The sequence below is a fragment of the Sphingomonas sp. genome (genome assembly GCF_017745215.1).
Classification (GTDB): Bacteria; Pseudomonadota; Alphaproteobacteria; order Sphingomonadales; family Sphingomonadaceae; genus Sphingomonas.
The window spans coordinates 53,318-98,855 of the sequence record NZ_JAGHZV010000014.1 but is presented as its reverse complement, the minus strand read 5'-3'; the positions used below and the strand labels follow the sequence as shown (position 1 = coordinate 98,855).

Annotated in this window: 45 protein-coding genes (1 of these 45 only partly in view); 29 read left to right on the top strand and 16 right to left on the bottom strand. The window is 69.3% G+C overall.

The window, feature by feature from the left end; genetic code table 11:
• On the top strand, nt 1-515 hold a 515-nt coding region (locus J7495_RS14810), incomplete at its 5' end, for a magnesium transporter (protein WP_294057440.1).
• A gap of 31 nt (nt 516-546) precedes the next feature.
• Nucleotides 547-945: a DUF1489 domain-containing protein gene (locus J7495_RS14805; RefSeq protein ID WP_294057439.1), complete on the top strand. Its 399-nt coding sequence runs from the start codon at nt 547-549 to the stop codon at nt 943-945.
• 175 nt (nt 946-1,120) lie between these two features.
• Here the strand turns inward: J7495_RS14805 and msrA are convergent, their stop codons facing one another.
• From msrA to pabB, 3 genes are all read right to left on the bottom strand, one after another.
• Nucleotides 1,121-1,801, bottom strand: a complete 681-nt coding sequence (gene msrA / locus J7495_RS14800; RefSeq protein ID WP_294057438.1) for a peptide-methionine (S)-S-oxide reductase MsrA — start codon at nt 1,799-1,801, stop codon at nt 1,121-1,123.
• A gap of 105 nt (nt 1,802-1,906) precedes the next feature.
• Nucleotides 1,907-3,106, bottom strand: a complete 1,200-nt coding sequence (locus J7495_RS14795; RefSeq protein ID WP_294057437.1) for a pyridoxal phosphate-dependent aminotransferase — start codon at nt 3,104-3,106, stop codon at nt 1,907-1,909.
• A gap of 33 nt (nt 3,107-3,139) precedes the next feature.
• Nucleotides 3,140-4,918, bottom strand: coding sequence for an aminodeoxychorismate synthase component I (gene pabB, locus J7495_RS14790; protein WP_294057435.1), 1,779 nt, complete (start codon nt 4,916-4,918; stop codon nt 3,140-3,142).
• Between the two features lie 87 nt (nt 4,919-5,005).
• Here pabB and J7495_RS14785 point away from each other — a divergent pair, with 87 nt between their 5' ends.
• Nucleotides 5,006-5,683, top strand: a complete 678-nt coding sequence (locus J7495_RS14785) for an MBL fold metallo-hydrolase (RefSeq protein WP_294057434.1) — start codon at nt 5,006-5,008, stop codon at nt 5,681-5,683.
• 6 nt (nt 5,684-5,689) lie between these two features.
• Here the strand turns inward: J7495_RS14785 and J7495_RS14780 are convergent, their stop codons facing one another.
• The gene (locus J7495_RS14780; RefSeq protein ID WP_294057432.1) at nt 5,690-6,088 is read right to left on the bottom strand and encodes an MAPEG family protein; all 399 of its coding nucleotides are present in this window, start codon (nt 6,086-6,088) and stop codon (nt 5,690-5,692) included.
• 203 nt (nt 6,089-6,291) lie between these two features.
• Between J7495_RS14780 and rpmF the strand changes: the two genes are divergently transcribed.
• The 5 genes from rpmF to J7495_RS14755 all read left to right on the top strand — a co-directional run bounded on the left by rpmF (nt 6,292) and on the right by J7495_RS14755 (nt 9,302).
• Nucleotides 6,292-6,471: a 50S ribosomal protein L32 gene (rpmF, locus tag J7495_RS14775; protein WP_294057431.1), complete on the top strand. Its 180-nt coding sequence runs from the start codon at nt 6,292-6,294 to the stop codon at nt 6,469-6,471.
• 29 nt (nt 6,472-6,500) lie between these two features.
• The gene (gene plsX / locus J7495_RS14770) at nt 6,501-7,532 is read left to right on the top strand and encodes a phosphate acyltransferase PlsX (protein WP_294057429.1); all 1,032 of its coding nucleotides are present in this window, start codon (nt 6,501-6,503) and stop codon (nt 7,530-7,532) included.
• Nucleotides 7,533-7,554: 22 nt separating this feature from the next.
• Nucleotides 7,555-8,520 carry a beta-ketoacyl-ACP synthase III gene (locus tag J7495_RS14765; protein WP_294057428.1) on the top strand — a complete coding sequence of 322 codons (966 nt, stop codon included), beginning with the start codon at nt 7,555-7,557 and terminating at the stop codon, nt 8,518-8,520.
• Between the two features lie 90 nt (nt 8,521-8,610).
• Nucleotides 8,611-8,910, top strand: coding sequence for an integration host factor subunit alpha (locus J7495_RS14760; protein ID WP_294057427.1), 300 nt, complete (start codon nt 8,611-8,613; stop codon nt 8,908-8,910).
• 11 nt (nt 8,911-8,921) lie between these two features.
• On the top strand, nt 8,922-9,302 hold the full coding sequence (locus J7495_RS14755) for a MerR family transcriptional regulator (protein ID WP_294057426.1): 381 nt from the start codon (nt 8,922-8,924) through the stop codon (nt 9,300-9,302).
• Between the two features lie 2 nt (nt 9,303-9,304).
• Here the strand turns inward: J7495_RS14755 and J7495_RS14750 are convergent, their stop codons facing one another.
• From J7495_RS14750 to J7495_RS14735, 4 genes are all read right to left on the bottom strand, one after another.
• Nucleotides 9,305-9,841, bottom strand: coding sequence for a histidine phosphatase family protein (locus J7495_RS14750; protein ID WP_294057425.1), 537 nt, complete (start codon nt 9,839-9,841; stop codon nt 9,305-9,307).
• Nucleotides 9,838-12,567: an ATP-dependent DNA helicase gene (locus J7495_RS14745; protein ID WP_294057424.1), complete on the bottom strand. Its 2,730-nt coding sequence runs from the start codon at nt 12,565-12,567 to the stop codon at nt 9,838-9,840. Before J7495_RS14745 ends, J7495_RS14750 begins: the two co-directional genes overlap by 4 nt.
• Nucleotides 12,568-12,646: 79 nt before the next feature.
• Nucleotides 12,647-14,119, bottom strand: a complete 1,473-nt coding sequence (locus J7495_RS14740; protein WP_294057423.1) for a chemotaxis protein CheW — start codon at nt 14,117-14,119, stop codon at nt 12,647-12,649.
• Entirely contained in the window at nt 14,116-16,575 is a 2,460-nt protein-coding gene (locus J7495_RS14735; RefSeq protein WP_294057422.1) for a PAS domain-containing methyl-accepting chemotaxis protein, read from the bottom strand. Before J7495_RS14735 ends, J7495_RS14740 begins: the two co-directional genes overlap by 4 nt.
• A 230-nt stretch (nt 16,576-16,805) precedes the next feature.
• Between J7495_RS14735 and J7495_RS14730 the strand changes: the two genes are divergently transcribed.
• The 4 genes from J7495_RS14730 to J7495_RS14715 are packed head-to-tail and all read left to right on the top strand — an operon-like array spanning nt 16,806 to nt 20,840.
• Nucleotides 16,806-17,012, top strand: coding sequence for a hypothetical protein (locus J7495_RS14730; RefSeq protein ID WP_294057421.1), 207 nt, complete (start codon nt 16,806-16,808; stop codon nt 17,010-17,012).
• A gap of 50 nt (nt 17,013-17,062) precedes the next feature.
• On the top strand, nt 17,063-18,658 hold the full coding sequence (locus J7495_RS14725; protein ID WP_294057420.1) for a lysine--tRNA ligase: 1,596 nt from the start codon (nt 17,063-17,065) through the stop codon (nt 18,656-18,658).
• Nucleotides 18,655-19,824, top strand: coding sequence for a Na+/H+ antiporter NhaA (nhaA, locus tag J7495_RS14720; RefSeq protein WP_294057419.1), 1,170 nt, complete (start codon nt 18,655-18,657; stop codon nt 19,822-19,824). Before J7495_RS14725 ends, nhaA begins: the two co-directional genes overlap by 4 nt.
• Nucleotides 19,824-20,840 carry a histone deacetylase family protein gene (locus J7495_RS14715; protein ID WP_294057418.1) on the top strand — a complete coding sequence of 339 codons (1,017 nt, stop codon included), beginning with the start codon at nt 19,824-19,826 and terminating at the stop codon, nt 20,838-20,840. The genes nhaA and J7495_RS14715 overlap by 1 nt, the downstream gene beginning before the upstream one ends.
• Here the strand turns inward: J7495_RS14715 and J7495_RS14710 are convergent.
• The 4 genes from J7495_RS14710 to sucC all read right to left on the bottom strand — a co-directional run bounded on the left by J7495_RS14710 (nt 20,829) and on the right by sucC (nt 24,457).
• Nucleotides 20,829-21,380, bottom strand: a complete 552-nt coding sequence (locus J7495_RS14710) for a phytanoyl-CoA dioxygenase family protein (RefSeq protein WP_294057447.1) — start codon at nt 21,378-21,380, stop codon at nt 20,829-20,831. The genes J7495_RS14715 and J7495_RS14710 overlap by 12 nt on opposite strands.
• A 110-nt stretch (nt 21,381-21,490) precedes the next feature.
• The gene (locus J7495_RS14705) at nt 21,491-22,420 is read right to left on the bottom strand and encodes an FAD-binding protein (protein WP_294057417.1); all 930 of its coding nucleotides are present in this window, start codon (nt 22,418-22,420) and stop codon (nt 21,491-21,493) included.
• A complete protein-coding gene (locus J7495_RS14700) occupies nt 22,420-23,169 on the bottom strand; it encodes an electron transfer flavoprotein subunit beta/FixA family protein (RefSeq protein ID WP_294057416.1) in 750 nt (249 codons plus the stop codon). Before J7495_RS14700 ends, J7495_RS14705 begins: the two co-directional genes overlap by 1 nt.
• A gap of 88 nt (nt 23,170-23,257) precedes the next feature.
• Nucleotides 23,258-24,457, bottom strand: coding sequence for an ADP-forming succinate--CoA ligase subunit beta (gene sucC, locus J7495_RS14695; RefSeq protein WP_294057415.1), 1,200 nt, complete (start codon nt 24,455-24,457; stop codon nt 23,258-23,260).
• 141 nt (nt 24,458-24,598) lie between these two features.
• On the opposite strand from sucC, the gene J7495_RS14690 reads away from it, so the two are divergent.
• Both J7495_RS14690 and J7495_RS14685 read left to right on the top strand, forming a co-directional pair.
• Nucleotides 24,599-25,075 (top strand): sterol desaturase family protein, encoded by a 477-nt coding sequence (locus tag J7495_RS14690; protein ID WP_294057414.1) that lies wholly within the window; start codon nt 24,599-24,601, stop codon nt 25,073-25,075.
• Nucleotides 25,072-25,821, top strand: a complete 750-nt coding sequence (locus tag J7495_RS14685) for a sulfite exporter TauE/SafE family protein (protein WP_294057413.1) — start codon at nt 25,072-25,074, stop codon at nt 25,819-25,821. The genes J7495_RS14690 and J7495_RS14685 overlap by 4 nt, the downstream gene beginning before the upstream one ends.
• Before the next feature lie 2 nt (nt 25,822-25,823).
• Here the strand turns inward: J7495_RS14685 and J7495_RS14680 are convergent, their stop codons facing one another.
• Nucleotides 25,824-26,759, bottom strand: a complete 936-nt coding sequence (locus tag J7495_RS14680; RefSeq protein WP_294057412.1) for a ribose-phosphate pyrophosphokinase — start codon at nt 26,757-26,759, stop codon at nt 25,824-25,826.
• Between the two features lie 109 nt (nt 26,760-26,868).
• On the opposite strand from J7495_RS14680, the gene gltX reads away from it, so the two are divergent.
• The 9 genes from gltX to J7495_RS14635 all read left to right on the top strand — a co-directional run bounded on the left by gltX (nt 26,869) and on the right by J7495_RS14635 (nt 33,584).
• Nucleotides 26,869-28,197 carry a glutamate--tRNA ligase gene (gene gltX / locus J7495_RS14675; RefSeq protein WP_294057411.1) on the top strand — a complete coding sequence of 443 codons (1,329 nt, stop codon included), beginning with the start codon at nt 26,869-26,871 and terminating at the stop codon, nt 28,195-28,197.
• A 123-nt stretch (nt 28,198-28,320) separates the two neighbouring features.
• A complete protein-coding gene (locus tag J7495_RS14670) occupies nt 28,321-28,989 on the top strand; it encodes an energy transducer TonB (protein WP_294057410.1) in 669 nt (222 codons plus the stop codon).
• 147 nt (nt 28,990-29,136) lie between these two features.
• On the top strand, nt 29,137-29,451 hold the full coding sequence (locus J7495_RS14665) for a hypothetical protein (protein ID WP_294057409.1): 315 nt from the start codon (nt 29,137-29,139) through the stop codon (nt 29,449-29,451).
• Between the two features lie 20 nt (nt 29,452-29,471).
• The gene (gene ribD, locus J7495_RS14660) at nt 29,472-30,425 is read left to right on the top strand and encodes a bifunctional diaminohydroxyphosphoribosylaminopyrimidine deaminase/5-amino-6-(5-phosphoribosylamino)uracil reductase RibD (RefSeq protein ID WP_294057446.1); all 954 of its coding nucleotides are present in this window, start codon (nt 29,472-29,474) and stop codon (nt 30,423-30,425) included.
• Between the two features lies 1 nt (nt 30,426).
• Nucleotides 30,427-31,038 carry a riboflavin synthase gene (locus tag J7495_RS14655; RefSeq protein ID WP_294057408.1) on the top strand — a complete coding sequence of 204 codons (612 nt, stop codon included), beginning with the start codon at nt 30,427-30,429 and terminating at the stop codon, nt 31,036-31,038.
• Nucleotides 31,022-32,161 (top strand): 3,4-dihydroxy-2-butanone-4-phosphate synthase, encoded by a 1,140-nt coding sequence (gene ribB, locus J7495_RS14650; RefSeq protein WP_294057407.1) that lies wholly within the window; start codon nt 31,022-31,024, stop codon nt 32,159-32,161. Before J7495_RS14655 ends, ribB begins: the two co-directional genes overlap by 17 nt.
• 3 nt (nt 32,162-32,164) lie before the next feature.
• On the top strand, nt 32,165-32,584 hold the full coding sequence (gene ribH, locus J7495_RS14645; protein ID WP_294057406.1) for a 6,7-dimethyl-8-ribityllumazine synthase: 420 nt from the start codon (nt 32,165-32,167) through the stop codon (nt 32,582-32,584).
• Nucleotides 32,584-33,129 carry a GNAT family N-acetyltransferase gene (locus J7495_RS14640; protein ID WP_294057405.1) on the top strand — a complete coding sequence of 182 codons (546 nt, stop codon included), beginning with the start codon at nt 32,584-32,586 and terminating at the stop codon, nt 33,127-33,129. The genes ribH and J7495_RS14640 overlap by 1 nt, the downstream gene beginning before the upstream one ends.
• A 5-nt stretch (nt 33,130-33,134) precedes the next feature.
• Nucleotides 33,135-33,584: a hypothetical protein gene (locus tag J7495_RS14635; RefSeq protein ID WP_294057404.1), complete on the top strand. Its 450-nt coding sequence runs from the start codon at nt 33,135-33,137 to the stop codon at nt 33,582-33,584.
• Nucleotides 33,585-33,600: 16 nt separating this feature from the next.
• Here the strand turns inward: J7495_RS14635 and J7495_RS14630 are convergent, their stop codons facing one another.
• Nucleotides 33,601-34,695 carry an alkene reductase gene (locus J7495_RS14630; protein WP_294057403.1) on the bottom strand — a complete coding sequence of 365 codons (1,095 nt, stop codon included), beginning with the start codon at nt 34,693-34,695 and terminating at the stop codon, nt 33,601-33,603.
• Between the two features lie 58 nt (nt 34,696-34,753).
• Between J7495_RS14630 and J7495_RS14625 the strand changes: the two genes are divergently transcribed.
• The 6 genes from J7495_RS14625 (at nt 34,754) to J7495_RS14600 (ending at nt 42,641) form a co-directional block, all read left to right on the top strand.
• Complete coding sequence (locus J7495_RS14625; protein ID WP_294057402.1) at nt 34,754-35,662, top strand: DMT family transporter; 909 nt, start codon at nt 34,754-34,756, stop codon at nt 35,660-35,662.
• A 17-nt stretch (nt 35,663-35,679) separates the two neighbouring features.
• Entirely contained in the window at nt 35,680-36,336 is a 657-nt protein-coding gene (locus J7495_RS14620) for a COQ9 family protein (protein WP_294057401.1), read from the top strand.
• 376 nt (nt 36,337-36,712) lie between these two features.
• Nucleotides 36,713-39,439 (top strand): DNA polymerase I, encoded by a 2,727-nt coding sequence (gene polA, locus J7495_RS14615; protein ID WP_294057400.1) that lies wholly within the window; start codon nt 36,713-36,715, stop codon nt 39,437-39,439.
• Nucleotides 39,436-40,305 carry a hypothetical protein gene (locus J7495_RS14610; RefSeq protein ID WP_294057398.1) on the top strand — a complete coding sequence of 290 codons (870 nt, stop codon included), beginning with the start codon at nt 39,436-39,438 and terminating at the stop codon, nt 40,303-40,305. The genes polA and J7495_RS14610 overlap by 4 nt, the downstream gene beginning before the upstream one ends.
• Nucleotides 40,306-40,363: 58 nt before the next feature.
• A complete protein-coding gene (locus tag J7495_RS14605; RefSeq protein ID WP_294057445.1) occupies nt 40,364-41,803 on the top strand; it encodes an oligosaccharide flippase family protein in 1,440 nt (479 codons plus the stop codon).
• A gap of 76 nt (nt 41,804-41,879) precedes the next feature.
• Entirely contained in the window at nt 41,880-42,641 is a 762-nt protein-coding gene (locus J7495_RS14600; RefSeq protein WP_294057396.1) for a hypothetical protein, read from the top strand.
• 12 nt (nt 42,642-42,653) lie between these two features.
• On the opposite strand, the gene purH is transcribed toward J7495_RS14600, so the two are convergent.
• The gene (gene purH, locus J7495_RS14595; RefSeq protein WP_294057395.1) at nt 42,654-44,225 is read right to left on the bottom strand and encodes a bifunctional phosphoribosylaminoimidazolecarboxamide formyltransferase/IMP cyclohydrolase; all 1,572 of its coding nucleotides are present in this window, start codon (nt 44,223-44,225) and stop codon (nt 42,654-42,656) included.
• 47 nt (nt 44,226-44,272) lie between these two features.
• Nucleotides 44,273-45,538, bottom strand: partial view of a heparinase II/III family protein gene (locus J7495_RS14590; protein WP_294057394.1) — the 3' portion only. Its footprint extends 468 nt past the window's final position; the window shows 1,266 of its 1,734 coding nt (coding positions 469-1,734); its start codon lies beyond the right edge, outside the window; the stop codon is at nt 44,273-44,275.

Genomic DNA, 45,538 nt, shown 5'->3' with positions numbered 1-45,538 from the left:
GCTACAAGCAGCGCGTGCGCTGGCTGATCACCAATCTCGCGACCGCGCTGGTGGCGGCGACGATCATCAGCCTGTTCGAGGGCACGATCAGCAAGATGGTCGCGCTCGCCGCGCTGATGCCGATCGTCGCGGGCGTGGGCGGCAATGCCGGCACCCAGACCATGGCGGTGACGGTGCGCGCGCTCGCCACCAACCAGCTGACCGATTCGAACACGCTGCGCACGATCCGGCGCGAGATCGCGGTGGCTTTGCTCAACGGCGCCTCGGTGGCGGCGGTGATCGGGATCGCGGTGACGGTGGTGTACGCGAATATCCACCTCGGCTTCGTCATCGCCGCGGCGATGATGGCGAACATCCTCATCGCCGGGCTTGCCGGCGTGGTGGTGCCGCTGAGCCTCGACAGGCTGCGCGCCGATCCGGCGGTCGCCTCGTCGATCTTCGTGACGATGACCACCGATTCGATGGGCTTCCTCGTCTTCCTCGGCCTCGCGACCATCTCCGGCCTCGTCCATTGATTTGACGGATTTCGCGCCCCAGATGGCGCGGATGCCGCTTCATCTCACCAAGGTCGCCTTCGGCTGCGACAGCCTCGATCATCTCCGCGAACGCCTCGCCTCGCGCGCGCCCGGCCCGGTGCAGCACCCGACGCGCTATCTGCCCAAGCGGCATGAGGAGATGGTGGGCGGCTCGCTGTTCTGGATCCTCAAGCACCAATTGGTCGCGCGCTCGCCGATCCTGGGGTTCGGCGAGGCCGAAGGCGGCCGCGCGCTGATCCTGCTCGCGCCGGAGGCGATCCCCGTCCAGGCGCGGCCCAAGCGCGCGCACCAGGGCTGGCGCTACCTCGAGGACAAGGACGCGCCGGTCGATCTCGAGTCGGCGCTCGGCGGGGTCGCCGAGCTGCCGCCCGAGCTGGCCGGCAAGCTGGCGGGGATGGGGCTGCTCTGAAGCGGGATGGGATTGGATCGATCCAAACCGTCATCCCGGCGAAGGCCGGGACCCAGGGTATTGGAGGACATCGCTTGCTGCCCTGGGCCCCGGCTTTCGCCGGGATGACGATTCAAGAAGAAATCGCCCGGCTCCCGAACCGCGTTCTTGGCCTAACTTTCCCTGACTTTCGGCCCTAGCTCTTCGCCAGCTGCGGAAAGGTCGCGCGGAAGGCGGCGATCTTCGGCTTGTCCCAGCGGACGATGTACGGATAGGTCGGGTTCTTCCTGTAGAAGTCCTGATGATAGGCCTCGGCCGCGAAGAACTGGCCGGTCTCGATCTTGGTGACGATCGGCGCGGGCCAGGTGCGCGCCTTGCCGAGCTGGGCGATGTACGCCGTCGCCACCGCGCGCTGCTCCTGCGTCTGCGGGAAGATCGCCGAACGGTAGCTCGGGCCGTGATCGGGCCCCTGATAGTCGAGCTGGGTCGGATCGTGCGCGACCGAGAAATAGACGCGCAGCAGCGTGCCGTAGCTCACTACGCGCGGGTCGTAGACGATCTTCACGGCTTCGGCGTGCCCGGTCGTCTCGGTCGAGACCTGGTCGTAGCTCGCGGTCGAGCCGGTGCCGCCCGCATAGCCGGCGGTGACCGACTTCACGCCCTTCACTTGCTCGAACACCGCTTCCATGCCCCAGAAGCAGCCGCCGGCGAGCACCGCGGTCTGCGCGCCGGTCGCACCGGCGATGTCCCTGGCGGGCGGCGGGGCGAGCACGGTGCGCTCGGCCTGGGCGCCCGCCCCGGTCGAGGCGAGCAGATAGAGTCCCGCCGCCGCAGCGGCGGGGATGGCAAGCTTGAGCATGGGCGCGGTCCTGATCATGGGATTGCTCCCCTCAGATAGGGAGTCCGCGCGAGATTACACGGTCAGAGCCGGTTTCGAGGCTGGTACCGCCATGCGCCGTGAGGCGCATTTCGAAACAGTCTCTCAGCGCAGCGCCGCACAGGCGGTCTGGATGCGCGTGCAGGCCTCGGTGAGCAGCGCTTCCGAAGTCGCATAGCTGATCCGCATCGCCGGCGAGAGCCCGAACGCCGCACCGTGCACCGCCGCCACGCGTGCCTCGTCGAGCAGATAGCCGATCATCGCCTCGTCGGTGGTGATCGTCTGGCCCTTGGGCGTGGTCTTGCCGATCAGGCCGGCGAATTCGGGGTAGACGTAGAAGGCGCCTTCGGGGCGCGGGCAGCTCATCCCGTTGATCTGGTTGAGCATCGACACGACGAGGTCGCGGCGGCCCTGGAAGGCGAGCGCGCGCTCCTTGAGGAAGCTCTGGTCGCCGTTCAGCGCCGCGGCCGCCGCCGCCTGGGCGATCGAGCAGGGGTTCGAGGTCGACTGCGACTGGAGCTTGGCCATCGCCTTGATCAGCCACGGCGCGCCGCCCGCGAAGCCGATCCGCCAGCCGGTCATCGCATAGGCCTTGGAGCAGCCGTTCACGGTGAGCGTGCGCTCGTAGAGGCTGGGGCAGACCTGCGCGATCGTCGCGAATTCGAAGCCGTCGTAGAGGATGTGCTCGTACATGTCGTCCGAGAAGATCCAGACGTGCGGGTGCCGCTCGAGCACCTCGCCCAGCGCCTTGAGCTCGGCCGCCGAATAGGCGGCGCCGGTGGGGTTCGACGGCGAGTTGAGGATCACCCACTTGGTCCGGGCGGTGATCGCCTTGTCGAGCTGCTCGGGGGTGATCTTGTAGCCCTGCTCGGGGCCCGCCTCGACGAACACCGGCGTGCCGCCCGCGAACTGGACGACGTCGGGGTAGCTCACCCAATAGGGCGCCGGCACGATCACTTCGTCGCCGGCCTCGACCGTGGTGACGATCGCGTTGAACAGCGTGTGCTTGCCGCCGACGTTGGCGGTGACCTGCTGGACCGAATAGTCGAGCCCGTTGTCGCGCTTGAACTTGGCGACGATCGCTTCCTTGAGCTCGGGCGTGCCGTCGACGTTGGTGTATTTGGTCTTGCCGTCGCGGATCGCCTGGATCGCGGCTTCCTTGACGAAGTCGGGTGTGTCGAAGTCGGGCTCGCCGGCGCCGAGGCCGATCACGTCGACGCCAGCCCGCTTCAGCTCGAACACACGGCTCGTCATCGCGAGCGTGGCGGAAGGCTGGATGCGCTGGAGCGCGGCAGAAGGCTGCATCGGCGTGGACCCCTTTTTTCGAAAGCGCCGCGCCTATAGCCCTGCGATCGCCGGCTGCGCAATCGGCACGGCGGAAACCAGTCCGCGAAGCGCATTGCCGAGCAGGAAGCCGTCCGCCAGGTCCCTGGGGCGAAGCTCGGCCTCGACGGCGCGGCCGGTCTCGATCAGCTCGGCGCGAAGCACGCCGGGGAGCAGCCCGCGCGCGAGCGGTGGGGTGAGCAGCACGCCGTCGCGCTCGACGAAGATCGAGGTGAAGCTGCCCTCGGTCAGATACCCCTGCGCGTCGGTGAAGATCGCTTCGAACGCCCCCGAGGCGCGGCGGGCGTCGTCGTAGAAGGCGCGGCGGCTGGTCTTGTGGCGCAGGCGGAAGTCGTCTCGCGCAACTTGCCGCGGCAGGATCGCGACGCTGACCGGCTCGGCCGGCTTGTCGGGCAGCGGCGCGATGCCGATCGCGATCGCCCCCGACGGCGCGACGAGCAGCCGCACGCGCGACGCCCCGCGCAGCCGGAAGGTCGCCGCCTGGAGCTCGTTGCGGACATGGTGGCGATCGAAGGCGAAGCCGAAGGCCTGGGCGCTCGCCTTCATACGGGCGAGATGGCGCTCGAGCAGCGGGATGCCGTCCTCGGGGTCGAAGGCCATCGTCTCGATCAGGTCGAAGGGCGTTTCGCCCGCGGTCACGAACGCGCCCTTCGCCAGGCACTCGCGCCATTCCTCGCCTGCACTCGAATCCGCCACGACGCCTGAACCCAAACCGAGCACCGCGCGACTCGCCCCGGGGAGAATCGCTAGGGTGCGGATCGCGACATTGAACATCGCATCGCCGCCGGAGTCGACTCGTCCGATCGCACCCGTGTAGATTCCCCTAGGGTCGTGCTCGATTTCCTCGACCGCCTGCATCGCGCGAACCTTGGGCGCGCCGGTGATCGAGCCGCAGGGGAAGAGCGCGGCCAGCGCGTCGATGGCGTCGTGGCCCTCGCCCAGTTCGGCGATGACGGTCGAGACCATCTGGTGGACGGTGGGATAGCGCTCGACCGCGAAGCGCTGCGGCACTTCGACGCTGCCGGGCCGCGCGACTCGGCTGAGGTCGTTCCTCAGCAGGTCGACGATCATGAGGTTCTCGGCGCGTTGCTTGGGATCGTTGCTCAGCGACTCGGCGAGCGCGGCATCGGCGCCAGGCGTCGCGCCGCGCGGCGCGGTGCCCTTCATCGGCCGAGCGGTCAGCTGGCGGCCGCGCAGCTCGAAGAGCAGCTCGGGCGAGAAGCTGAGATACTGCGCGTCGCCGGTGTCGATCAGCGCGCCGTATCCGGCGGCGGCGCGGTTGCGGATCAGCGCGTAGAGCGCGGCGGGATCGCCGACGAGGGGCACGTCGGCGCGGAAGGTGAGGTTGGCCTGGTAGAGGTCGCCCGCCTCGATCAGCGCCTCCACCCGGTCGAAGCGCGTGCGATAGTCCGATTCGCCGATCCGCGGCCGCGGCGCGCCCGCCCAGGCGCCGGCCGGGTCGGGGAACAGCGCGGACAGATCCCCGGCGGCGATCTCCTGATAGCCTTCGAAAAGCCCGAACCACAGCAGCGGCGTGTCGGGCGTGGGCAAGGTTGCCCAGCCCTTGGGCTCGATCCCCGCGCCGGCCTCGTAGTGGAGATAGCCCGCGGCGTGCAGGCCCCGGGCGCGGGCGGCGCGCAGCGCGTCGAGCGCCGGGCCGACTTCCCCGGGCGTCAGCGCCGTCACTACCTCGACCGGCGCTGCGTAGAGCCGTGCCGCCGCGCCGCTGGGGCGAGCGTCGTCGAGCAGCACATAGGGGGGAGGCGGCAGCATCTGATCCGCGCATGCAGCGTCGGCCCTCGCTCGGCAAGTCCATTGACCCAGGTTGCTCGTGGGGCGCCTGCCGCCTATCTCCGCGCCATGGCCGAAGCCGCTCCCAATCCGCCGCTCCGCGCGACCTTCATCCCCGTCACGCCGCTCCAGCAGAACTGCACTTTGCTCTGGTGCACCGAGACGATGCGCGGCGCCTTCGTCGATCCAGGTGCCGACCACGACCGGCTGCTCGCGGCGGCGAAGCAGCATGGCGTCACGATCGAGAAGCTGCTGATCACCCATGGCCATATCGACCATTGCGGCGGCGCGGGCGAGCTCGCGCAGCAATTGGGTGTGCCGATCGAGGGGCCGCACGAGGCCGACCGTTTCTGGATCGCCCGGCTCGAGGACGACGGGCGCCGCTACGGCGTGCGCGGCAAGCCGTTCGAGCCGAACCGCTGGCTGGTCAACGGCGACCAGGTCACCGTCGGAAACCTCGTCCTCGACGTCTATCACTGCCCGGGCCACACGCCGGGTCATGTCGTCTTCCACCATCCCGAATCGAAGCTCGCGATCGTCGGCGACGTGCTGTTCCACGGCTCGATCGGCCGCACCGACTTCCCGATGGGCAATCACCAGGATCTGATCGACTCGATCACCCAGAAGCTCTGGCCGCTGGGCGGCGACACGGTGTTCATCCCCGGCCACAACCAGGTGAGCACCTTCGCGCACGAGCGGATGACCAACCCCTTCGTCGCCGATTCAGTCCTGGCGCGCAGCGGCTGAGTCGGATCAGCCCAGCTGGCCGAGCCACGGCAGGGTCGCGCCGTAGATCCCCAAACCGACCATCACGAGCAGCGTGATCCAGGTGCCGAGCATCCGGCCGATCTTCCAGCCGTCCATGCCGAAGCCGTGGAGCACGCGGCCCAGCAGGAAGGCGACCGCGACGCCCCAGAGCCACAGCTGCGTGCCCTTGGCGAGCTCGACCAGCGCGATCAGGATCAGCACGATCGGGGTATATTCGATGAAGTTCGAATGCGCGCGCATCCGGGCGACCAGCCGCGGATGGCCGCCATCGCCGACCCAGGTCTTGTGAGCGCTCCGCATCTGGCTGATGCGAATCGCCAGCCAGAGATTGATGATCGCGGCGGCGCCGGTGGTGGCCAAGGCGATCGGCAGCGTGATGGTCATGAAAGCCCCTCCCGAAGCGGGACCCTTGCCACGCTGCGCATCGGCTTGCAACGCGGCGCGAAATCGCTATAGGCGCGTGCTCGCTTCGTGACCTGTCCGCTGGTCCGGCGAGCGGCCGGCCCTGCCGTCGCTTGCCCGGAGAACCCCGCGGGCGTATCGCGACATGGTTTTCAATTGCAGTAATTTGCGAAGAAGGTGCCGAAATGGCCGTTCCGAAGAGAAAGACCTCGCCGTCGCGGCGTGGCATGCGCCGGGCGCACGATGCGCTCAAGGTCGAGGCGTTCCAGGAATGCCCGAACTGCGGTGAGCTGAAGCGTCCGCACATCCTGTGCGGTGCGTGCGGCCATTACAACGGCCGCGAGATCGTCTCGGTCGAGGGCTGAGCCACGCGTCGAGTCTGGGGGCAGCCGGCATGACCACATCGTCCCGTATCGCCGTCGATGCGATGGGCGGCGACGAGGGGATTGCCGTGATGCTCGCGGGCGTCGCCGCGGCGCGCCGGCGCTATGAGGGGATGCAATTCTACCTCGTCGGAGACGAGGAGCGCATCCGCGAGGGGCTGAAGAGCCACCCCAACCTCACCGCCGCTTCCGAAATCGTCCATGCCCCCGGCGTCGTCTCCGCGGACGACAAGCCGAGCCAGGCGATTCGCCGTGCCAAGACGACGTCGATGGGCGTGGCGATCGATCTGGTGAAGCAGGGCCTCGCCGGTGCCGCCGTCTCGTCGGGCAACACCGGCGCGCTGATGGCGATGTCCAAGCTCGCGCTCAGGACCATGCCGGGGATCGACCGGCCCGCGCTCGCCGCGCTGCTGCCGAGCCTCGGCGCCAACGACGTCGTCATGCTCGACCTCGGCGCGAACACCGAGTGCGACGCGCGCAACCTCGTCCAGTTCGCCGTGATGGGCGCGGCCTATGCGCGCACCGCGCTCGACCTCGAAAGCCCCCGAGTCGCGCTGCTCAACATCGGCACCGAGGAGATGAAGGGCACCGAAAACATCCGCGAGGCTGCCGCCGAGCTTCGCGCCGCCCAGCATCTCCGCCTCGACTTCACGGGCTTCGTCGAGGGCAACCACATCTCGCGCGGCGAAGTCGACGTGATCGTCTGCGACGGATTCGCCGGCAACATCGCGCTCAAGACGGTCGAGGGCACCGCGCGTTTCGTGGCGGACCTGCTCCGCCGCGCCTTCTCCAGCTCGACGCGCTCGAAGATCGGCTTCCTGATCTCGCGCCCCGCCACCGAACTGCTTCGCCATCACCTCGATCCGAACAACCATAATGGCGCCGTCTTCCTGGGCTTGAACGGCCTCGTCGTGAAGAGCCACGGCAGCGCCAATGAAACCGGTGTCGCAACTGCGATCGGCTTCGCCGCGAAGATGTTGCGCGACGATCTGATGCGCCGCATCGCCGAGGACCTCGGAAACATCGAGGCCAAGGCGGCGTGAACTTTCCTGAGGGGTGTGTTGGATGAGCGTGCGTTCGGTGATCATCGGCACCGGATCGGCGTTGCCCGCGCGGCGCGTCTCGAACGAGGAGCTCGCGCAGCAGGTCGACACGAGCGACGAATGGATCGTCGAGCGCACCGGCATCCGCTTCCGCCACATCGCCGGCCCCGACGAGACGACGAGCAGCCTCGCGACCGGCGCGGCGCGCGCGGCGCTGGCGGCGGCGGGCAAGGACGCGCAGGACATCGACCTGATCGTGCTCGCCACCGCGACTCCCGACCAGACCTTTCCCGCCAGCGCGACCAAGGTCCAGGCGGCGCTCGGCATCGACGATTGCGTCGCGTTCGACGTTGCCGCGGTCTGCTCGGGCTTCCTCTATGCACTCCAGGTCGCCGATTCGCTGATCCGCGCAGGCGCGCACCGCCGCGCGCTGGTGATCGGCGCCGAGACGTTCAGCCGCATCCTCGACTGGGAGGACCGCGCCACCTGCGTGCTGTTCGGCGACGGCGCCGGCGCGATCGTGCTCGAGGCGCAGAGCGGTGAGGACGGGCGCGGCATCCTCGCGACCCGGCTCCATGCCGATGGGCGCCACAACGAGCTCCTTTATGTCGACGGCGGCCCCTCGACCACCGGCACGGTCGGCAAGGTCCGGATGAAGGGCCGCGAAGTCTTCCGCCACGCGGTGGTCAACCTCGCCACGGTGATGGAGGAATCGCTCGCCGCCGCCGGGCTTGAGGCCAGCGACGTCGACTGGGTGGTGCCGCACCAGGCCAATGCCCGCATCCTCGACGCTACCGCGCGCAAGCTCGGCCTCGCGCCCGAGAAGGTGATCGTCACGGTCGACCGGCACGCCAACACCTCCGCGGCGTCGGTGCCGCTCGCGCTCGACACCGCGGTGCGTGACGGGCGGATCAAGCGGGGCGACCTGCTCGTGCTCGAAGCGATGGGCGGCGGCTTCACCTGGGGCGCATCGGTGGTTCGTTTCTGAATTGTTTCTGAAACGCGCGTTTCCCAATTGCGCGCGGCCGGCAATATGTTACGGTCGCAACATCAGAGCGAGGATGGGAGAGCGGGGGACATGACCACTGCGGGCACGCTGACGAGAGCCGACTTGGCCGAATCGCTGCATCGTGAAGTGGGATTGTCACGCGCCGACGCGGCGAGGCTCGTCGAGCAGATTCTCGGTCACATGTGCAATTCGCTCGCCAAGGGCGAGAATGTGAAGATCTCCGGCTTCGGCAGCTTCATCCTGCGCGACAAGGGCGAGCGGGTGGGGCGCAATCCCAAGACCGGGATCGAGGTGCCGATCGCGCCGCGCCGCGTGCTCACGTTCCGCGCCAGCCAGATGATGCGCGACCGCATCGTCTCCGCGGACTGAGGCGGATTGCCATGCCGGCGTCCGAAAAGGCCGCTGGCGCGCTCCGTACGATCGGCGAGCTCGCCCAGGAGATTGGGCGGCCGCAGCATATCCTGCGCTATTGGGAGACGCGGTTCCCGCAGCTGCGCCCGCTGACTCGCGCGGGCAACCGCCGCTACTATCGGCCCGAGGACGTCGCGCTGGTGCGGCGCATCCACGCGCTGCTCACGCACGAAGGCTATACGATCCGCGGCGTCCAGCGGCTGCTCGCGGCCGAGCGCTCGGGCAAGGCGCCGCCCGCGCCCCACGCCGAGCCGACAGCTGCCGCCGCGACGGCCTCGCTACCGAGCCTGGCGCCCGAGCTCAGGAAGATTCGCGACACGCTCAGCGACGCGCTCGATTCCGACGGCTGAGGTCAGTCCCGGCTGTCCGGCCCCAGGCTCGGGTCGAGGTCGCGCGGGCGAATGAAGCGGGCGAGCTCGCCCTTGCCGGGGGCGAGGTCGCGCCAATGTTCCACGTGGAAGCGCATCTCGGCGAGGCTCGCGGTGGGGAACTTCACTTCGACGTCGTCGCGCAGCGCGCTGTCGGCGACGAGCAGCAGCACCAGCTCCTCGAGCCCCGGATTATGGCCGACGAACAGCGCGCCCCCGGCGGCGTCGGGCAATTCCTGCGCCACGTCGAGCAGGGTCGCTGCCGAGGCGAGATAGAGCCGCTGGTCCCAATGCGGCGCCAGCACCGAGCCATAGCCGATCGCGACTTGCTCGAGCGTCTCGATCACGCGCACCGCGGGCGAGGCAGTCACCGAATCGAACTCGAGCCCCAGCGTGCGCATCTGGCGGCCCATCGTCTGCGCGGCGCGGTGGCCGCGGGCGTTGAGCGGACGGTCGAAATCGCGTGAGACCGGATCGTCCCAGCTCGATTTGGCGTGGCGCAGCAGCGTGAGCGTCTTCATCGGGCTTCCGTCGGGTCAGCGGAGGCTGCCTCATGCCGCAACCGTGTTGCCATGAAAAGTCGTACGCGCGCTTCGGCTTCATCGAGAGTCACACGGGACACGGGCGTGCCGGGTGGAAAGGCGTCGAGCAGGCGTGACGGCGTGGCGGCGGAGAGCAGCACGAACGTCCCGCGATCGTCGGCGCGGCGGATGAGCCGGCCGAACGCCTGGGCGAGCCGCGCGCGGACGATTCGGTCGTCATGGGCGGTCCCGCCTCCCGCCAGCCGGCGCGCGGCGTGGAGCACGCTGGGCTTGGGCCAGGGGATGCCCTCCATCACCACAAGCCGCAGCGAATGGCCGGGCACGTCGACGCCGTCCCTCAAGGCATCGGTGCCGAGCAGCGATGCCTTGGGGTCGTCGCGGAAGATGTCGACGAGCGTGCCGGTATCGATCGGGTCGACATGCTGGGCGTAGAGCGGCAGCCCCTCGCGCGCGAGCCGGTCGGCGACGCGGGCATGGACCGAGCGCAGCCGCCGGATCGCCGTGAACAGCCCCAGCGTCCCGCCCTCCGACGCGACGATCAGCCGGGCATAGGCATTGGCGAGCGCCGCCAGGTCGCCGCGCTTGACGTCGGTGACGATCAGCACCTGCGCCTGCCGGGCATAGTCGAACGGGCTTCTCGCTTCGAAGCGCGCGGCGGGGCGGATCAGGTGCGAGGCGCCGGTGCGCGCCTCGGCGATGTCCCAGTCGCCGCCGGCGCGCAGCGTGGCCGACGTCACCAGCGCGCCGTGCGCGGGCTCGAGCACGGTCTTGGCGAAGGGGCGCGAGGGATCGAGCCAGTGGCGATGCAGCCCGACATCGACTTCGCGGCCCTCGATCCGGTCGACCGCGAGCCAGTCGACGAACTCGGGGTCGGCGGGGCCGCCGATCCGCGCGATCAGCGCCAGCCAGGCGCCGACGGTCTCGGTGCGCCAGCCGAGCGAGGCGATCGCGCCTTCGATCCGCGCGCGCGCCGGGCCGTCCATCCAGTCGGGCGCGTCGGCGAGGACCGCCTCGAGCCGGCGGCCGAGCCGGACCAGCGGGCGGACGAGCGCGTCGAGCGCTTCGCCGGCGGGTCCCGCGGCCTCGACCAGCGTGGCATCGGGCTGGGCGAGCTCGGTCTCGAGGCCGTAACCGGCGTCTCCACCCCCCAGGTTCTTGCTGGCATCGCGCGCATAGACCAGCCCGCGCACCGCGGCGAGCAGCGCTTCGACCGGCCCGAACGGCTGGCCCTCGGCGAGCCGCTGGAGCCATTGGTCGCTCGGCAGCGCACGCGCGGCGTCGAGCGCGGCGGCGATCGCCTCGCCGCCTTCCGAATCATAGCTGGCGACGTCGGAGAGCCGCGCCGCCAGACCCCGCCGCCGGCCGCGGCTGGTGCCTTCGGGGCCGGTGATCCAGCGCCTGAGCTCGATCGCTTCCTGCCCGGTGAGCGCCGCCGAGAACATCGCGTCCGCCGCGTCGAACAGGTGATGGCCTTCGTCGAACACGTAGCGGGTGGGGCGATTCGTGGTTTCCCTCCCTCGTGCCGCGTTGACCATCACCAGCGCATGGTTGGCGATGACGATGTCGGCATCGGCCGAGGCGCGCGCGGCGCGCTCGATGAAGCATTTCCGATAGTGCGGGCAGCCGGCGTAGATGCATTCGCCGCGCCGGTCGGTCAGCGCGGTCGAGCCGTTGCGGCGGAACAGCACGGGCAGCCAGCCGGGCAAGTCGCCGCCGATCATGTCGCCGTCGGCGGTATAGCCCGCCCAGCGCGCGACCAGCTGCGCGAGGATCGCGGCGCGCCCCGCGAACCCGCCCTGCAGCGCATCCTCGAGATTGAGCAGGCAGACGTAATTCTCGCGCCCCTTGCGCGTGACGATCCGCGCCTTGCGGATGCGCGGATCGGGGAACAGCCGCTCGCCTTCGTGCGCAAGCTGGCGCTGCAGCGCCTTGGTGAAGGTCGAGACCCACACCGGCCCCTCGGCGCGCTCGGCCCAGAGCGAGGCGGGGGCGAGATAGCCAAGCGTCTTGCCGATCCCCGTCCCCGCCTCGGCGAGGACGAGGTTGGGCGCGTCGCGCACCTGGCGCGGCTCGAAGGCCGAGGCAGCGGCGGCGGCATAGTCGCGCTGCCCCTGGCGCTGCTCGGCGCCCGTGCCGGTGAGTCGAGCAAGGCGATCGGCGACGTCATGAGGGTCGAGCACCACCGAATGCGGCGCGGCGCGCGGCGGCGATTCGCTCCATTCGGGCAGGCGCGAGAAGAGCCAGCGCTCGGCGCGCTCGGGCCGCGCCAGCCGGTCGGCGACGGGCATCGCCCAGGGCCAGCGGAGCCTCGCCAGCGATTGCACCGCATGCCAGGCGCCCTCGCGCTCGGGCCAGTCGCCTGCGGGGATGCTCAGCAGCGCCTCGGCGGCACGGCGCAGGAAGGGGGCCACGTCCGCGTCGCCCGACGGCGGCTCGATCCCCGCGGAGCGGGCGAGGCCGCGCGGGGTGGGGACCATGAACTGCGCGGGCCTCAGGAAGGCGAAGAGCTCGAGCAGGTCGAGCCCCGAGAGCTCGGGATGGCCGAGCCGCTGGCCGGTGAGCGGCGCGTTGAGCAGGATGACCGGCGTGTCCGCGGCGATGCGGATCGCTTCGCCCCGGCCCACCGCGCGGCAATCCTCGGCAGTCGCGATCCAGATCCCGCCATGGCTGGCGTGGAGCGCGGGGTAGGGCAGCGGCGGACTCATCGCCACCGAGTCTGTACGCTTTTCGTTCCTGCTGGCTAGACTTGAAATCGGCCGTTCGGGAAAGACGGTTCGGTTCGGCTTATGCCAGCCGCCGCGCCTCTTCGCCGAGGTCGCAGAGCGTGACCGCCTTCATGGCGTCACCCACCTTCGCGTCGATGAACTCGCCGCCGCCCATCCCGGGCCGCGGGCGCGCGATCGCGCGGGCGACGGTCTCGAGCTTGTCGACGATCAGGCCGTTGTAGGTGCCGCGCGATTCGACCACGAGCACCACCGGCTGAGCCTCGGCCTCGCGCCGGGCCTCGCCGCCGCCCAGGTCGAGCAGCGGGAGCGGCGCGCCATTGTAGCTGGCGATGCCCTGAAGCCCCGAGGCCGACTGGTCGCGGCGCACCCCGGTGCGTGCCGCGGGCAGCGGGATGATCTGCTTGACCGAGGCGAGCGGCGCGGCGCGCAGGCGGCTGCCGGCACGGAAGACGAGGAAGGGCTGGCGGTCGCCGGCCTCTTCCGCCCTGGCGGTGGCCCCGGCGCTCGTCGGGCGGATCGCGCCGTCCGCGCCCTGGCGGGCGCGGCTGAGCGAACCGATCAGGCGGAGTGCTTCGCTTCGGGTCAGCGCCTCGCCGTCGAGCAGCAGGTTCTGCCGTCCGTCATGGTCGACGACGGTGCCCGCGAACAGCGGCAGCTGGCCGGCGAGCGCTTCGGCGAGCGGCTGCACCGATTGCTCGTTGACCGGCAGGATGCGCCGGACCCGGTCGATCCTGACGCCCAGCATGCGCTTCTCGTCGAGCCGGAGCAGGATGACGGCGCCCGAGCTGCTGTCCGCCGCGCGGCCCGAGAGGCCGAACAGCGTGAGGTCGTCGACCACCGGCACTTCCTGGTCGAGATAGCGCACCACGCCCACCCATTTGCTCGCCGGCACCGGGCTGGGGGTTAGCATCGTCGCGGGGACGGTCGCCACCACCAGATTGGCGTCGAGCGCGAGATTGGCGTTGGCGATGGTGATCAGCACCACCGCGCTGCGGATCGCGAAGCCGCCGGTCTCGCCCAGCGCCGCCGATTCGCGCGCGTGCGGCACGCCCGGCAGCGCGAACACCGCGGCGGGATCGATCAGCCCGACCAGCGTGTCGCCGTGCGGGAAGCTGCTCGAGACGATGCGCACGCCGTGCCCGCCCGAAACGGCGAAGGGCTGGACCTGGTTGCCCGGCACGCGCGCCAGGCCCGAGACCAGGTCCATCACCAGCCCGACCAGCGCATCCGCGTGGCGCAGGATCAGCACCACGCCATGCTCGCCCGCGCGCGCGCCGAAGCCGAGCTCGGCGGCGATGTCGAGCACCGGGATCACGCGCCCGCGGATCACGATCGATCCGATCGAGGCGCCGTTGCCCGAGAAGCTCGGGTGCAGCCGCCCGGGCAGCGGCACGACTTCGCGGACGTTGGCGGCGGGGACCGCCAGGTCGCGCCCGCACAGCCGCATCAGCCCGACGTCGATCGCCGCGGCGCCCGGCGCTTGCACCGCCGCGTCCATCCCCTCGGGCGAGAGCGCGACGAGCGCGTTCATCCGTGGGCCTTGGTCGAGGAAGCGAGGTCGCCGATCATGTCGACCACGCGGAAGGTCAGTTCCTCCTGCATCGTCGCCGATTCGGCGATCTGGCTGATCGCGCGCGTCGTCTTCTCGACGCTCTTGACGATCTCCTCGAAGGCCGTGCGGGCGCTCTGCGAGCGTTCGGTGCCGTGCGCGACGCGCTCGCCCGATTCCTCGATCAGCCGGGCGATCTCGGTCGCCGCCTCGGCGCTGCGCTCGGCGAGCTTGCGGACTTCCTCGGCCACCACCGAGAAGCCCACGCCATGCTCGCCCGCGCGCGCCGCCTCGATCGCCGCGTTGAAGGCGAGGAGGTTGGTCTGGCTGGCAAGCTCGCCGATCACGCCGACGATCTTGGCGATCTGGCCCGAGGACTTGCTGATCAGGTCGATCGATTCGATCGCATTGTTGATCGCCGCGCCGCCGGTGTTGGCCGCGCCGTCGGTCTCCTCGGCGAGCGCCGAGGCGCCGTGCGCGCCTTCGGAGATCGTCGCGATCGCCTTGGTTAGCTGGTCGACCATGCCCTGCATCTCGTGGCTCTTGGTCGCAATCTTCTGCTCGAGCTCGACCTGGGCGCTGATGTCATAGGCGTGCTTGATCACGCGCACCGGCTTGCCCGAGAGGTCGTAGACCGGGCTGTAGCTCGCCTGGATATGCACGTCGCGGCCGTATTTCCCCATGCGGTGGAAGCGGCCCGAATGCGTCTCGCCCGAGTTCAGCCGGCGCCAGAAGTCGCCATATTCCTTCGACTTGAGATATTCGGGCATGCAGAACATGCTGTGGTGCTGGCCGATGATCTCGCGCAGCGAATAGCCCATCACCGCGAGGAAATTGCCGTTGGCGGTCAGCACATGGCCGTCCATGTCGAACTCGATCGTCGCCTGGCTGCGCTCGATCGCCGCCAGCCGGTTCTCGACTTCGATCGAGCGGAGCTTGTCCTCGGTGACGTCCATCGCATAGGTGACGAGCTTGTATGGCTTGCCGCAGGTGTCGAGGATCGGGTTGACCGTCGCGCGGATCCACACCTCTCGCCCACCCTTGGCGATGCGCTTGAACTCGCCCGACAGGAACTCGCCCTGGGACAGGCCCTCGGCCCGCTGGCGATAGGCTTCGCTCTGCGCCACCTCGGGGCAGACCATCATGCGGACGTCCTTGCCGCGGATCTCCTCGAGCGCGTAGCCGACCATCTTGAGATAGTTTTCGTTGGCGTCGAGCACGGTGCCGTCAAGCGCGGTCTCGAGCACGCATTCGGCGCGGCTGATCGCGTCGACCTTGCCCTGGAACTCGAGGTCGATGCGCTTCGCCTCGGTAACGTCGGTGGTGTATTCCACCACCTTCCACGGCTTGCCGTCGAGGTCGAGGATCGGGTTGAGGCTGGCATAGACCCAAACCTCGCGCCCGTCCTTGCCGATACGGCGGAAATCGCCCGCCTCATGCTCGCCGCGGCCCATGCGGTACCAGAATTGGCGATAGTCGGTCTGGATCTGGCAGCCCGGGTGGCTGATCTCCTGGTGGTGGAGCCCGACCAGCTCCTCCGCGCGATAGCCCATGATCCGGCAGAACAGGTCGTTGACCGCGATGATCTTGCCCTGGAGATCGTATTCCACCACGCCGTGCTGGCGGCCGATCGCTTCGACCTTGCCTTCGGCTTCGGCGGCGGCAAGCCGCTGGGCGGTCACGTCCATCGCATATTTCACGATCTTCACCGGGCGGCCGCGCAGGTCGAAGATCGGATTGTAGGTCGCCTGGATCCAGATCTCCTTGCCGCCCTTGGCCAGCCGCTTGAACGCGCCGGTGTGGAATTCGCCGCGGCCCAGCTTCTCCCAGAACAGCGCATATTCGGTAGAGCGGGCATAGTCGGCGGGGCAGAAGAGCCGGTGGTGCTGGCCTTCGATCTCGCTGAGCTTGTAGCCGGTGGTCTTGAGGAAATTCTCGTTGGCGGTGAGCACGTTGCCGCCGAGGTCGAACTCGATCACCGCCTGGGCGCGGCTGATCGCGCTGAGCAGGCCTTCGTGCAGGATGCTCTCCTGCTTGGTCGAGGTCACGTCCATCGCGATCTTGATGATGCGGACGACGTCGTCGCCTTCGCTGATCGGATAATATTTGGCGCGGATCCAGATCTCGCGGCCGTCGCGGGCAACGCGCTTGAACTCGCCATCGCGCGCGTTGCCGCTGCGCAGGCCGAGCCAGAACAGCTCGTAATCCGCGCTCTCGGCGAATTTCTCGTCGCAGAAGATGCGATGGTGCTGGCCGATCACTTCCTCGGGGGCATAGCCCATCAGCCCGAGGAACAGCTCGTTGGCGCGCAGCACCGTGCCGTCGGGAGCGAATTCGATCACCGCCTGTGAGCGGTCGAGCATCGTGCCTAGCTCGCGCAGCACGGCGTCGGCGTCGCGGCGGCCGTTCAGGGACTTGGGGGAGGTGGGCGCGTTCATGCATTGCTTCCAAAGCTGTGAATCGCCGGAACCAAAGCCGTTGCGCCCGTACCCCCCCCCGGTCCGCATCCGACCTTCGCCGACTCTCCCAATATAGCGTAGGGAATCTGCCGGATACGGTCCCTAAGTATTACGCCGGATAGTTGGCGGGGTCTTCGCGCAATTTCGTTACTTCGATCGATCGACTTTGGAGGATTGCGGGGCTGCGTAACGATTTGAATCGCGATTCGATGGGCCTGTGTTCCGATATCGGCGAGGCGCGTACGGCCGCCGCGGCCGAAGGCGTCGACGCGCTCTACGCCCGGCTCGAGGGTAAGGCCGAGCTGGTCGATTCGCCGTACGACGCCTTCCACGGCCGCCGTGAGCTGATCCTGCGCGACTTGAGCGGCTTCTGGATCCCCTTCGCCGAGCCGGTGAAGGAGCGAGCGGACGGCTGAGCCGCTCGCCACTGGCCCTTCCGGCCCCCATTCGCTAGAGGCGCGCGGTTATGACCGACACGCAAGCCCTGCGCGCCGCCGCGCTCGAGTCCAAGGCCTGGCCCTATGAAGAGGCGCGCAAGCTGCTCAAGCGCTATCCCGCGGGCAAGCCCGACGGCGCGCCGGTGCTGTTCGAAACCGGCTACGGACCCTCGGGGCTGCCGCACATCGGCACCTTCAACGAAGTGCTGCGCACCACCATGGTGCGCCATGCGTTCGAAGCGCTGTCCGACGCGCCGACCCGGCTGATCGCGTTCAGCGACGATATGGATGGCCTCCGCAAGGTCCCCGACAACGTCCCCAACCAGGCGATGCTCGCGGAATATCTCGGCAAGCCGCTGACGCGCATCCCCGATCCCTTCGGCAAGTTCGAAAGCTTCGCGCACCACAACAATGCGATGCTGCGCGACTTCCTCGATCGCTTCGGCTTCGACTATGAGTTCGTCTCCTCGACCGAGATGTACGCCTCGGGCGCGTTCGACGAAGCGCTGCGCCAGGTGCTGCGCCGCTACCAGGGCATCATGGATGTGATGCTGCCGACGCTCCGCGCCGAGCGCCGCGCGACTTATTCGCCGGTGCTGCCGGTAAGCCCGAAGAGCGGCATCGTCCTCCAGGTGCCCGTCGAGGTGCTCGACGCGGAGGCGGGGCTGATCGCCTTCGACGATGAGGGCGAACGGATCGAGCAGAGCGTGTTCGGCGGCAAGTCCAAGCTTCAGTGGAAGGTCGACTGGGCGATGCGCTGGTATGCGCTGGGCGTCGATTACGAGATGGCGGGCAAGGACCTGATCGATTCGGTGATCCAGTCGTCGAAGATCTGCCGCGTGCTCGGCGGCACTCCGCCCGAGGGCTTCAACTATGAGATGTTCCTCGACGAGAAGGGCGAGAAGATCTCCAAGTCGAAGGGCAACGGCCTCAGCCTCGACCAGTGGCTGACCTATGGGCCCGACGAGAGCCTCGCCTTCTACATCTATCGCGAGCCGAAGAAGGCCAAGGCGCTGCACCTCGGCCTGATCCCCCGCGCGGTCGACGATTACTGGCAGTTCCGCGCCAATTATGGCGCCCAGCCCATCGAGCAGCAGCTCGGCAATCCGGTGCACCATATCCACAACGGGCCGCCGCCCGCGGAGATGCTCCCGGTCACCTTCGGGCTGCTGCTCAACCTCGTCGGCGTGATGGGCGACGCGACCAAGGAGCAGGTCTGGGGCTATCTGGTCAATTACGTGCCCGATGCGAACCCGGAGACCTATCCGGCGCTCGACGCGCTGATCGGCTATGCCCTGGCCTATGCGCGCGATTTCGTGGTGCCGACGCTCCGCAAGCGCCCGCCCATGGGCGTCGAGGTCGACGCGCTGCAGCGGCTCGACGCGGTGCTCGCGAGCCTCCCCGAAGGGGCCAACGCCGAGGACATCCAGAACGAAGTCTATGAGATCGGCAAGACCGGAGGGTTCGAGAACCTCCGCGACTGGTTCAAGGCGCTCTACGAGACGCTGCTGGGGTCGGAACAGGGCCCGCGGATGGGAAGCTTCATCGCGCTCTACGGCGTGGCGAACAGCCGCAAGCTGATCGCCGAGGCCTTGGCGCGCGCCGAGGCGCCGGCGGCCGGTTGAGCCTGGCCCCGGAGATCGACGAGGGCGAACGCTCTCCGAGTTTCCGCGACTTCCTGCGAAGCGAGGCGGCGGGCGGCGTGGTGCTGATCCTTGCCTCGGGGCTCGCGCTGGTCGTGGCGAACGTCCCCGGCTGGTCGCAGGGCTATTTCGAGGCTTTGCACCGGGAGGCGGGGCCTCTGAGCGTCCACCAGTGGATCAACGATGCGCTGATGGCGGTCTTCTTCCTGGTCGTCGGGCTCGAGATCAAGCGCGAGTTCGCGGGCGGGCGGCTTTCGAGCTGGCAGCAGCGGCGCCTGCCGGTGGTCGCGGCGCTGGCGGGGATGGCGGTGCCCGCGCTGGTGTTCCTGGGCATCACCTGGACCACGCCCGGGCTCGCGCGAGGCTGGGCGATCCCCGCGGCGACCGACATCGCCTTCGCGATCGGCGTGCTTGCGCTGCTGGGGAGCCGCGCCCCGGCGTCGCTCAAGCTGTTCCTCACCACCGTTGCGATCGTCGACGACATGGGCGCGGTGGCGATCATCGCGCTCGCCTATACTCGCCACCTCGACCTGCTCGCGCTGGCCGGCGCTGCGGTCGTGCTGTGCGCGATGTTCGCCATGAACCGCTCGGGCTGGCGGCGGCTCTGGCCTTATCTGCTGCTCGCCGTGCTGCTCTGGCTGCTCGTCTTCCGCTCGGGCGTCCATGCGACGGTCGCGGGGGTGCTCGCGGCGATGGCGGTGCCGATGGGCGAGCGCGACGAGCGCGACTCGCCGCTCCATCGGCTCGAGCACGCGCTGCACCCCTGGTCGGCCTATCTCGTGGTGCCGATCTTCGGCTTCGCCAATGCCGGCGTCGCACTGACCGGGCTGGACCCCAGGGTGTTGCTCGCGCCGCTGCCGCTGGGGGTTGCGCTCGGCCTGTTCCTCGGCAAGCAGGCCGGGATCTTCGCGAGCATCTGGCTCGCCGTCCGCGCCGGCTTCGCAGGCAAGCCGGGCGGATGCAGCTGGCGCCAGGTCTATGGCGTGTCGCTGCTCGCGGGGATCGGGTTCACGATGAGCCTGTTCATCGGTGGACTGGCGTTTCCGGGGAATGAGGTGTTGGTGGACCAGGTGAAGATCGGCGTTCTGGGCGGATCGCTGCTGTCGGCGGTCGCGGGCTATGCGGTGCTGCGGTGGGGCGCCTGCTGATGCGCCGCTTCTTCGATCCGCGCAGCCTCGCGCATGCCCCGATCCGGGAGCTGCACAATGGCGCCTTCATCCCCCATGCCGACACGCCGCTGCGCGCCGAATCGGTCGCCGCCGCGGTGGGCCCGTGCGAGCCCCCGCGCGACTTCGGCGAAGCGCCGATCCTCGCGGTGCACGACGCCGGCTATGTCGAGTTCCTCAAGTCCGCCTATGACCGCTGGGTCGCCGCGGGCCGCGAGGGCGATGCGATCGGTTATACCTATCCGGTGGTGCATCGCCGCCCGCTCGCGCTCCAGCGGATCGACGCGCAGCTGGGGCAATACAGCTTCGACGCGAGCACGCCGATCACCCCGCATACCTGGGCGGCGAGCTATTGGAGCACGCAATGCGCGCTCTCGGCGGTCGCCGCGGTGCTGGAAGGCGACAAGGCCGCCTTCGCGCTGGTCCGCCCGCCGGGCCACCATGCCGGCGCCGACTATCTCGGCGGCTATTGCTACCTCAACGCGGCGGCGATCGCTGCCCAGGCCGCACGCGACGCCGGCGTGCCCCGGGTGGCGGTGCTCGACATCGACTATCACCACGGCAACGGCACCCAGGACATCTTCTGGACGCGCGGCGACGTGCTCTACGTCTCGATCCACGCCGACCCGGTGACCGACTATCCCTTCTACTGGGGCCATGCCGACGAGACCGGCGAAGCTGAGGGCGAGGGCGCGACGCTCAACCTGCCGCTGCCGCGCGGCACGGGGATCGAGGCGTTCCGCGCGGCGCAGGCTAGAGCGCTCGAGGCAGTGGCGGCGTTTGGCGCCGGGCTGCTGGTGGTGAGCTTCGGCGCCGACACCTATGCCGGCGATCCGATCTCGCAATTCACGCTCGAGACTGCCGACTATGCGAGCCTCGCCGCCGACATCGCCGCGCTCGGCTTGCCGACCGCAGTGGTGATGGAAGGCGGTTATGCCGACGAGGCGCTGGGGCGGAACGTCGTCAGCTTTTTGGGCGGGTTCGGGTCAGACGCCTAGCCATTCGAGCGGCGCGGGCAGCGCCTGTGCCGAATAGTCGACCTGAAGCACGCGCCGGCGCGCGGGAGGCTCGGCGGCGGCGGAGGCGTGCAGGATCGGCGTCGCATAGACCCAGATATCGCCCCGCTCGGCCAGGCAGGCGAGGACGCCGCAGCGCGCCGCGACTGTTTCGATCTCAGGCTCGGGAATGCGCCCGAGGCGATGAGAGCCCGGCGCGACCAGCAAGGGCGCATTGGCAGCGTCGACGGGATCGAGGTGGATGCGGATCGTGTGCATCGCTCCGATCAGCGCGAAGGGCGGCTCGACGTGCTGCATCCCCGCCTTGACCGACCAGGGCCCGAAGCCTGGCACCTCGGCGCGTGCCTTGACCGCGATGATGCGGTCCTGGTGCCAGGGCAGCGCCCAGTTCGCCGCTTCGCTCTTGTCGAACAGGATCGCACGGACCGGCCTCGCGGCGGGTCCGAGGAGTTGTGCGGCGCAACTTCCGAGTGCCTCCGGGGCGAGCCGCGCGGCGAGGCCGGTGACGCCATGAAGGCGAATCCCGGCGCGGTCCGGCGGCAGTCCGGCGAGGAGCGACTCCAGTCCGACGAGAAAAGGAGCGGCCGCACCGGGAAGGTGGACCGCCCCGTCGCGTGTCAGTTCGGTCGGGCTCAGAGCTTTTCGGTGAGCTCGGGGACGATCTTGAACAGGTCGCCGACCAGGCCGATGTCCGCCACCTGGAAGATGGGGGCGTCCTCGTCCTTGTTGATCGCGACGATCGTCTTGGAGTCCTTCATGCCCGCGAGATGCTGGATCGCACCCGAGATGCCGACCGCGATATAGACCTCGGGGGCGACGATCTTGCCGGTCTGGCCGACCTGATAGTCGTTGGGGACATAGCCCGCGTCGACCGCGGCGCGCGACGCACCCACCGCGGCGCCGAGCTTGTCGGCGAGCGGCTCGATGATGCTGTGGAAGTTCTCGCTGTTCTGCAGCGCGCGCCCACCCGAGACGATCACCTTGGCGCTGGTCAGCTCGGGACGCTCGGACTTGGCGATCTCCGCCCCCGCGAAGCTCGACAGGCCGGCGTCGCCCGGGCCGCTGACGGCCTCGACCACGCCCGCGCCGCCCTCGGCCGCTGCCTTGGGAAAGGCCGTGCCGCGCACGGTGATCACGAGCTTCGTGTCGCTTGTCTGCACGGTGGCGATCGCATTGCCCGCATAGATGGGCCGCGTGAAGGTGTCGGGCCCTTCCACCGAGAGGATGTCCGAGATCTGCATCACGTCGAGAAGGGCGGCGACGCGCGGGGCCACGTTCTTGCCCGTCGTCGTCGCCGGGAAGACCGCGGCGTCGTGATGGTCCATCAGCGACGCGACCAGCGGCGCCACATTCTCGGCGAGGCCGTGCTCATAGGCCGCATCGTCGGCGAGGTGGACCTTGCCCACGCCCGCGATCTTCGACGCCGCCTCGGCCACGCCGGCGCAGCCCTTGCCCGCGACGAGGAGATGGACTTCGCCCAGCTTGCTCGCCGCCGTCACCGCCGAAAGCGTCGCATCCTTGACCGAGACATTGTCGTGCTCGACCCAAACCAGCGTCTTCATCACGCGACTCCCAGTTCCTTGAGCTTGCCGACGAGCGCGTCGACATCCGCCACCTTGACGCCTGCGCTGCGCTTCGCCGGCTCGACGACCTTCAGCGTCTTCAGGCGCGGCGTCGCGTCGACGCCGTAATCGGCGATCGTCTTCTTCGCGATCGGCTTGGTCTTCGCCTTCATGATGTTGGGCAAGGTCGCATAGCGTGGTTCGTTGAGTCGGAGATCCGTGGTGACGATCGCCGGCAGCTTCAGGTCGACTGTCTCGAGCCCGCCGTCGACCTCGCGCGTGACCTTCACATGATCGCCGGCGATCTCGACCTTCGAGGCGAAGGTGCCCTGCGGCCAGCCGAGAAGTGCTGCGAGCATCTGGCCGGTCTGGTTCGAATCGTCGTCGATCGCCTGCTTGCCGAGGATGATCAGCCCCGGCTGCTCCTCGTCGGCCACGGCCTTCAGCAGCTTGGCGACCGCGAGCGGCTCGACCTCATCGTCGGTAGCGATCAGGATACCGCGATCGGCGCCCATCGCGCGCGCGGTCAGCAGCACGTCGGTCTCGGCCTTGGCCACGCCGATCGTCACCACGACGACCTCGGTCGCCGCGCCCTTTTCCTTCAGCCGCACCGCTTCCTCGATCGCGATCTCGTCGAAGGGGTTCATGCTCATCTTGACGTTCGCGAGGTCCACCCCCGTCCCGTCCGCCTTCACGCGAGGCTTCACGTTGTAGTCAAGCACGCGCTTGACGGGCACCAAGACCTTCATCCGTCCACTCCTTGGTTCGTACGGTCCCCGGGGAGGAAGGCCGAACCTTCAAACAGCCGCCCCGTGATCGCCGGGGCGGCGTCGATTGTCACGCCGCCTTCTGCACCTCCGCGACGATCTTCTTTGCCGCGTCGCCGAGATCGTTTGCCGGGACGATCGCCAGGCCCGAATTGGCCAGGATGTCCTTGCCCTGCTGGACGTTGGTGCCCTCGAGGCGGACGACCAGCGGCACCGAGAGGTTCACTTCCTTGGCAGCCGCGACGATGCCCTCGGCGATGATGTCGCACTTCATGATGCCGCCGAAGATGTTGACCAGGATGCCCTTCACATTGGGATCGGCGAGGATGATCTTGAACGCCGCGGTGACCTTCTCCTTGCTCGCGCCGCCGCCGACGTCGAGGAAGTTGGCCGGGAACATGCCGTTCAGCTTGATGATGTCCATCGTCGCCATCGCCAGGCCGGCGCCGTTGACCATGCAGCCGATGTCGCCGTCGAGCTTGATATAGGCGAGGTCGTACTTCGACGCCTCGAGCTCGGCCGGGTCCTCCTCGCTCTCGTCGCGCAGCTCCATCAGGTCCTTGTGGCGGAACATCGCGTTCGAATCGAAGCCGACCTTGGCGTCGAGCACCAGCAGGTTGCCCTGCTCGGTCAGCGCCAGCGGGTTGACTTCGATCTGCGACGCGTCGGTGCCGAGGAACGCCGCATAGAGCGAGGAGGCGACCTTGGCGGCCTGCTTGGCCTGCTCGCCCTTCAGCCCGAGCGCGGCGGCGACGGTGCGGCCGTGGTGCGGCATGAAGCCGGTCGCGGGATCGACGTCGAAGGTGTGGATCTTCTCGGGCGTCGAATGCGCGACTTCCTCGATGTCCATGCCGCCCTCGGTCGAGACGACGAACGCGACTCGGCCGGTCGCGCGGTCGACGAGCAGCGCGAGGTAGAATTCCTTGGCGATGTCGGCGCCGTCGGTGACGTAGAGGCGATTGACCTGCTTGCCGTGCTCGCCGGTCTGGATCGTCACCAGCGTGTTGCCGAGCATCTCGTGCGCGGCTTCGCGAACCTCGGCTTCGCTGCGGGCGAGGCGTACGCCGCCCTTGGCCTCGGGCGGCAGTTCCTTGAACTTGCCCTTGCCGCGGCCGCCGGCGTGGATCTGCGCCTTCACGACATAGAGCGGCCCGGGGAGCTTCTTCATCGCCTCGACCGCCTGCTCGACGGTGAAGGCGGCAAAGCCGGCGGCGATCGGCGCACCGAACTTCGCGAGGAGTTCCTTGGCCTGATATTCGTGGATGTTCATGAGAGGGCGCGTCCCTTGTTTTCGAAGGTCGGGAATGTGCCGGTGCCTTAAGCACAGCGCGAGGGGGGAATCCACCCCCTCTCCCTTGGGGAAGCGATGAGGAATTGGCTGGCCGCGCCCGGAGCCGCTATAGCCGCGCATATGGCCCCCTTTCCCGGCATTCCCCTGTTGCTCGCCACCATCGCCGCGATGGAGGGCGTCGCCTATGCGTCGCACCGCTGGGTGATGCACGGGCCGGGCTGGTTCCTCCACGAAAGCCACCATCGCGCGCGGACCGGGGCGTTCGAGCTCAACGACCTCTATGCGGTGATCTTCGCCATCCCCTCGATCGTGCTGCTGCTCGGCGGGGTGCAGCTTGGCTGGTGGCCGGGGTTCACTTGGATCGGCGCGGGGATCGCCGCTTATGGCGCGATCTACTTTGGCTTTCATGACGTCATCGTCCACCGCCGGATCGGCCACCGCTATGTGCCGCGCTCGGGATACATGAAGCGGATCATCCAGGCGCACAGGCTCCACCATGCGGTCGAGAGCAAGGCCGGCGCGGTGAGCTTCGGCTTCCTCTGGGCCCCGCCGGCGGAGGTGCTCAAGGTTCAGTTGCTGGAGCGGCGCAAGGCTTGATCGTCGATCCGGTCTTCTATGCCGTCGCGGTCCCCGCGGTCGCGCTGACGGGCCTCGCCAAGGGCGGGTTCACCGGTGTCGGCGCGCTGTCGCTGCCGGCGATCGCCTTCGTGATCAACCCGGTCCAGGCCGCCGCGATCCTGCTGCCGATCCTGGTGGTGCAGGACGTCGTCGGCGTCTGGGCGTTCCGGCGGACGGTCGACTGGGCGCTGCTCGGCTGGATGCTGCCGGGCGCCGCGGTGGGCGTGGGCCTCGGCTATGGCTTCGCCGCGAGCGTGACGCCGGCGGCGGTGATGGCGACCGTCGGCGTGATCTCGATCCTGTTCGGCGCCTATCGCCTCTGGGCCGATCGCCACGCGATGCCGCGCGACACCGCGCGGATGCCCGAATGGGTCGGGCTGGTCTTCGGCGTCGGCTCGGGCTTCACCAGCCAGGTCGCGCACGCCGGCCAGCCGCCGTTCCAGCTCTGGGTGCTGCCGCGCAACCTGCCGCGCGACGTGCTGGTGGGGACGACCGCGATCTTCTTCGCCGCGACCAACTGGATCAAGGTCCCCGCCTATGCCGCGCTCGGCCAGTTCACCGCGGCGAACCTGCTGACGTCCGCCGCGCTGCTTCCGGTGGCGCTGGTCTCGACCTTCGCGGGCGTGTGGCTGGTGCGCAAGGTGCCCGCCGAGCGCTTCTACACCGCGATCTACTGGCTGATGATCATGGTCGGCGCCGGGCTGATCTGGGAAGCGGTGCGCTAGGATCAGTCGAACAGCGAGGAGACCGAGGTCTCGTCGGCGATGCGCTGGATCGCTTCGGCGAGCAGCGGGGCGATGGTGAGGTGGCGGATCTTGTCGCTGTCCGCGATCACGGCGTGGTTGCCGATCGAATCGGTGATCACCAGCTCGCTGAGCGCCGAGGCATCGACTCGCGCCACGGCGCCGCCCGACAGCACGCCGTGCGTGCAATAGGCGACCACGTCCTCGGCGCCCGCCGCCTTGAGCGCCGCGGCGGCGTTGCACAGCGTGCCCGCCGAATCGACGATGTCGTCGATCAGGATGCAGAAGCGGCCCTCGACGTTGCCGATGATGTTCATGACCTCGGATTCGCCCGGCTTCTCGCGGCGCTTGTCGACGATCGCGAGCGGCGCGTTGTGGAGCCGCTTGGCGAGCGCGCGCGCGCGGACCACGCCGCCGACGTCGGGCGACACCACCATCCATTCGCGATCGGGGAAGCGTGCGTGGATGTCCGCCGACATCACGGGCGCGGCGAAGAGATTGTCGGTCGGGATGTCGAAGAAGCCCTGGATCTGCCCGGCGTGGAGATCGACCGAGAGCACGCGGTTGGCCCCCGCGGTGGTGACGAGATTGGCGACGAGCTTGGCCGAGATCGGCGTGCGCGGGCCGGGCTTCCGGTCCTGGCGGGCATAGCCGAAATAGGGGAGCACCGCGGTGATCCGCTTGGCCGAGGCGCGGCGCAGCGCATCGACCATGATCAGCATCTCCATCAGGTTGTCGTTCGCCGGGAAGCTGGTCGACTGGAGCACGAACACGTCCTCGCCGCGGACATTCTCGAGGATCTCGACGAAGATCTCCTCGTCGGCGAAGCGGCGCACATTGGCCTTGGTGAGCGGAATCTCGAGATAGTCCGCGATCGCCTGCGCGAGCGGCAGGTTCGAATTGCCGGCCATCAGTTTCATGCGTGCACTCCCGGGACCCCGATTTCGCCGCCTCCTTAGTGGGGGGAATCGCGCGGGGGAAGATGTCATGCCGGTGACAGTGACAGTATGTAGCGGCTAAGGGCGCCGGATGACCGTCACCACTCGCTTCGCGCCGAGCCCCACCGGGCGGCTGCACGTCGGCAACCTGCGCGCCGCGATCCACAATTGGCTGTTCGCGAGGGCGCGCGGCGGGCGCTTCCTGCTGCGCATCGACGATACAGACCGTGAGCGCTCGGACGAGGCTTACGTCGAGGCGATCCGCGCCGACCTCGCCTGGCTCGGCCTCGCGCCCGACGTCGAGGCGCGCCAGTCGGCCCGGTTCGATCGCTATGAGGGGCGATTCGCCGAGCTCAGGGCGGCGGGGCGCGTCTACCCGGCGTACGAGACCGCGCAGGAGCTCGAGCTCAAGCGCAAGGTGCTGCTCGGGCGCGGGCTGCCGCCGGTCTATGACCGCGCCGCGCTGGCGCTCTCCGCCGCCGAGCGCGCGGCGCATGAGGCCGAGGGGCGGACGCCGCACTGGCGCTTCCGTCTCGACCATGAGACGCCGATCGAATGGGACGACCTCGTCCGCGGCCGCCAGCGCTTCGATCCCGGAACGATGAGCGACCCCGTGGTGCGCCGCGCCGACGGGTCGTGGCTCTACCTGCTGCCATCGGTGATCGACGACATCGACATGGGAATCAGCCATGTCGTGCGGGGCGAGGACCATGTCTCGAACACCGCGAGCCAGATCCAGATGTTCGAAGCGCTCGGCGCTGCGGCGCCGGCCTTCGCGCATGAGGCGCTGTTGACCGGCGCCGAGGGCAAGCTCTCGAAGCGGCTCGGCTCGCTCGGCGCCGACCATTTCCGCGAGGCCGGAATCGAGCCGCAGGCGCTGATCGCGCTGCTCGCGCGGATCGGGACGAGCGATCCGGTCGAGCCTTTCGCCGATGTCGCGCCGCTGGTTGCCGGCTTCGACTTCGGCCGATTCGGCCGTGCGCCGGCGCGGTTCGACGAGGCCGAGCTCGCGGCGATCAATGCGAAGATCGTCCACCAGCTCGGGTTCGACGCCGTGAAGCACCGGCTGCCCGCGGGGATGGATGCCGCTGCCTGGGAAGCGATCCGGCCGAACCTCGCGACGCTCGCAGAAGCGGCGGACTGGTGGCGCGTGGTCGAGGGGCCGGTCGATGCGCCGGCGCCCGAGGCGGAGGACCGCGAGTTCCTCACGCAGGCAGCCGAGGCGGCGGCGGGGCTCGACTGGAGCGGCGACCCCTGGCACGCGCTCACCGATTCGCTGAAGGCTTCGTCCGCCCGCAGGGGCCGCGCGCTGTTCCTGCCGTTGCGCCGTGCGCTCACCGGGCTCGACCATGGGCCGGACATGGCAGCGCTGCTCCCTCTCATCGGCCGCGACCGCGCGATCGAACGCCTGCGCGGCTGACCTTTACGATGCTGCGCGATGCTCGCCCGCGAGGCAGCATTCATGCCCTCTTTACCCGTTGAATGATACGTTGTATCATCACTAAAGGCCGGCAGGTCCGGTCACAGGAGAAGGAGGCTCGATATGTATGCCGATCCATCCAGGCGCCGCAGGCCAAGCCCGGCCGGGGCGGGCGCCGCGCTGATCGTCAATGGCGCGATCATCGGCGCGTTGATGTTCGCCGCGCCCAATGTCATTCCCGGGATCGTGGGAGACGGTCCCATGAAGATCTTCGACGTCCCGCCCCCGCCGCCCCCGCCGCCGGTGGAACCCCCAAAGGCCAAGGACCCGGTGAAGCCGGAGGTCGAGACGACGATCTATACGCCCCCGACGGTGGTCACGCCCCCGGTTCAGCTCAACAATGTCGCCACGGTCACCGAACCGCCGCTCACCCCGCCGCCGTTGCCGGCCGATCCCGGCTCGGTCACCCGGCCGCCGGTCGAGCGCGTCGTCCCGCCGCCGCCGTTCGTGCCCGCGGCGCTCGACCCCCGGTTCGCCGGGCTGCTCCAGCCCGATTATCCCGCCTCGGAGATCCGTGCCGAGCGTGAGGGCAAGGTGACGGTCCGCGTGCTGATCGGCACCGACGGGCGGGTGAAGCAGGTCGAGCAGGTCAACGCCACCAGCCCCGCCTTCTTCGACGCGACCCGGCGCCAGGCGCTCGGCCGCTGGCGCTTCAAGCCGGCCACGCGCGGCGGCGTGCCCGAGGAGAGCTGGCAGACCAAGACCGTCACCTTCGTCCTCAACAACGGGTGAAGTGACGGGCGGGAACCGCTTCGTTCCGGATCGGCAGCTTTCTCCCGTGGCTGCCGTGCGCGCGGGGGCTGGCCCTGATGCCCCCGCGCGCCTATCTTCGTCGGCGTCGTGAAGGAATTCCTCAAGAAGATATCGCCCGTCGGGGCCGTGCGCGACCTGCGCGGCTTCATCGCGAAGCGCCGCCCGCAGGAGCTGCTGTTCGCGTTGCCCGCGCTGGTGCTCACCCTGCTGGTGCTCGTCGGCTTCTACAAGGATTCGCGGGTCGAGACGCCGCCCAAGGGACCGGACATCATCTATGTCCAGAGCTGGCCGCTCAGCCGCACCGACGCCGAGATCAAGGCGCAGCAGAAGATCGACCAGATCGAGAAGGAAAAGCGCCTCGCCGAGATCAAGCGCCAGCAGGACGAGCGCAAGGCCGAATTCAAGAAATACGACGATTGGCTGACCAACCACGGCTTCTGAGCGCGGCGGACGCGCGCTGGATGGCGGCGGCGCTCGCGCTGTCCGGGCGCGGCCGGGGGCGGACCGCGCCCAATCCGTGCGTCGGCTGCGTGATCGTCAAGGACGGCAAGGCGATCGGCCGCGGCTGGACCCAGCCCGGCGGCCGTCCGCACGCCGAAGCGATGGCGCTCGCCGAAGCCGGCAGCGCGGCGCGCGGCGCGACGGTCTACACCACGCTCGAACCCTGCGCGCATGTCTCGCCGCGAGGTCCCGCCTGCACCAATCTGCTGTTCGAAGCCGGCGTCGCCCGCGTGGTGATCGCGCTCGGCGACCCCGATCCGCGGACCGACGGCCGGGGCGCGAGCGCGCTCGCCGCGGCGGGGATCGACGTGATCGAGGATGCCGCCGTTCCCGAGGCGCGTCGTGCGATGGCGGGGTTCCTCACGCGGCTCGCGCTCGGCCGTCCGTTCGTCACGCTCAAGCTCGCGACCTCGCTCGACGGGCGGATCGCGACGGCCTCGGGCGAGAGCCGCTGGATCACCGGTCCGCAGGCCCGCGCGCACGCGCATCTCGAACGCGCCCGGCATGAAGCGATCCTCGTCGGCCGCGGCACGCTGGACGCCGATTCGCCCCGGCTCGACGTCCGGCTGCCCGGGCTCGAGGGCCGCTCGCCGCGCCGCATCCTGCTCTCGGCGAGCGGCGAGGCGCCCTCGGACTGGACGCGGATCGCTTCGCCCGAAGCCATTACCAGCCTCGAAGCCGTTGACCACCTCCTCGTCGAGGGCGGCGCGCGCACTGCCTCGGCCTTCCTCGCCGCCGACCTCGTCGACCGGCTGCTGCTCTATCGAGCGCCGATCCTGATCGGCGACGGGCCGAGCGCGATCCAGGATATCGGCCTCGGCGCGCTTGCCGAGGCGCACGGCCGCTGGCGTCGATTGGACGAACGCATGCTTGGCAGCGACCGGCTCGAAGTCTACGAGCGCCACCGGAGTTAGCATGTTCACTGGAATCGTCACCGACATCGGCACGATCGAGGCCACCGAACGCCAGGGCGACCTGCGCGTGCGCATCGCCACGGCCTATGACACCGCCGGCGTCGACCTCGGCGCCTCGGTCTCCTGTTCGGGCGTGTGCCTGACCGTGGTCGACAAGGGTCCCGGCTGGTTCGCCTTCGACGTCTCGGGCGAGACGATCTCGCGCACCGCCGCGGGCCAATGGGAGGCCGGCCGCAAGCTCAACCTCGAGCGCGCGCTGCGCCTCGGCGACGAGCTCGGCGGGCATATCGTCACCGGCCATGTCGACGGGATCGGCACCGTCGCGTCGATCGGGATCGAGGGCGGCTCGCACCGCGTCACCATCGCCGCGCCCAGGGCGCTGGCGCCCTACCTCGCCGCCAAGGGCTCGATCACCGTCGACGGCGTTTCGCTCACCGTCAACGCGGTGCGCGACACGGCGGACGCCTGCGAGTTCGACCTCAACATCATCCCGCACACCGCCGAAGTCACCACCTTCGGGGGCCTTGCGCCCGGCCAGCCGGTCAACCTCGAAATCGACGTGCTGGCTCGCTATCTCCAGCGCATGGAGACCCTGCGTGCCCAACAAGCCTGAACTCGCCCGACTCAAGCACGGCTTCCTCTCGACGCCCGAGGAGCTGATCGACGAGGCGCGCAACGGCCGGATGTTCATCCTCGTCGACGACGAGGACCGCGAGAACGAAGGCGACCTCGTCATCCCCGCGCAGATGGCGACGCCCGACGCGATCAACTTCATGGCCAAGTTCGGCCGCGGCCTCATCTGCCTGGCGATGACCAAGGCGCGCGTCGACGCGCTCGGGCTCGACCTGATGAGCCGGTCGAACGGCACGCGCCACGAGACCGCGTTCACCGTGTCGATCGAAGCGAAGGAAGGCGTCACCACCGGCATCTCGGCGGCGGACCGCGCGCGGACCATCTCGGTCGCGATCGACGCGTCGAAGGGCAAGGAGGAGATCGTCACCCCCGGCCATGTCTTCCCGCTCGTCGCGCGCGACGGCGGCGTGCTGGTGCGCGCGGGGCATACCGAGGCGGCGGTCGACGTCGCCCGGCTCGCGGGGCTCAACCCGGCCGGCGTGATCTGCGAGATCATGAAGGACGACGGCACGATGGCGCGGATGGACGACCTCGTCGGCTTTGCCCAGCTCCACGGCCTCAAGATCGGCACGATCCGCGACCTGATCGCCTATCGCCGCCGCTACGACCATCTCGTCGAGAAGCGCAGCGAAGCGAAGTTCACCAGCGACTGGGGCGGCGACTGGACGGCGATGACCTTCTGGAACAAGGCTACCGGCACCGAGCAGGTCGCGCTGGTCAAGGGCAAGGTCTCGCCCGACAAGCCGACGCTGGTCCGCATGCACGCGCTCTCGCCCTTCGCCGACATCTTCGGCGAAGGCGGCGGGCGCGGCGGGCTGCTCCGGCGCTCGATGGAGATCATCGGCCAGGAAGGCGCGGGCGTGGTCGTGGTGATCAACAAGCCGCGGCCCGACCAGTTCACCCTCGCGCTCGAGGCGCGCAGCGGCAAGCTCACCCCCGCGGACATGGACGAGCTGCGCGACTATGGCGTCGGCGCGATGATCCTGACCGAGCTGGGCGTGCACACCATGACCCTTCTCACCAACACCCATCACACGCTGGTCGGTCTCGATGGCTATGGCCTCGAGATCGTCGGCGAACGGCCGATCGACCTGGGGAACTGACTTATGGCACGCGTGCTGATCGTCGAGGCGCGATTCTATGCGCATCTGAATGACATGCTCCTCGCCGGCGCGCGCGCCGCGATCGAGGAAGGCGGGCATACGCACGAGACGATCACCGTCCCCGGCGCGCTCGAAGTGCCCGGCGCGGTGGCGATGGCGGCGGAGACGGGGCGCTACGATGCCTTCGTGGCGCTCGGCGTGGTGATCCGCGGCGAAACCTATCACTTCGAAGTCGTCTCCAATGAGAGCGCGCGCGGGCTGATGGCGCTGACGATGGACGGAATCCCGATCGGCAACGGCATTCTCACCACCGAGGACGAGGCGCAGGCGATCGTCCGTGCCGATCCGGCCCAGGCCGACAAGGGCGGCGGTGCTGCCAAGGCGGCGCTGGCGATGCTCGCGCTCAAGGGCAGGCTGGGCTGATGCAGGCCCCGGTGCTCCTGACCGAGCGCCTGATCCTGCGCCAGCATGAGCCGCAAGATTTCGACGCCTGGGCCGATTTCCACGCCGACGAGGAGACGATGCGCTACCTCGGCGGCGTCCAGCCGCGCTCGCTCGCCTGGCGGAGCTTCTGCGCGATGGTCGGCGCCTGGCCGATGCGCGGCTTCTCGATGTTCGCGGTGATCGAGCGCGACACCGGCCGCTGGGTCGGCCGCGTCGGCCCGCACGCGCCCGACGGCTGGCCCGCGCCCGAGATCGCCTGGGGCGTCTCTCGCGCGTTCGCCGGTCGGGGCTATGCGTACGAGGCCGCGGTGGCGGCGATCGATTTCGCCTTCGACACGTTGGGCTGGGCCGAAGTCACCCACACGATCGTCCCCGAGAACCTCCGCTCGATCACGCTGGCCAAGCGCGTCGGCTCGGCCAATCGCGGGCGCACGCAGCTGCCCGAGCCCTACGCCACGCTCGAGATCGATTGCTGGGCGCAATCCGCCGAGGACTGGCGCGCGCGCCGGACGGCCCGGGGCTGACGGCGATGGACATGCCGCCCGGCCGCTATCGCGTCGTCGAGCGGAACCGGCGGCTCGTCGTGATCGACAATCGGACCGGCGCCCCCGTCACCGGCGCCGACCGCGAGCCGCGGTCGACACGGAGCGGCGGCAAGGTCCAGGCGCCCAAGCCCTCGGCCAGGCCGTCCGCGCCGCCGCCGATTCCCATGGCCGGCAGCTCGACTCCGATCCCGGGCGAGAAGGTGCTCACCACCCAGCCCTGGTTCGACGACAAGGCGCCGCGCCGCGTCTACATCGACGACAACCGCAATTCCTCCGCGCTGATGGTCGTCGGCGTCCTGTTCTTCGCGCTGTTCTTCGCGGCCTTTCTCTTCGGCTGGCCGGTGGTCGTCGGTGCTGCGGCGCTGCTGGGCGGCGTGCGCAAGCATCTCCGCGCGGGCGTCACGCGCTGGCTCGATGGGTTCGACCAGGTGTAATGCCCGCGCGGGCGGCTCAGCCCACCGCCTCCAGCGCCGGATAGTCGGTATAGCCCTCGGCACCCTGGGTGTAGAAGGTGCGGATGTCGGGCTTGTTGAACGGCGCGTCCCGGCGCAGCCGCTCGACGAGGTCGGGGTTGGCCAGGAACGGCCGGCCGAAGGCGATCGCATCGGCGAGGCCCGAGTCGAGGTCGTGCTGCGCGCTGGCGAGACGGTAATATTCGTTGAGCACCAGCGGGCCCTTGAACACTTCGCGGACCTTCGGGCTCAGCCGCGGCACGTCGCTCGGACGGAAATTGCTGTCGGGCTTGGACTCGCGCATCTCGAGGAAGGCGATGCCCTGCTCGCCCAGCCACTGTGCTGCGGGCACGAACACCGCCTCGGGGTTGCTGTCGTCGGCGCCCTGGACTTCGCCGTTGGGCGAAAGGCGTACCGCGGTGCGGCCCGCGCCGGCCTCGGCGATCAGCCGCGACGTCGCTTCGCGGAGCAGGCGGCCGCGATTCTCGGGGCTGCCGCCGTAATCGTCGTCGCGGAAGTTCGAATTGTCGCGCAGGAACTGATCGACGAGGTAGCCATTGGCGGCGTGGAGCTGGACCCCGTCGAAGCCCGCGCGGATCGCGTTGCGCGTTGCGGCCGAATAATCGTCGAGCACGCGCGCGATGTCGTCGAGCGTCGCGGCGCGGGCGAGGCCATAGGCTTTCTTGTCGTTGCCCGACGCATAGGTGCGGACTTCGTTGGGCGCCTGGGTGGCCGACGAGGAGAGCGGCGCGGCACCGTCGAGGAAATCGGGATGGACGAGCCGGCCCATGTGCCAGAGCTGCGCGAAGATCCGTCCGCCCGCCTGGTGGACGCGCTCGACCACGGGCTTCCAGCCCTCGACCTGATCCTCGGTCCACAGCCCCGGCGCATAGACCCAGCCAAGCCCCTCGCGGCTGATGCCGGTCGCCTCGGAGATGATCAGGCCGGCAGCGGCGCGCTGGGCGTAATAGTCGCCCATCAGCGCGGTGGGGACATGCTCTCTGGTCGAGCGGCCGCGCGTGAGCGGCGCCATGAAGATGCGGTTGGGCGCAGTGACGGCACCGATCTGGAGCGGGTCGAAGAGGCTGGGCATGAAAGGGGTCTCCGCAAGGAAGTTGCGACGCAGCGTAAGTAGGACGCTAAAGGGCCTGATGCACGAGTCGAGCCCTTCAAGAAAAACTGCTGCACTGCAAACTTCGGGTGCCTTGCCGCTGCTGGCGCTGCTCGCCGGCAACGTCGCGCTCGCGTTCGGGCCGTGGTTCGTCCGCGCGGCCGACGTGGGACCGGTCTCGGCCGGGCTGTGGCGGCTGGTGCTCGCCGCACCGTTGCTGATCGCGCTCGCCTATGTCGGCAACGCGCGACCGTTTCGCGTCACCCGCGGCATGGTCGGGCTGATCGTCTTCGGCGCGATCGCCTTCGCCGCCGATCTGGCGAGCTGGCACCTCGGCATCCTGCGCACCACGCTCGCCAATTCGGCGCTGTTCGGCAATTCGGCGACCTTGTTCTTCCCGGTCTACGGCTTCCTCGCCGCGCGCACCTGGCCGACGCGGACGCAGGGCGTCGCGCTTGGCCTCGCCGCGGTGGGCGCGGTGCTGCTGATGGGCCGCTCCTACGAGCTCTCGCCCAAGCATTTTGCCGGCGACCTGCTCTGCCTGCTCGCGGGCATGCTCTACACCGTCTATTTCGTCGCGATGGCGCGCGTGCGCGAAGCGATGGCGCCCTTCCCGGCGCTCGCGCTCGCCACGCTCGCCGGCATCCTGCCGATGCTGCTCTTCTCGGGACTCGCCGGCGAGACGATCTGGCCGCGCCACTGGGGGGCGCTGATCGGCCTCGCGCTGGCGAGCCAGGTGCTGGGGCAGGGGCTGATGATCTATGCGCTCGGCCGGCTCTCGCCGCTCGTCGTGGGCATCGGCCTGCTCTCGCAGCCGATCGTCGCGGGGACGATCGGCTGGGTCCGCTACGGCGAGGTGCTGGGGCTGCCCGACCTGCTCGGCGCCGCACTGGTCGCCATCGCGCTGGTGCTGGTGCGGCGCACGCCCAAGCTTGCACCGGCCGATTAGAAGCGTAGAGCGAGCCCATGGCGCTCCCGCCCGATCCCACGCTCGACGAGATCCGCGCCGCGCTTGCCGCGCCGGTCGCCGCCAACGCTGCGTTCGATGGCTGGAACGCGCGCGCAGTCGACGCCGCCGCCGACTCGATGGGGCTCGACCGCGGCATCGCCGGGCTCGCCTTCGAGACGCCGCTCGCGATGATCGATGCCTGGTTCGCGTGGATCGACGCGGCGATGGCCGAGCGGCTGCCGGCGGAGCGGCTGGCCACGATGAAGATCCGCGAGCGCATCACTGCGCTGGTCGAGACGCGGCTCGAGCTGCTCGCGCCCAACCGCGAGGCGCTGCGCCGCGCCGCCACGATCCTGGCGATGCCGCAGAACGCCGCCCATGCCGTCAGGCTCGGCTGGCGCGCGGCCGATGCGATGTGGCGCCTCGCCGGCGACACTGCGACCGACTATAACCATTACACCAAGCGCACGATCCTCGCCGGGGTCTATGCCGCGACGCTGGCGGTCTATCTCCAGGACGACAGCGACGGCTGGGCCGAGACGCGCGCCTTCCTGGGCCGGCGGATCGACGGGATCATGCGCTTCGAAAAGGCCAAGGCCCAGCTGCTCGGCCGCGGCAAGCACAAGCCCAGCCTCTCGCGTTTCATCGGGCGGCTGCGCTACCCGGTGGTGTAGGGATGCGCCACGGCTTCGGGCGCGTGGCTGCCGTTATTTCGCTGATCCGCTCGCGGCGCTCGGGGCCATGCTCTATCCCGCGCTCGCCGCGATCGCCGACGGCTGGTATGCGCGCAGGGGCCGCGCCCGGCGCTTCCCCACAGGCGCACGCCGACGGTCGTGCGCGTTGCCATGCGGCGGGCCAGGCGCGACCGACGGTGCTGCTGGTGCTCGCGGTCAACCAGCGCCCGCGGCGACTATCGCGTGACGATGCGCCATGGGTGAGCGAAGTCCGCTCGGGCGCGCGCCATACGCTCGAAATCATCTTCCACGACGCACGCCAGACCAGCTTGGGGGCTTTGTTCCGCCAGCCCGCTCGGCTATCCCGCTGCGCGATATGCCCCATCTCTATCTCGTCGACGGCTCCGGCTATATCTTCCGCGCCTATCATCGGCTGCCGCCGCTCACCAACAAGCATGGCGAGCCGGTCGGCGCGGTCTATGGCTACACCACCATGTTGTGGAAGCTCGCCGACGCGCTCCACAAGGCCGACGGCCCAACCCACATGGCCGTGATCCTCGACAAGAGCGAGCATACCTTCCGCAACGACCTCTACGACCAGTACAAGGCGCATCGCCCGCCCGCGCCCGAGGACCTGGTCCCGCAGTTCCCGATGATCCGCGACGCGACTCGCGCCTTCTCGCTTCCCTGCATCGAGGAGCTGGGCTGGGAAGCGGACGACCTGATCGCGAGCTACACCAAGGCGGCGCTGGCGCAGGGCTGGCAAGTCACCATCGTCAGCTCCGACAAGGACCTGATGCAGCTGATGACCGATCCGTCGGTCGACATGCTCGACACGATGAACAACCGCCGGCTGGGGCCCGAGGACACGCGCGAGAAGTTCGGCGTCGGCCCCGAGAAGCTGGGCGAAGTGCTCGCGCTGATGGGTGACAGCGTCGACAACGTCCCGGGCGTCAAGGGCATCGGGCCCAAGACGGCGGCCAAGCTGATCGAGGAGTTCGGCACGGTCGAGGCGGTGCTGGCGGCGGCGCCGTCGATGAAGCCATCGAAGATGCGCGACAATCTCATCGAGCATGCCGAGATGGCGCGGCTCTCGCGCCAGCTCGTCGAGCTGGCATGCGACGTACCGCTTCCCGAGCCGCTCGAGGACCTCGAGCTCAAGGGCATCCCCGAAGCGCCGCTGCGCGCCTTCCTCGAGCATCACGGCTTCAAGACGCTGCTGGGCCGCCTGGCGGCCGTCGCCGATGCGCCGGTCGAGACGCACGAGACGCCGGGGCTGGAGGAAGACCCGCCGTGCAACCACGACGGCTATGAGACCGTGGTCACCGAGGAAGCGCTCGATCGCTGGATCATCGCCTCGAAGCACCAGGGCTGGGTGGCGATCGATACCGAGACGACGGGCGTCGACGCCACGCGCGCCGATCTGGTCGGCGTCTCGATGGCGCTCCACCCCAACCTCGCCTGCTACATCCCCGTCGCGCATGGCGGCACCGACATGTTCGCCGAGAAGCCCGAGCAACTCGACCGCGCGCTGGTGCTGGCGAAGCTCAAGCCGCTGCTCGAGGATCCGACGGTCCTCAAGATCGGCCACAACCTCAAGTACGACCTGATCGTGCTCGCGCGGCTGGGACTCCGGGTCGCGCCCTATGACGACACGATCGTGATGAGCTTCGACCTCGACGCGGGGCTCCACGGCCATGGCATGGACGAGCTCGCCGCGACGCACCTCTCGCACAGCTGCATCGCCTACAAGGACGTCGTCGGCACGGGCAAGAACCAGCTCGGCTTCCAGGAAGTCGACCTCAAGACCGCCACGCGCTACGCCGCCGAGGATGCCGACGTGACGCTGCGGCTGTGGCGCCGGCTCAAGCCGCGGCTGCCCTATGAGCAGGCGACGCGCGTCTACGAGATGGTCGACCGCCCGCTCGTCCAGGTGATCGCCGACATGGAACTGGCCGGCGTCAAGGTCGACGCGCCGACGCTCGCGCGGCTCTCCGACGAGTTCGCGCACCAGATCGCCGCGCTCGAGACCGAGATCCACGAGATCGCCGGGTTCAAGTTCACCATCGGCAGCCCCAAGCAATTGGGCGACGTGCTGTTCGAGCGGATGGGGATCAAGGGCGGGCGCAAGGGCAAGTCGGGCGTCTATTCGACCGACGTCAACGAGCTCGAGCGCATCGCCGCCGACAAGGATTCACCCGGGCGTGACTTGGTCCTGAAGGTGCTCGACTGGCGCCAGCTCACCAAGCTCAAGTCGACCTACACCGACGCGCTCCAGGCGCAGATCAACCCGGCGACCGGCCGCGTCCACACCAGCTACAGCCTCACCGGCGCGCAGACCGGGCGGCTCTCGTCGACCGACCCCAACCTCCAGAACATCCCGGTCCGCACCGAAGTCGGCCGCCAGATCCGCGACGCCTTCGTGGCGGAGCCGGGCAACGTCATCCTCTCGGCCGACTATTCGCAGATCGAGCTTCGCCTCGCGGCGCACATCGCCGACGTGCCGCAGCTGCGCGACGCCTTCGAGCGCGGCGACGACATCCACAACCTGACCGCGCAGGAGCTGTTCGGCGAAGTCAACCGCGACACCCGCGGGCGCGCCAAGACGATCAACTTCGCGATCCTCTACGGCATCTCGCGCTGGGGGCTGGCGGGCCGGCTCGACGTGAGCGCGGACGAAGCGCAGGCGATGATCAACCGCTACATCGCCGACACGCTGAACGAGGCCAAGGCGCGGGGCTATACGACGACGCTGTTCGGCCGCAAGACGCACTTCCCCCGCCTGAAGTCGCCCAACCCCAACGAGCGCGGCGGCAGCGAGCGCGCGGCTATCAACGCGCCGATCCAGGGGACGAGTGCCGACATCATCAAGCGCGCGATGGCGCGGATGGGCCCGGCGCTGGCCGAGGCCGGGCTGCCGCGCGTGAAGATGCTTATGCAAGTCCACGACGAACTGGTATTCGAGCTGCCGGAAGAGGATGTGGAGAGGGCCAGGCCCGTGATCGAGCGCGTCATGGCAACCGCGGCGGAGCCGGCGGTCAAGCTCAGCGTGCCGCTGGGCGTCGAGATCGGCGTCGGCCCGAGCTGGGGCGCCGCGCATTGATCCTGCGCGTCGCCATGGGTCTCGGGCTTGCCCTCGCTTCGCTGCCCGCCAACGCCAAGTCTGCCGACACGCTCACGCTCGAGGAAGCGCGTGCGATGTCCGTGCCGCAGCTGGCGCGGCGCGTGCTCGGCGTGGTGGGTGCTTCGATCCGGGAAGCGCGAATCGATTCGGGCGATGCCGTGGGGCATCCCGGCGTGCTCAGCCGAATCCTTCTTGCGCGAGCACCCGAGCATTCACTTTGGGGGATGTGCAAGGCGGACGTGTTCATCGTCAATTTCGATCCCGCCGACCCGAAGCGCAGCGGCGCGAATACACCGACAGTGGCGTCGCAGGTCTGGCGTAACAGCTGGTACAAGGTGATCGGCAAGGTCGAGCCATCGCCCGACCGGAACCTCCCCGATCCCACCGTCCAGGATGCGGCCTGCGCCGCCGCCGTGCCGGTGCTCTGGCAGGACGATTTCGATCGCGAGACCGGCTATTTCTCCGGCAGCTTCCGCGGTAGACATGATCTCCACCCCGAAGAAGCCTGGTTCGTCGCGCGCGTGCTGCGGGCCGCCCAGTCCTGGCCGGGCGCAATCGAGTGCCGTGAGCATGGAAAGGCGCCGGCCGGATGGCTCTGCGATGGCCCGCGCAAGCCGCTCAAAGGGCACGAGCTGACCGAGGACGGCTCGGTGATCGAAGTGGACGCCTGTCGCGATGAGCCGCAAACCTATTGCGTCTCGCTCGGCTTCTCCGAAGTGCCGGGCGACCATGATGCGCAACGCTACATCATGATGACGGTCGCGACCGCCGCGTCCACATCGCTGAACGCCGATCCGATCGTCGTGCGAAGCGTGCGCCTCGAGGGCATCGGCAGTGGCGACTGAGTCCTCGGCGTCGCAGGACGACCTCAACGCGCTCGCCAAGGGTGGGCGGACCAACATCATGGGGTTCTTCGTCCGGCTCGCCGGGCGGATGCCCTTCCTGTTCATTGCCGGCCGCGTCTATGGGCCCGAGCTTACCGGGCGGTTCGCGCTGCTCGTGCTCGTGCTCGAATGCGCGGCGCTGCTCGCGACGCTGGGACTCAAGCGCGGGCTCGCCCAAGCGCTCGCGCAGACCGACCGGCCGCACAGCCATGTCGTCGCCGACGCGCTCGTCGTCGCGCTGTTCGCCGGGCTCTGCGCCGCGGGCGTGCTCGCGCTCTTCCCCGAGATCATGTACCCCAACAGCCAGGTGCGCGGGCTCGACCGCGCGCTGGGGCTCATCGTCTTCGCGCTCGCCTGGTCCGACGTCGCTTTCTCGGCGCTCGCCTATCGGCACAATGTCGGCGCGCAGGTGACCGCGCGCGCGATCATCGAACCCTGGACGATCACCATCGCCGCCTGGCTGCTCTCCTATGTCGCGCACAAGGACGGGCTGATCCTCTCCTATGTCTGCTCGACCAGCGCGATGCTGATCGCCGCGATGGTGCCGCTGCTGCGCACCTACGGCCTGCCGCACGGCTGGAAGCCGCGCCCGGTCGAGCTCGCCGCCATGGCCCGTGCCAACGCCCCGCTCGCCGGCGCCGACGCGCTCGAATGGGGCAGCCGCAACGTCGACCGCTTCATCCTCGGCCTGATGTTCCCGCCCGCCTTCGTCGGCGTCTATTACATGGCGCAGCAGGTCGCGACGCTGGCGCAGAAGTTCAAGACGACCTTCGACCCGATCCTCGGCCCCGTGGTCACGCGCTGCCTGGCGGTGGGGGACAAGGCGTCGGTGGCGAAGCAGGTCCGCCAGGTCGCCTTCTGGATCGTCGCGGTGCAGGGGGCGGTGGCGATCTCGCTCGGCATCACTTCGGATGGCGTGATGGGGCTGCTCGGCCACCAGTTCGTCGCGGGCGCTGGCGCGCTCTGCATCCTGCTCGCCGCCGAAGTGCTCGCCGCGCCGGGTGCGGTGAGCGAAAGCGTGCTCGTCTATGTCGCGCGGCACCGCAACCTGATGGTGTCGATCTTCACGATCACGCTGCAGATCGCGCTCAGCTTCGTGCTGGTGCTGTGGCTGCGCGACCAAGGCTGGCCGCCCGCCTATCAGGCGGCGGGGCCCGCGGTGGCGCTTGCGCTGTCGCTCGCGATCGGCTCGGTGATCAAGGCGACGATGCTGTCGCGGCTGCTCGGCGCCGGCGTCTCGCCGATCCGATGGGGGCTGATCGCGGCGATGCTGGTCTGCGCGGGCGTGGGTGTGGGGATCAGCAGATTCCCCGAATGGGCGCAGCTCTCGATCGGCATCCCGCTGATGCTCGCCGCCTATTTCCTCGTGCTGTTTCGCCTCGCCTTCGGTCCCGAGGACAAGGCGCTGTTCCGCAAGATGCCGCGCGAGCAGCCCACGCTGATCGACGACGCGCCCTAAGGTCCGGATTTCGCTGGGCGACCGCCCTCGGGCACGATATGCATCGGCGGGACAAGGCGACTGAGGGGTTCGGGATATGCGTGGTATGATGGGCAAGGCCGTTCTGCTGGCCGCGGCGATCGGGCTGGCGGTGCCGGCGCTCGCCGCCACGCCGGGCGACCCCGAGGCGCTGATCTCGGCGACCGCGACGCTCAAGGCCAAGCTCGACGGTGCCGCCAAGACCGACCAGCCGCCGCTGCTCACCAACGGCGACGCCGCGCTGGTCCGCACGGCCTTCGACGCCGATACGGTGCGTGCGATCCCGGCCAATCCCGATGTCGCCGGCCGCGCCTGCACCGGCATTGGCCTGGCGATCGTCGCCTATGTCGACTTCGGCAACCGCCAGACCGGCGGCGGCTCCGCGCTCGACGCCTTCGTCATCAAGATCCAGAACGAAATGACGCTGAGCGCGGTCGCCGCCAATCTGTGCCTCGGGCGCGGCTTCCTTGCCGTCGAGCCGATCGTCGCGAAGATGGACGCGGGCAATCGCACGAACATCGCGCCGGCGCTGCGCCAGATGCACGACGGCGCCGACCAGACGATCAACGGATCGCTGTCGACCGTGGCGAGCCCGGAGTTCAGCGCCGCGAACCGCGCCAGCATCGTCGCCGCGCTGATCGAATCGGCGCCGCCGATTGCCGCCTCCTTCTCCCCCGCCGACCGTGCGGCGATGCACGACAAGGTGCTGGGCTATGTGAAGACGGCGCCCGCCGACATTCGTGCCAAGATCAATGCGCTGGCGGCGATCTACGCCAAGCCCGACTGCAACGCGATCTGCAAGGCGTCTGGCGGGAACTGATCCCGCCCCGCCTCAATGGCGGAAGTGGCGCATGCCGGTGAAGACCATCGCCAGCCCCGCTTCGTCGGCGGCGGCGATGACGTCGGCGTCGCGGATCGATCCGCCCGGCTGGATCACCGCGGTCGCGCCCGCCTCGACGGCGGCGAGCAGCCCGTCGGCGAAGGGGAAGAAGGCGTCCGACGCCACGGCCGAGCCGATCGTGCGCGGCTCGGCCCAGCCGGCCTTGTCGGCAGCGTCGCGGGCCTTCCACGCAGCGATCCGTGCGCTCTCGAGCCGGTTCATCTGTCCCGCGCCGATCCCCGCGGTCGAGCCGCCCCTGGCATAGACGATCGCGTTCGACTTGACGTGCTTGGCCACCGTCCAGGCGAAGAGGCAGTCGGCGAGCTCCTGCTCGGTGGGCGCGCGTTTCGTCACCACCTTGAGCTGGTCTCGCGTCACGATGCCGTCGTCGCGCGACTGGACCAGAAACCCGCCCGCGATCGACTTCATCGCGCGTCCGCGGCGGGCGGGGTCGGGAAGGTCGCCGGTGAGCAGCAGCCGCAGGTTCTTCTTGCGGGCGAACACCGCGCGCGCGGCTTCGTCGGCGTCGGGCGCCGCGACGACCTCGGTGAAGATCTCCGAGATCGCCTCGGCGGTCGCTTCGTCGAGGGGGCGGTTGACCGCGATGATCCCGCCGAACGCCGAGACGGTGTCGCAGGCGAAGGCGGCGCGATAGGCGTCGATCAGCGTCTCGCCCGTCGCCACGCCGCAGGGATTGGCGTGCTTGACGATCACCACCGTCGGCGGCCCGTCGCGGAACTCGCTGACCAGCTCGAGCGCGGCGTCGGCGTCGTTGTAGTTGTTGTAGCTGAGCTCCTTGCCCTGGACCTGGCGGGCCTGGGCGATGCCGTTCACCCCGCCCGCCGCCTGGGTGTAGAGCGCGGCGATCTGGTGCGGGTTCTCGCCGTAGCGCAGCTCGGCCTGCTTGATCATCGGCAGCGCCACCCGGTCGGGGAAGCGCTCGCCCTGGTCGACATGCGCGAACCAGCCCGAGATGGCGGCGTCATAGGCGGCAGTCGCCTGGAAGGCCTTCATCGCCAGCCGCTTGCGGTCGGCGAGACGGGTCGTGCCGCCGCTCACCACGCCATAGTCTGCCGGGTCGGTGAGGATCGCGACCGACTCATGGTTCTTCGCCGCCGAGCGCACCATCGAGGGGCCGCCGATGTCGATGTTCTCGATCACCGTCTCGCGGTCGGCGCCGCTCGCGACGGTCTGGGCGAAGGGGTAGAGGTTGACGACGACGAGGTCGATCGCGCCGATTTCATGCGCGTCCATCGACGCGACATGCTCGGGGTTGCCGCGCACCGCGAGCAGCCCGCCATGGACCTTGGGGTGGAGCGTCTTCACGCGCCCGTCCATCATCTCGGGGAAGCCGGTGAGCTCGGCGATGTCGCGGACCGCGAGCCCGGCGTCGCGCAGCGCCTTGGCGGTGCCGCCGGTCGAGACCAGCTCGACGCCGTGCGCCGCGAGCGACTGGCCGAGCTCGACGATCCCCGTCTTGTCCGAGACCGAGAGGAGGGCGCGCTTGATCGTGATGCTATCCATGGCGCGCCTCCCTAAGGATCATGCCGCCCGGCGCAACCCCATTCAGCCTACTTCGCCTTGTGGAAAGCCCAGCTCACGTTGGTACCGCCGGAGGGCGTGGTGCCGCTGATCACCAGCTGGCTGGTCGGCTGCGGCCGGCCACGCCCGTCGATCCACACGCTGTCTTCCACCGCCAGCCCACCCCCCTTGCAGCGGAACTGCCAGACGGTGCCGCTCGGCGCGCGCAGGAACGCCGCCTGATTGTCGGCGGTCAGCGCCACTTCGACGTGCGGCGCGAGGTGGAGGCGGATCGCGAACGGCGTCTCGCCCTTCTTGCCGCGCCGCCCGGCGGGGAGCAGCATGTCCTCGCCGCGGATGTCGCGCCCGTCGGGCCCCAGCGTGATCTGGCGGCGGTGGAGGAAGCCGTAGCGATTGGCATAGCCGTCGTGGCTCGCCTCGATCCGGCTCGACGTCTCGCTCTCGTGGCGCGACAGCTCGACTTCGCGCACGCCGCGGCCGAGCGTCCCGTCGGGCTGCACGGCAGTGGAATTGCTGTCGCCCACGATCAGCGTCGAATGCGCCGCAGTGGTGCGCAGCCCTTCGCGCAGCTCGGGCGGGACGACATGGTTCGCCATCCGCGCGCCGCCGCAATTGACGACGATGCGCTGCGCCCCGTCGGAGAATTCGAAGGCGAGCGTCGAGGCGCAGCCGCCCTCGATCGTGCGCGCGGCGGGCGGCGGCGCTGCGTCGACGATCAGCGCCACGCTGCCCGCCGAGAGCCGCTGATAGCCCCATTCGCGCGCCTGCTTGAGCGGGCGGGTGCGCACGCCCGTCGCTTCGATCGCCTGGGCGACGATCTCGCCCGAAATCGGCGCCGATCCCTGCCAGCTCGAAAGCCCACCGTCGCCGTGGCAGATGCCGAGCAGCGCCGTCACCATCTTGTGCTGCGCGGCTTCCATGAAGGCGGGCGCTTCCATCCGCCGCACGCCATAGGCGAGGATCAGCATCGTCAGCAGCCGCACGCATTCGAGCTGCCCCGCCGGCGAGCGCCCCGCGGTGCCGCCGTCGCTGAACATCAGCGCGTCGAGCGCGCGCTTGAGCCCGGCCTCGCCGAATGCCCGGCGTGGGTCGCCCCCCGGGATCATCAACCCCGCGACCAATACGCCGCACCAGGCCGCGAGCCTTGGTGCGCCCAGCGGCGCGCGCTCGGCGGTGCGGTCGAGATGGCGAGCGCCGCGCGCGAGCGCGTGGAGCACGGTCGAACGGTAGACGAGGTCCTGGGTCGAGAGGATCAGCGGCGCATGCGCGGTCCAGAACAGGATGCGCCGGCCCCA

Coding starts and splice junctions, on each gene's coding strand:
- purH (WP_294057395.1), bottom strand. CDS start 44,225: ATGGATAGCATCACGATCAAGCGCGCCCTCCTCTCGGTCTCGGACAAG.
- plsX (WP_294057429.1), top strand. CDS start 6,501: ATGACCACATCGTCCCGTATCGCCGTCGATGCGATGGGCGGCGACGAG.
- J7495_RS14620 (WP_294057401.1), top strand. CDS start 35,680: ATGGCGCTCCCGCCCGATCCCACGCTCGACGAGATCCGCGCCGCGCTT.
- J7495_RS14625 (WP_294057402.1), top strand. CDS start 34,754: ATGCACGAGTCGAGCCCTTCAAGAAAAACTGCTGCACTGCAAACTTCG.
- J7495_RS14780 (WP_294057432.1), bottom strand. CDS start 6,088: ATGACCATCACGCTGCCGATCGCCTTGGCCACCACCGGCGCCGCCGCG.
- polA (WP_294057400.1), top strand. CDS start 36,713: ATGCCCCATCTCTATCTCGTCGACGGCTCCGGCTATATCTTCCGCGCC.
- J7495_RS14805 (WP_294057439.1), top strand. CDS start 547: ATGCCGCTTCATCTCACCAAGGTCGCCTTCGGCTGCGACAGCCTCGAT.
- J7495_RS14725 (WP_294057420.1), top strand. CDS start 17,063: ATGACCGACACGCAAGCCCTGCGCGCCGCCGCGCTCGAGTCCAAGGCC.
- J7495_RS14690 (WP_294057414.1), top strand. CDS start 24,599: ATGGCCCCCTTTCCCGGCATTCCCCTGTTGCTCGCCACCATCGCCGCG.
- J7495_RS14795 (WP_294057437.1), bottom strand. CDS start 3,106: ATGCAGCCTTCTGCCGCGCTCCAGCGCATCCAGCCTTCCGCCACGCTC.
- J7495_RS14630 (WP_294057403.1), bottom strand. CDS start 34,695: ATGCCCAGCCTCTTCGACCCGCTCCAGATCGGTGCCGTCACTGCGCCC.
- J7495_RS14655 (WP_294057408.1), top strand. CDS start 30,427: ATGTTCACTGGAATCGTCACCGACATCGGCACGATCGAGGCCACCGAA.
- J7495_RS14755 (WP_294057426.1), top strand. CDS start 8,922: ATGCCGGCGTCCGAAAAGGCCGCTGGCGCGCTCCGTACGATCGGCGAG.
- J7495_RS14785 (WP_294057434.1), top strand. CDS start 5,006: ATGGCCGAAGCCGCTCCCAATCCGCCGCTCCGCGCGACCTTCATCCCC.
- sucC (WP_294057415.1), bottom strand. CDS start 24,457: ATGAACATCCACGAATATCAGGCCAAGGAACTCCTCGCGAAGTTCGGT.
- J7495_RS14765 (WP_294057428.1), top strand. CDS start 7,555: ATGAGCGTGCGTTCGGTGATCATCGGCACCGGATCGGCGTTGCCCGCG.
- J7495_RS14745 (WP_294057424.1), bottom strand. CDS start 12,567: ATGAGTCCGCCGCTGCCCTACCCCGCGCTCCACGCCAGCCATGGCGGG.
- msrA (WP_294057438.1), bottom strand. CDS start 1,801: ATGATCAGGACCGCGCCCATGCTCAAGCTTGCCATCCCCGCCGCTGCG.
- J7495_RS14640 (WP_294057405.1), top strand. CDS start 32,584: ATGCAGGCCCCGGTGCTCCTGACCGAGCGCCTGATCCTGCGCCAGCAT.
- J7495_RS14730 (WP_294057421.1), top strand. CDS start 16,806: ATGGGCCTGTGTTCCGATATCGGCGAGGCGCGTACGGCCGCCGCGGCC.
- ribH (WP_294057406.1), top strand. CDS start 32,165: ATGGCACGCGTGCTGATCGTCGAGGCGCGATTCTATGCGCATCTGAAT.
- J7495_RS14680 (WP_294057412.1), bottom strand. CDS start 26,759: ATGAAACTGATGGCCGGCAATTCGAACCTGCCGCTCGCGCAGGCGATC.
- J7495_RS14670 (WP_294057410.1), top strand. CDS start 28,321: ATGTATGCCGATCCATCCAGGCGCCGCAGGCCAAGCCCGGCCGGGGCG.
- J7495_RS14700 (WP_294057416.1), bottom strand. CDS start 23,169: ATGAAGGTCTTGGTGCCCGTCAAGCGCGTGCTTGACTACAACGTGAAG.
- gltX (WP_294057411.1), top strand. CDS start 26,869: ATGACCGTCACCACTCGCTTCGCGCCGAGCCCCACCGGGCGGCTGCAC.
- J7495_RS14705 (WP_294057417.1), bottom strand. CDS start 22,420: ATGAAGACGCTGGTTTGGGTCGAGCACGACAATGTCTCGGTCAAGGAT.
- J7495_RS14600 (WP_294057396.1), top strand. CDS start 41,880: ATGCGTGGTATGATGGGCAAGGCCGTTCTGCTGGCCGCGGCGATCGGG.
- ribD (WP_294057446.1), top strand. CDS start 29,472: ATGGCGGCGGCGCTCGCGCTGTCCGGGCGCGGCCGGGGGCGGACCGCG.
- J7495_RS14605 (WP_294057445.1), top strand. CDS start 40,364: ATGGGGTTCTTCGTCCGGCTCGCCGGGCGGATGCCCTTCCTGTTCATT.
- J7495_RS14750 (WP_294057425.1), bottom strand. CDS start 9,841: ATGAAGACGCTCACGCTGCTGCGCCACGCCAAATCGAGCTGGGACGAT.
- J7495_RS14760 (WP_294057427.1), top strand. CDS start 8,611: ATGACCACTGCGGGCACGCTGACGAGAGCCGACTTGGCCGAATCGCTG.
- J7495_RS14740 (WP_294057423.1), bottom strand. CDS start 14,119: ATGAACGCGCTCGTCGCGCTCTCGCCCGAGGGGATGGACGCGGCGGTG.
- J7495_RS14635 (WP_294057404.1), top strand. CDS start 33,135: ATGGACATGCCGCCCGGCCGCTATCGCGTCGTCGAGCGGAACCGGCGG.
- J7495_RS14735 (WP_294057422.1), bottom strand. CDS start 16,575: ATGAACGCGCCCACCTCCCCCAAGTCCCTGAACGGCCGCCGCGACGCC.
- J7495_RS14715 (WP_294057418.1), top strand. CDS start 19,824: ATGCGCCGCTTCTTCGATCCGCGCAGCCTCGCGCATGCCCCGATCCGG.
- pabB (WP_294057435.1), bottom strand. CDS start 4,918: ATGCTGCCGCCTCCCCCCTATGTGCTGCTCGACGACGCTCGCCCCAGC.
- rpmF (WP_294057431.1), top strand. CDS start 6,292: ATGGCCGTTCCGAAGAGAAAGACCTCGCCGTCGCGGCGTGGCATGCGC.